General features: G+C 60.1%; 54 protein-coding genes (1 of these 54 running past the window's edge). 32 read left to right on the top strand and 22 right to left on the bottom strand.

All coding sequences use genetic code 11. The features are described from left to right. Positions 1–135: 135 nt before the first annotated feature. The gene (gene mltB / locus A1WC_RS06025; protein ID WP_012540785.1) at positions 136–1215 is read right to left on the bottom strand and encodes a lytic murein transglycosylase B; all 1080 of its coding nucleotides are present in this window, start codon (positions 1213–1215) and stop codon (positions 136–138) included. A 277-nt stretch (positions 1216–1492) separates the two neighbouring features. Here mltB and A1WC_RS06020 point away from each other — a divergent pair, with 277 nt between their 5' ends. The 7 genes from A1WC_RS06020 (at position 1493) to gutQ (ending at position 6475) form a co-directional block, all read left to right on the top strand. Further along, entirely contained in the window at positions 1493–2056 is a 564-nt protein-coding gene (locus A1WC_RS06020) for a PTS glucitol/sorbitol transporter subunit IIC (protein ID WP_016161686.1), read from the top strand. Further along, positions 2053–3024, top strand: a complete 972-nt coding sequence (locus tag A1WC_RS06015) for a PTS glucitol/sorbitol transporter subunit IIB (protein WP_016161687.1) — start codon at positions 2053–2055, stop codon at positions 3022–3024. Before A1WC_RS06020 ends, A1WC_RS06015 begins: the two co-directional genes overlap by 4 nt. A gap of 13 nt (positions 3025–3037) precedes the next feature. Beyond that, the gene (gene srlB / locus A1WC_RS06010) at positions 3038–3400 is read left to right on the top strand and encodes a PTS glucitol/sorbitol transporter subunit IIA (RefSeq protein ID WP_008806160.1); all 363 of its coding nucleotides are present in this window, start codon (positions 3038–3040) and stop codon (positions 3398–3400) included. Between the two features lie 12 nt (positions 3401–3412). Continuing rightward, positions 3413–4192, top strand: a complete 780-nt coding sequence (srlD, locus tag A1WC_RS06005) for a sorbitol-6-phosphate dehydrogenase (RefSeq protein ID WP_016161688.1) — start codon at positions 3413–3415, stop codon at positions 4190–4192. 124 nt (positions 4193–4316) lie between these two features. Continuing rightward, on the top strand, positions 4317–4676 hold the full coding sequence (gutM, locus tag A1WC_RS06000; RefSeq protein ID WP_016161689.1) for a transcriptional regulator GutM: 360 nt from the start codon (positions 4317–4319) through the stop codon (positions 4674–4676). Between the two features lie 67 nt (positions 4677–4743). Then, positions 4744–5517 carry a glucitol operon DNA-binding transcriptional repressor SrlR gene (gene srlR / locus A1WC_RS05995; RefSeq protein WP_012540780.1) on the top strand — a complete coding sequence of 258 codons (774 nt, stop codon included), beginning with the start codon at positions 4744–4746 and terminating at the stop codon, positions 5515–5517. Beyond that, entirely contained in the window at positions 5510–6475 is a 966-nt protein-coding gene (gene gutQ / locus A1WC_RS05990) for an arabinose-5-phosphate isomerase GutQ (RefSeq protein WP_016161690.1), read from the top strand. Before srlR ends, gutQ begins: the two co-directional genes overlap by 8 nt. Here the strand turns inward: gutQ and norR are convergent. Then, the gene (gene norR, locus A1WC_RS05985) at positions 6438–7988 is read right to left on the bottom strand and encodes a nitric oxide reductase transcriptional regulator NorR (protein ID WP_016161691.1); all 1551 of its coding nucleotides are present in this window, start codon (positions 7986–7988) and stop codon (positions 6438–6440) included. The genes gutQ and norR overlap by 38 nt on opposite strands. A gap of 187 nt (positions 7989–8175) precedes the next feature. Here norR and norV point away from each other — a divergent pair, with 187 nt between their 5' ends. Further along, positions 8176–9630: an anaerobic nitric oxide reductase flavorubredoxin gene (norV, locus tag A1WC_RS05980; protein ID WP_008806166.1), complete on the top strand. Its 1455-nt coding sequence runs from the start codon at positions 8176–8178 to the stop codon at positions 9628–9630. Further along, positions 9627–10760, top strand: a complete 1134-nt coding sequence (gene norW / locus A1WC_RS05975; RefSeq protein WP_016161692.1) for an NADH:flavorubredoxin reductase NorW — start codon at positions 9627–9629, stop codon at positions 10758–10760. The genes norV and norW overlap by 4 nt, the downstream gene beginning before the upstream one ends. Positions 10761–10856: 96 nt before the next feature. Here norW and A1WC_RS05970 read toward each other — a convergent pair whose 3' ends face one another. The 4 genes from A1WC_RS05970 to A1WC_RS05955 all read right to left on the bottom strand — a co-directional run bounded on the left by A1WC_RS05970 (position 10857) and on the right by A1WC_RS05955 (position 15786). Further along, complete coding sequence (locus A1WC_RS05970) at positions 10857–11870, bottom strand: HoxN/HupN/NixA family nickel/cobalt transporter (RefSeq protein WP_016161693.1); 1014 nt, start codon at positions 11868–11870, stop codon at positions 10857–10859. Beyond that, complete coding sequence (hypF, locus tag A1WC_RS05965; protein ID WP_016161694.1) at positions 11867–14101, bottom strand: carbamoyltransferase HypF; 2235 nt, start codon at positions 14099–14101, stop codon at positions 11867–11869. Before hypF ends, A1WC_RS05970 begins: the two co-directional genes overlap by 4 nt. 8 nt (positions 14102–14109) lie before the next feature. Continuing rightward, positions 14110–14637 (bottom strand): electron transport protein HydN, encoded by a 528-nt coding sequence (gene hydN, locus A1WC_RS05960; RefSeq protein ID WP_008806174.1) that lies wholly within the window; start codon positions 14635–14637, stop codon positions 14110–14112. 135 nt (positions 14638–14772) lie between these two features. Further along, positions 14773–15786, bottom strand: a complete 1014-nt coding sequence (locus tag A1WC_RS05955) for a LacI family DNA-binding transcriptional regulator (RefSeq protein WP_016161695.1) — start codon at positions 15784–15786, stop codon at positions 14773–14775. A 267-nt stretch (positions 15787–16053) separates the two neighbouring features. Between A1WC_RS05955 and ascF the strand changes: the two genes are divergently transcribed. The 3 genes from ascF (at position 16054) to A1WC_RS05940 (ending at position 19437) form a co-directional block, all read left to right on the top strand. Beyond that, complete coding sequence (gene ascF, locus A1WC_RS05950; RefSeq protein ID WP_016161696.1) at positions 16054–17496, top strand: PTS cellobiose/arbutin/salicin transporter subunit IIBC; 1443 nt, start codon at positions 16054–16056, stop codon at positions 17494–17496. A gap of 26 nt (positions 17497–17522) precedes the next feature. After that, positions 17523–18947 (top strand): 6-phospho-beta-glucosidase, encoded by a 1425-nt coding sequence (locus tag A1WC_RS05945; RefSeq protein WP_016161697.1) that lies wholly within the window; start codon positions 17523–17525, stop codon positions 18945–18947. 181 nt (positions 18948–19128) lie between these two features. Then, entirely contained in the window at positions 19129–19437 is a 309-nt protein-coding gene (locus A1WC_RS05940; protein WP_012967361.1) for a SymE family type I addiction module toxin, read from the top strand. On the opposite strand, the gene hycI is transcribed toward A1WC_RS05940, so the two are convergent. The 9 genes from hycI to hycA all read right to left on the bottom strand — a co-directional run bounded on the left by hycI (position 19434) and on the right by hycA (position 27238). Then, positions 19434–19904 (bottom strand): hydrogenase maturation peptidase HycI, encoded by a 471-nt coding sequence (gene hycI / locus A1WC_RS05935; protein ID WP_008806179.1) that lies wholly within the window; start codon positions 19902–19904, stop codon positions 19434–19436. The two genes, A1WC_RS05940 and hycI, sit on opposite strands and share 4 nt — an antisense overlap. Beyond that, entirely contained in the window at positions 19897–20307 is a 411-nt protein-coding gene (locus A1WC_RS05930; RefSeq protein WP_016161698.1) for a formate hydrogenlyase maturation HycH family protein, read from the bottom strand. The genes hycI and A1WC_RS05930 overlap by 8 nt, the downstream gene beginning before the upstream one ends. Continuing rightward, the gene (locus A1WC_RS05925) at positions 20304–21071 is read right to left on the bottom strand and encodes an NADH-quinone oxidoreductase subunit B family protein (RefSeq protein ID WP_002914891.1); all 768 of its coding nucleotides are present in this window, start codon (positions 21069–21071) and stop codon (positions 20304–20306) included. Before A1WC_RS05925 ends, A1WC_RS05930 begins: the two co-directional genes overlap by 4 nt. Then, positions 21071–21613: a formate hydrogenlyase complex iron-sulfur subunit gene (locus tag A1WC_RS05920; RefSeq protein ID WP_016161699.1), complete on the bottom strand. Its 543-nt coding sequence runs from the start codon at positions 21611–21613 to the stop codon at positions 21071–21073. The genes A1WC_RS05925 and A1WC_RS05920 overlap by 1 nt, the downstream gene beginning before the upstream one ends. A gap of 9 nt (positions 21614–21622) precedes the next feature. Next, a complete protein-coding gene (hycE, locus tag A1WC_RS05915) occupies positions 21623–23332 on the bottom strand; it encodes a formate hydrogenlyase subunit HycE (RefSeq protein WP_004151044.1) in 1710 nt (569 codons plus the stop codon). Positions 23333–23348: 16 nt separating this feature from the next. Then, on the bottom strand, positions 23349–24272 hold the full coding sequence (locus tag A1WC_RS05910) for a respiratory chain complex I subunit 1 family protein (protein WP_008806182.1): 924 nt from the start codon (positions 24270–24272) through the stop codon (positions 23349–23351). Positions 24273–24274: 2 nt separating this feature from the next. Next, positions 24275–26101, bottom strand: coding sequence for a formate hydrogenlyase subunit 3 (gene hycC, locus A1WC_RS05905; RefSeq protein ID WP_016161700.1), 1827 nt, complete (start codon positions 26099–26101; stop codon positions 24275–24277). Further along, positions 26098–26706 carry a 4Fe-4S dicluster domain-containing protein gene (locus tag A1WC_RS05900; protein WP_016161701.1) on the bottom strand — a complete coding sequence of 203 codons (609 nt, stop codon included), beginning with the start codon at positions 26704–26706 and terminating at the stop codon, positions 26098–26100. The genes hycC and A1WC_RS05900 overlap by 4 nt, the downstream gene beginning before the upstream one ends. A gap of 82 nt (positions 26707–26788) precedes the next feature. Then, complete coding sequence (gene hycA / locus A1WC_RS05895; protein ID WP_004205645.1) at positions 26789–27238, bottom strand: formate hydrogenlyase regulator HycA; 450 nt, start codon at positions 27236–27238, stop codon at positions 26789–26791. A gap of 209 nt (positions 27239–27447) precedes the next feature. Here hycA and hypA point away from each other — a divergent pair, with 209 nt between their 5' ends. The 6 genes from hypA (at position 27448) to flhA (ending at position 33316) form a co-directional block, all read left to right on the top strand. Continuing rightward, positions 27448–27792, top strand: a complete 345-nt coding sequence (gene hypA, locus A1WC_RS05890) for a hydrogenase maturation nickel metallochaperone HypA (RefSeq protein WP_012540763.1) — start codon at positions 27448–27450, stop codon at positions 27790–27792. A gap of 3 nt (positions 27793–27795) precedes the next feature. Further along, on the top strand, positions 27796–28668 hold the full coding sequence (gene hypB, locus A1WC_RS05885; protein ID WP_008806186.1) for a hydrogenase nickel incorporation protein HypB: 873 nt from the start codon (positions 27796–27798) through the stop codon (positions 28666–28668). Continuing rightward, complete coding sequence (locus tag A1WC_RS05880) at positions 28659–28931, top strand: HypC/HybG/HupF family hydrogenase formation chaperone (protein WP_016161702.1); 273 nt, start codon at positions 28659–28661, stop codon at positions 28929–28931. The genes hypB and A1WC_RS05880 overlap by 10 nt, the downstream gene beginning before the upstream one ends. Further along, a complete protein-coding gene (hypD, locus tag A1WC_RS05875) occupies positions 28931–30052 on the top strand; it encodes a hydrogenase formation protein HypD (protein WP_012967355.1) in 1122 nt (373 codons plus the stop codon). Before A1WC_RS05880 ends, hypD begins: the two co-directional genes overlap by 1 nt. Continuing rightward, complete coding sequence (hypE, locus tag A1WC_RS05870) at positions 30049–31059, top strand: hydrogenase expression/formation protein HypE (protein WP_016161703.1); 1011 nt, start codon at positions 30049–30051, stop codon at positions 31057–31059. Before hypD ends, hypE begins: the two co-directional genes overlap by 4 nt. Before the next feature lie 184 nt (positions 31060–31243). Next, complete coding sequence (gene flhA / locus A1WC_RS05865) at positions 31244–33316, top strand: formate hydrogenlyase transcriptional activator FlhA (RefSeq protein WP_008806189.1); 2073 nt, start codon at positions 31244–31246, stop codon at positions 33314–33316. A 53-nt stretch (positions 33317–33369) separates the two neighbouring features. Here flhA and A1WC_RS05860 read toward each other — a convergent pair whose 3' ends face one another. The 4 genes from A1WC_RS05860 to A1WC_RS05845 form a co-directional block, all read right to left on the bottom strand. Then, complete coding sequence (locus tag A1WC_RS05860) at positions 33370–34770, bottom strand: glycoside hydrolase family 1 protein (protein WP_016161704.1); 1401 nt, start codon at positions 34768–34770, stop codon at positions 33370–33372. 50 nt (positions 34771–34820) lie between these two features. Next, on the bottom strand, positions 34821–37013 hold the full coding sequence (locus A1WC_RS05855; protein WP_016161705.1) for a CBM35 domain-containing protein: 2193 nt from the start codon (positions 37011–37013) through the stop codon (positions 34821–34823). A gap of 12 nt (positions 37014–37025) precedes the next feature. Further along, entirely contained in the window at positions 37026–38363 is a 1338-nt protein-coding gene (locus tag A1WC_RS05850) for a maltoporin (RefSeq protein ID WP_016161706.1), read from the bottom strand. A gap of 262 nt (positions 38364–38625) precedes the next feature. Then, the gene (locus A1WC_RS05845) at positions 38626–39897 is read right to left on the bottom strand and encodes a PTS sugar transporter subunit IIC (protein ID WP_004151052.1); all 1272 of its coding nucleotides are present in this window, start codon (positions 39895–39897) and stop codon (positions 38626–38628) included. 177 nt (positions 39898–40074) lie between these two features. On the opposite strand from A1WC_RS05845, the gene A1WC_RS05840 reads away from it, so the two are divergent. From A1WC_RS05840 to A1WC_RS05800, 9 genes are all read left to right on the top strand, one after another. Further along, positions 40075–40389, top strand: a complete 315-nt coding sequence (locus tag A1WC_RS05840; RefSeq protein WP_002914979.1) for a PTS sugar transporter subunit IIB — start codon at positions 40075–40077, stop codon at positions 40387–40389. 9 nt (positions 40390–40398) lie between these two features. Further along, the gene (locus A1WC_RS05835; protein WP_004145789.1) at positions 40399–41721 is read left to right on the top strand and encodes a PTS cellobiose transporter subunit IIC; all 1323 of its coding nucleotides are present in this window, start codon (positions 40399–40401) and stop codon (positions 41719–41721) included. Positions 41722–41744: 23 nt separating this feature from the next. After that, positions 41745–42059: a PTS lactose/cellobiose transporter subunit IIA gene (locus tag A1WC_RS05830; RefSeq protein WP_002914983.1), complete on the top strand. Its 315-nt coding sequence runs from the start codon at positions 41745–41747 to the stop codon at positions 42057–42059. 50 nt (positions 42060–42109) lie between these two features. After that, positions 42110–43024, top strand: coding sequence for an ROK family protein (locus A1WC_RS05825; RefSeq protein ID WP_012540756.1), 915 nt, complete (start codon positions 42110–42112; stop codon positions 43022–43024). A gap of 56 nt (positions 43025–43080) precedes the next feature. Beyond that, entirely contained in the window at positions 43081–44043 is a 963-nt protein-coding gene (locus A1WC_RS05820; protein ID WP_002915031.1) for a LacI family DNA-binding transcriptional regulator, read from the top strand. Positions 44044–44224: 181 nt separating this feature from the next. After that, positions 44225–45142: a metal ABC transporter substrate-binding protein gene (locus tag A1WC_RS05815; RefSeq protein ID WP_016161707.1), complete on the top strand. Its 918-nt coding sequence runs from the start codon at positions 44225–44227 to the stop codon at positions 45140–45142. Then, positions 45139–45960 (top strand): manganese/iron ABC transporter ATP-binding protein, encoded by an 822-nt coding sequence (locus tag A1WC_RS05810; RefSeq protein ID WP_012540754.1) that lies wholly within the window; start codon positions 45139–45141, stop codon positions 45958–45960. The genes A1WC_RS05815 and A1WC_RS05810 overlap by 4 nt, the downstream gene beginning before the upstream one ends. Further along, complete coding sequence (sitC, locus tag A1WC_RS05805) at positions 45957–46805, top strand: iron/manganese ABC transporter permease subunit SitC (RefSeq protein ID WP_016161708.1); 849 nt, start codon at positions 45957–45959, stop codon at positions 46803–46805. The genes A1WC_RS05810 and sitC overlap by 4 nt, the downstream gene beginning before the upstream one ends. Further along, the gene (locus A1WC_RS05800) at positions 46799–47653 is read left to right on the top strand and encodes a metal ABC transporter permease (RefSeq protein WP_012540752.1); all 855 of its coding nucleotides are present in this window, start codon (positions 46799–46801) and stop codon (positions 47651–47653) included. Before sitC ends, A1WC_RS05800 begins: the two co-directional genes overlap by 7 nt. A 59-nt stretch (positions 47654–47712) precedes the next feature. Here the strand turns inward: A1WC_RS05800 and A1WC_RS05795 are convergent, their stop codons facing one another. After that, positions 47713–48054, bottom strand: coding sequence for a nitrous oxide-stimulated promoter family protein (locus tag A1WC_RS05795; RefSeq protein WP_008806199.1), 342 nt, complete (start codon positions 48052–48054; stop codon positions 47713–47715). A 67-nt stretch (positions 48055–48121) separates the two neighbouring features. Further along, complete coding sequence (locus A1WC_RS05790) at positions 48122–49009, bottom strand: LysR family transcriptional regulator (RefSeq protein ID WP_016161709.1); 888 nt, start codon at positions 49007–49009, stop codon at positions 48122–48124. 186 nt (positions 49010–49195) lie between these two features. Between A1WC_RS05790 and A1WC_RS05785 the strand changes: the two genes are divergently transcribed. Together A1WC_RS05785 and A1WC_RS05780 are read left to right on the top strand one after the other, a co-directional pair. Next, the gene (locus tag A1WC_RS05785) at positions 49196–50137 is read left to right on the top strand and encodes an AEC family transporter (RefSeq protein WP_008806201.1); all 942 of its coding nucleotides are present in this window, start codon (positions 49196–49198) and stop codon (positions 50135–50137) included. 35 nt (positions 50138–50172) lie between these two features. Further along, positions 50173–51882, top strand: coding sequence for a thiamine pyrophosphate-requiring protein (locus A1WC_RS05780; RefSeq protein WP_016161710.1), 1710 nt, complete (start codon positions 50173–50175; stop codon positions 51880–51882). Between the two features lie 39 nt (positions 51883–51921). Here A1WC_RS05780 and A1WC_RS05775 read toward each other — a convergent pair whose 3' ends face one another. Further along, complete coding sequence (locus tag A1WC_RS05775) at positions 51922–52215, bottom strand: SelT/SelW/SelH family protein (protein ID WP_016161711.1); 294 nt, start codon at positions 52213–52215, stop codon at positions 51922–51924. A gap of 215 nt (positions 52216–52430) precedes the next feature. Between A1WC_RS05775 and A1WC_RS05770 the strand changes: the two genes are divergently transcribed. The 3 genes from A1WC_RS05770 to A1WC_RS05760 form a co-directional block, all read left to right on the top strand. Then, positions 52431–54800, top strand: a complete 2370-nt coding sequence (locus A1WC_RS05770; RefSeq protein ID WP_016161712.1) for a TonB-dependent receptor domain-containing protein — start codon at positions 52431–52433, stop codon at positions 54798–54800. A 71-nt stretch (positions 54801–54871) separates the two neighbouring features. Then, a complete protein-coding gene (locus A1WC_RS05765) occupies positions 54872–55903 on the top strand; it encodes a hemin-degrading factor (RefSeq protein WP_016161713.1) in 1032 nt (343 codons plus the stop codon). Next, positions 55900–56301 carry the beginning of a heme/hemin ABC transporter substrate-binding protein gene (locus A1WC_RS05760; RefSeq protein WP_012540746.1) on the top strand. It continues 417 nt past the right edge of the window, so only the first 402 of its 819 coding nucleotides appear in the window; it begins with the start codon at positions 55900–55902; the stop codon falls past the right edge of the window. The genes A1WC_RS05765 and A1WC_RS05760 overlap by 4 nt, the downstream gene beginning before the upstream one ends.

Raw genomic sequence — 56301 nt, forward strand, 5'->3', positions numbered from 1 at the left:
GACAAGCTGTCATTGAACTCTCCCCCGGTCGCGCTGCGCTTACCGGGGCTACCAACCGGATACCAGACCGTAGCCCGGATAAGGCGCTACGCGCCGCTATCCGGGGTGGCGCGGAATCTGTCAGCCGGATGAAAATCAGTACCCGCCGCGGGCCTGCGAAACCGCCAGGCCCAGTTGCCAGACGGCCATCGCGTAGTGGGTGCTGTGGTTATAGCGGGTGATGGTGTAGAAGTTCGGCAGCCCGTACCAGTACTCATAGCCGGTGCCGACATCCAGCCGCAGCAGACTGGCCTGCTGATGGTTACCCAGCGGCTGGGTTGGGGTTAGCCCCGCCGCCGCAAGCTGCGACACGCTGTATTTGGTTTTGAAACCATTCTCCAGCCCCGGCGCCTGGCCCAGCGCCTGCACCGCCACCAAATCGCCGCTCACCCAACCATGCTGTTTGAAGTAGTTGGCCACGCTGCCGATCGCATCCACCGGGTCCCACAGGTTGATATGGCCGTCACCGTTAAAATCGACCGCATACTGCTTATAGGAGGACGGCATAAACTGGCCGTAACCCATCGCCCCGGCGAAAGAGCCTTTCAGATCCAGCGGGTCGTCGCTTTCGCTGCGCGCCATTAACAGGAAGGTTTCCAGCTCCGACGAGAAGTATTCAGCGCGGCGCGGGTAGCTAAATGACAAGGTCGCCAGCGCATCAAGGATGCGGGTTTTGCCCATCACCCGACCCCAGCGAGTCTCCACGCCGATAATGCCGACGATGATTTCCGGCGGCACGCCATAAACCTGATAAGCGCGGTTCAGCGCATCCTGATACTGGTTCCAGAACACCACGCCGTTCTGCACATTATCCGGGGTAATAAACTGTTTCTTGTAGCGCAGCCAGGCGCCGGTCGGCCCGGTCGGCGGCAGGCCGGTCGGCGCCTGACGATCCATCAGCCGCAGGACGTAATCCAGGCGCTTAGCCTGCGACAGGATCTCCTGCAGCTGCTGTCTGTCGAAGCCGTGCTTCGCCACCATCTTATCGATGAACTGCGCCGCCGCCGGATTGTTGGCGAAGTCGCCGCCCATCTGCATCACGTTATGCTGCGGTTCCAGCAAAAAGCCGCCGGTTCCACTCGCCATCTCCGTTTCCGCGGGGGTCTTGGGTTTGCTGCTGCAGGCAGCGAGGAGCACACAAAGGGGAAGTAAAGCCAGATAGCGACGCTTCAACATGGGAATTCCGTTTAACAAATTCAGCAAGGGATAATTATGGTAAAGCATGCGACGACCAACAAGAAAGCGACAATCCGTTTGTAGACAAAATAGTCCTTCATCGCCCCCTTCCCGGCATGCTGTCATGCGCCTCATCGTTTCATCTTCTTACCTCCAAACTTTCAAAATAAAATATTTATCTTTCATTTTGCGATCTATTTAACACTTTAAAACCTTTCAAAGTGATTAAAATCAGCCTGCAGTTAGCAAGAAAAATAACACGCTGAAGGAGAGAACAATGATTGACGTCGTTACCCACGGCGCGGAGTGGTTTATCGGCCTGTTTCAGAAAGGCGGCGAGGTATTTACCGGCATGGTGACCGGGATCCTCCCCTTACTGATCAGCCTGCTGGTGATCATGAACGCGCTGATCAACTTTATCGGCCAGCAGCGGATCGAAAAGCTGGCGCAGCGCTGCGCCGGCAACCCGCTTACCCGTTACCTGCTGTTGCCCTGCATCGGTACCTTTGTCTTCTGCAACCCCATGACCTTAAGCCTTGGCCGCTTTATGCCAGAGAAGTACAAACCAAGCTACTACGCGGCGGCCTCCTATAGCTGTCATTCGATGAACGGGCTGTTTCCGCATATCAACCCCGGCGAGCTGTTTGTCTATCTCGGTATCGCCAACGGCCTCACCACGCTGGGCCTGCCGCTTGGCCCGCTGGCGGTGAGCTACCTGCTGGTTGGCCTGGTAACCAACTTCTTCCGCGGTTGGATCACCGACCTGACCACCTCTATTTTCGAGAAAAAAATGGCGATTCAGCTTGCCCGGAAAGTGCATCTGTCAGGAGCGACATCATGACCCGCATTCGTATTGAGAAAGGCACCGGCGGCTGGGGCGGCCCCCTTGAACTCGACGTCGTCGAGGGCAAAAAGATCGTCTATATCACCGCCGGCACCCGCCCGGCGATCGTTGACCGCATCGCCAGCCTGACCGGCTGGCAGGCGGTGGACGGTTTTAAAGAGGGCGAACCGGCGGAAAGCGACATCGGCGTGGCGATTATCGACTGTGGGGGTACCCTGCGCTGCGGGCTCTATCCCAAGCGCCGTATCCCTACGGTGAATATCCATGCCACTGGCAAATCGGGGCCGCTGGCGCAGTATATCATCGAGGATATTTACGTCTCCGGGGTGAAAGAAGAGAACATCAAACTGCTGGAAGATAGCGGCGAGACGGCAGCGCAACCACTCCCTGCCGCGGGCCGCGATTATGACGCCAGCAAAAAGATCACCGAACAGAGCGACGGCCTGCTGGCGAAGGTCGGGATGGGGATGGGATCGGTGGTGGCGGTACTGTTCCAGGCCGGACGCGACACCATCGACACGGTGCTGAAAACCATTCTGCCGTTTATGGCCTTCGTCTCGGCGCTGATCGGCATCATCATGGCCTCCGGCATCGGCGACTGGATTGCCCATGGCCTGGCGCCGCTTGCCAGCCATCCGCTGGGGCTGGTGACCCTGGCGCTGATCTGCTCCTTCCCGCTGCTGTCGCCGTTTCTCGGCCCCGGCGCCGTTATCGCCCAGGTCATCGGCGTGCTGATCGGCGTCCAGATCGGCCTTGGCAACATTCCACCGCACCTCGCCCTGCCCGCGCTGTTTGCCATTAACGCCCAGGCCGCCTGCGATTTTATCCCGGTAGGCCTGTCGCTGGCCGAGGCCCGTCAGGATACCGTGCGCGTCGGCGTGCCGTCGGTGCTGGTCAGCCGCTTCCTCACCGGCGCGCCAACCGTGCTGATCGCGTGGTTCGTTTCCGGATTTATTTACCAGTAAGAGGTTCCTGAAGATGACCGTCATTTACCACACCACCATTACCCGCATCGGCGCCTGCGCGACGATGGCGCTGGAAGAGCAGATGCTGATCACCTTCCGCGAGGGCGCCCCGGCGGATATCGAAGAGTATTGCTTTATTCACAACCACGGCGAGCTTGCCGGCCCCCTGACGCCGGGCGCAGAGCTGCAGCTCGGCGACAGGCGTTATCCGGTGACCGCCGTCGGCGAGGTCGCCGAACAAAACCTGCGCGAGCTGGGCCACATCACCCTGCGCTTCGACGGCCATCGTGAAGCGGAGTTTCCCGGAACCGTTCACGTCGCCGGCCCGGTGCCGGATGCTATCGCGACCGGCTGCGTACTGAAATTTGTTGCTTAGAAGGAGAGAAAGATGAATCAGGTTGCTGTTGTCATTGGTGGCGGACAAACCTTAGGAGAGTTTCTGTGCCGCGGTCTGGCCGCCGAGGGGTACCGCGTGGCGGTGGTCGATATTCAAAGTGAAAAAGCCAGCCGCGTCGCCCAGGAGATCAACGCTGAATATGGCGAAGGCACGGCATACGGCTTCGGCGCCGACGCCACCAGCGAAGCCGGCGTCACTGCCCTGGCTCACGGGGTGGATGAGATTTTCACGCGCGTCGATCTGCTGGTGTACAGCGCCGGGATTGCCAAAGCGGCGTTTATTAGCGACTTCGCGCTGGGGGATTTCGACCGCTCGCTGCAGGTGAACCTGGTGGGCTATTTCCTCTGCGCCCGCGAGTTCTCGCGGCTGATGATCCGCGATGGCATTAAAGGTCGCATCATTCAGATCAACTCGAAGTCCGGCAAAGTGGGCAGTAAGCACAACTCCGGCTACAGCGCGGCGAAGTTCGGCGGCGTCGGGCTGACCCAGTCGCTGGCGCTGGATCTGGCGGAGTACGGTATTACCGTCCATTCGCTGATGCTCGGCAATCTGTTGAAATCGCCGATGTTCCAGTCGCTGCTGCCGCAGTATGCCACCAAACTCGGCATTGATGAGAGCGAAGTCGAGCAGTACTACATCGATAAGGTGCCATTGAAACGCGGCTGCGATTACCAGGATGTGCTGAACGTGTTGATGTTTTACGCCAGCCCGCAGGCGTCGTACTGCACGGGTCAGTCAATTAACGTTACCGGCGGCCAGGTGATGTTTTAAAAGGTTCCCGGATGGCGCTGCGCTTATCCGGGCTACAAAAATGTCGGTCGGGTCAGGCGCTAGCCGCCACCCGACAAAAAACGGTACCCGGGTTGTACCCGGTACCCCACTTTCAGGAGACATTATGGTTACCGCATTAATCACCGTCGCCGCTATCGCCTGGCTGACTCAGCTGGCTTTCGGCGGCTGGCAAATTCGCCGCTTCAATCGCGCTTTTGATAGCCTTTGCCAGCAGGGCCGCGTTGGCGTCGGCCGCTCCGCCGGGCGCTTTAAACCACGCGCGATTGTCGCTATCGCCGTCGATGAAAACGATCGTATTTGCGACACGCTGTTGATGAAGGGCCTCACCGTCTTTGCCAGCCCGCAAAAAATCCCCACGCTTAGCGGTAAACATCTCAAGGAATTGCAGCCTGATGTGATCTTTCCCAATGATCCGCTCTGTCAGAATGCACTATCATTAGCGCTTAATCCGAAACATGCATAATTTCGTTGTGAAAGTTAATATCTTGCGAAATTATCACTTCGAAACTTAAACGCAGGATACAACGCCTATGAAACCACGTCAGCGCCAGGCAGCCATTCTCGAGCACCTGCAATCGCAGGGCAAATGCTCGGTCGAAGAGCTGGCGCAACACTTCGACACCACCGGCACCACTATCCGCAAGGATCTGGTGATTCTGGAGAATGCCGGGACCGTCATCCGCACCTACGGCGGCGTAGTGTTGAATAAAGACGAGGCCGACCCGCCTATCGACCACAAGACGCTGATCAACACCCACAAGAAAGCGCAGATTGCCGAGGCCGCCGTGCGCTACATCCACGATGGCGATTCAATCATCCTCGACGCCGGCAGCACCGTGCTGCAGATGGTGCCGCTGCTGAGCCGCTTCAATAACATCACGGTGATGACCAACAGCCTGCATATCGTCAACGCCCTTTCCGAGTTCGATAACGAGCAGACCATCCTGATGCCGGGTGGGACCTTCCGTAAAAAATCGGCTTCATTCCACGGCCAGCTGGCGGAAAACGCATTCGAACAATTCAGCTTCGACAAGCTGTTTATGGGCACCGACGGCATTGATCTGGTGGCGGGCGTCACCACCTTTAACGAGGTCTATACCGTCAGTAAGGCGATGTGTAACGCCGCCCGCGAAGTGATCCTGATGGCCGACTCATCCAAGTTTGGCCGTAAAAGTCCCAACATTGTCTGCGGCCTTGAACGCGTGGATAAATTGATTACCGATGCCGAGATTGACCCTGAATTCCAGCGGGCGCTGGAAGCCAAAGGTATTGAAGTCATTATTACTGGAGAACATCATGAGTAACTTTTTGTTAGAGGCCGGACGCCAGACCCTGATGCTTGAGCTGCAGGAGGCGAGCCGCCTGCCGGAACGCCTGGGCGACGACTTCATCCGCGCGGCGGAAACCATCATCCACTGCGAGGGCAAACTGATTGTCTCCGGTATCGGTAAATCCGGCCACATCGGTAAAAAGCTGGCGGCAACCTTCGCCAGCACCGGCACCCCGGCCTTTTTCGTCCATCCGGCGGAAGCCCTGCACGGCGATCTCGGTATGCTCGATAGCCGCGACGTGATGCTGTTTATCTCCTACTCCGGTAGCGCAAAAGAGCTGGATCTCATCGTGCCGCGGCTGGAAGAGAAATCCATTCCTCTGCTGGCGATGACCGGCAAATCCACCTCGCCGCTGGCGCTGGCGGCGAAAGCGGTGCTGGATATCGCCGTGGAGCGCGAAGCCTGTCCGATGCATCTGGCGCCGACCTCCAGCACCGTTAACACGCTGATGCTGGGCGACGCGCTGGCGATGGCGGTGATGCAGGCGCGCGGTTTCAATGAAGAAGATTTCGCCCGTTCCCACCCGGCGGGCGCCCTCGGCGCGCGTCTGCTGAACAAAGTGCATCACCTGATGCGCCGCGACGAAGAAGTGCCGCGGGTCAATACCGAGGTTAACGTCATGGACGCCATGCTTGAACTAAGCCGAACCGGACTCGGCCTGGTGGCGGTATGCGATGAAACCAACCGCGTGCAGGGCGTTTTCACCGACGGCGACCTGCGCCGCTGGCTGGTTGCTGGCGGTACGCTCAACGATAGCGTCACTCGGGCGATGACCCGCAACGGCGTAACGCTGCAGGCGGAAAGCCGCGCGGTGGAAGCCAAAGAGCGGCTGATGAAACACAAAATCAGCGCCGCGCCGGTCGTGGATGAAAACGGTCAACTGGTCGGCGCCATCAACCTGCAGAACTTTTACCAGGCGGGGATCCTTTAAGTCCCAGACGTTTCGCCAGCCGATGCAGGTTGGCGACGTCCAGTTCCAGCGCACGGGCGGTCGCCGCCCAGTTGCGCTGGTTCGCCTCCAGCGCGCGGCTAATTGCTTCTCGTTGAAAAGATTCGGTCGCCTCGCGCAGATTGACGTTTCCCGTCGCCGGCACCGCTGCCGCCGTCTCAGTCGGCAACATCGGCGCGGCCACCGCAAACTGGAAATGCTGCGGCTCCAGCACCACTTCATCGCCGGCCTGGGTGGCCCGCGCCAGCACCACCGCCCGGTGAATAGCATGCTCCAGTTCGCGCACGTTGCCCGGCCAGGACCACTGCTGCAGCCTGTTTCGCGCCGCCTCAGCCAAAATGACCCGCGCCAGCCCCATCCGCAGGCGGCACTGCTCACAGAAATAGCCCGCCAGCAACACCACATCGTTTTCCCGTTCGCGTAGCGCCGGAACCGACAGCGGGAAGACGCTCAGCCGATGGTACAGATCGGCGCGAAAGCGCCCTTCCACCACCTCCTGGCGCAGATCGCGGTTCGTCGCCGCCAGCACCCGCACATCGACCCGCAGACTGCGGTCATCGCCGACGCGCTGAATATCGCCATACTGCAGCACGCGCAGCAGCTTCGCCTGCAACGCCAGCGACAGTTCGCCAATTTCATCAAGGAACAGGGTGCCGTTATCAGCCATCTCAAATTTACCGCTGCGGTTGCTGATAGCCCCGGTAAACGCCCCTTTCACATGGCCAAACAGCTCGCTCTCCGCCACGCTTTCCGGCAGCGCCGCGCAGTTGAGATAGACCAGCGGGTTAGCCGCCCGCGGAGAGCCCTGATGCACTGCCTTCGCCACCAGCTCTTTCCCGGTGCCGGTTTCGCCGCTGATCAGCACGTTTAAATCCGAGGCGGCGACGATATCGATCTCTTTTTTCAGCTGCAGCATGGGCGCTGACAGGCCGATAATCTCCTGACGCTCAGGCTGCGCGTCATTCACCGGTTGCACCGGCAACACGTTTTGCGCCTCAAGGCGGGCAATAAGCAGCGCGTTATTCAATGCCCCGGCCACCAGCGCGGCAATCAGCCGCAGCTCTTCATCGCTGAAGCTATCGAAACGGTCAGCATCCATGCCGTCAAGAGTCAGCGCGCCAATCAGCGTCTGCCCGGCAAACAGCGGCAGGCCAACGCAGGCGTGAACCTTCAGGCTCTCATGACCGGGGATCAGCCCGTCATAGGGGTCGGGCAAGTCGCTATCCGCCGGGAAGCGCACCACATCCCCGGCACGCGCAATCGCCTCAAGCCGCGGGTGTCCTTCCAGGGCAAAGCGCCGACCAAGCACATCCTGCGCCAGGCCATCGATCGCCAGCGGCACAAACTGATGCGCCTCATAGCGCAGCAGCGCCGAGGCATCGCAGCCGAGGATCTGCCGCAGGGTAGTAATCAGGCGCGAAAAGCGGTCGGTGTGACCAATATCGCTTTGTAAATCAATGGCGATTCTCGCCAGCTCGTCGACGGAAAAACTCATTGCCGCTCCATTGTCATTTTGACAACACGCATTGTCATATCGACTATTTTAGCCATTGTCATTTTGACAGCAACCAAAATCAGAAAAAATTAAAAATAGCTAATTATCAATGAATTAAAAAGTTGGCATGCAACTTGATATAAGCCAGTCAACTGAGTTTAAACACACTGTATTGATTGAGGTTGCTATGTCTATTGCGGTTAAAAATAACATTCTTTGGGTTGGCCAACGTGACTGGGAAGTGCGTGATTTCCACGGCACCGAATATAAAACGCTGCGCGGCAGCAGCTACAACAGCTATCTCATCCGCGAAGAGAAAAACGTGCTGATTGATACCGTCGATCATAAATTCAGCCGCGAGTTCGTGCAGAACCTGCGCAGCGAAATCGATCTGGCCGACCTCGACTATATCGTCATTAACCACGCCGAAGAGGACCATGCCGGCGCGCTGACTGAGCTGATGATGCAGATCCCGGATACGCCGATTTACTGCACCGCCAACGCCATCGACTCGATCAACGGCCACCATCATCATCCGGAGTGGAACTTCCACGTGGTGAAAACCGGCGATACTCTCGATATCGGTAATGGTAAACAGCTGATCTTCGTGGAAACGCCGATGCTGCACTGGCCTGACAGCATGATGACCTACCTGACCGGCGACGCGGTGCTGTTCAGCAACGACGCCTTCGGCCAGCACTACTGCGACGAACACCTGTTCAACGATGAAGTGGACCAGATTGAACTGTACGAACAGTGCCAACGCTACTACGCCAACATCCTGACGCCCTTCAGCCGCCTGGTGACGCCGAAAATTACTGAAATCCTCGGCTTCAACCTGCCGGTGGAGATGATTGCCACCTCCCACGGCGTGGTCTGGCGCGATAACCCGACGCAAATCGTCGAGAAATACCTCGAGTGGGCGGCGGATTATCAGGAAGATCGCATCACGATTTTCTACGACACCATGTCCAACAACACCCGTATGATGGCGGACGCCATTGCCCAGGGGATCACCGAAGTTGACCCGCGGGTGGCGGTAAAAATCTTCAACGTCGCCCGCAGCGACAAAAACGACATTCTCACCAACGTTTTCCGCTCGAAAGGCGTGCTGGTGGGCACCTCCACCATGAACAACGTGATGATGCCGAAAATCGCCGGGCTGGTGGAAGAGATGACCGGGCTGCGTTTTCGCAATAAACGCGCCAGCGCCTTTGGCTCACACGGCTGGAGCGGCGGCGCGGTAGACCGCTTGTCCACCCGCCTGCAGGATGCCGGCTTTGAGATGTCGCTGAGCCTGAAAGCCAAATGGCGCCCGGATATCGACGCGCTGGAACTGTGCCGCCAACACGGACGCGATATCGCTCGTCAGTGGGCCCTCTCGCCGCTGCCGGTTGCTGAAGCAGCGACAACGCCGGAACAACAGGACTGTGCCTGTGCCGCCGCCGCGGCCGCGGCCGCTGACCTCGGTCCCATGATGCAGTGCAGCGTGTGCCAGTGGGTCTATGACCCGGCGAAAGGCGAACCTAACCAGGATGTCCAGCCGGGTACGCCGTGGAGTGAAGTGCCGGACAATTTCCTCTGCCCTGAGTGTTCTCTTGGCAAAGATGTCTTTGACGTACTGGCGACGGAGGCAAAATGAGTGATGGCATCGTCATCATCGGCTCGGGCTTCGCGGCCCGACAGCTGGTGAAAAATATCCGTAAGCAGGATACGCAAATCCCGCTGACCTTAATCGCCGCCGATAGCATGGATGAATACAACAAACCCGACCTCAGCCATGTCATCAGCCGCGGGCAGAAGGCCGACGATCTGACCCTGCAAAGCGCCGGCGAGTTCGCCGAGCAGTATAATCTGCGTCTGTTTCCCCATACCTGGGTGAGCGATATCGACGCCGAAAAACGGTTAGTGAAGAGCCAGGATAACCAGTGGCGCTATGACAAACTGGTGCTGGCCACCGGGGCGACGCCGTTTATCCCCCCGGTACCGGGACGCGAGCTGATGCTGACGCTGAACAGCCAGCGCGAATACGGCACGGCGCAGAGCCAGCTGCACGACGCGAAGCGCGTGCTGATCGTCGGCGGCGGCCTGATTGGCTGCGAACTGGCGATGGATTTCTGCCGCGCCGGTAAAGCGGTAACGGTAGTCGATAACTCAGCCAGCTTGCTGGCGGCGCTGATGCCGCCGGAGGCCAGTAGCCGCCTGCAGCATCGGCTTACCGAGATGGGCGTACATCTGATGCTCAAGGCGCAGCTTGAGGGGTTAGAGCAAACCGCCGACGGCATTCGCGTCAGTCTCGACCGCCAGCGCGCGATAACCGTCGATGCGGTGGTGGCCGCCGCCGGCCTGCGCCCGGAAACGTCGCTGGCGCGCCATGCCGGATTGCAGATTAACCGCGGCGTGGTGGTCAATAACCAACTGCAAACCAGCGACCCGGCGATTTATGCGCTCGGCGACTGTGCGGAAATCAACGGTACGGTACTGCCGTTCCTGCAGCCGATTTTACTCAGCGCCATGTGCCTGAGTAAAAACCTGCTGGCGCAGGCGGGGGAACTCAAGCTGCCGCCAATGCTGGTGAAAGTGAAAACCCCGGATCTGCCGCTGCATCTGGCCGGCGACACCCGCCGCGACGATCTGACGTGGAATATCGTGGCCGCCAAAGAGGGGCTGGTGGCGAAAGGCCTGGATGCAGAGAATCAACTGCGTGCCTTTGTGGTCAGCGAAGACAAGATGAAAGAAGCCTTTGCGCTGCTCAAGCAACTGGTGAGTTGATGGTTTTCCCGGCTTGCGGCGTAAACGCCTTAGCCGGGCTACGGTATTGTCCTGGTAGCCCGGCTTAGCGCAGCGCAAGCCGGGAAAATGCTGCAGCTAACGCGCCAGATTGTCGTAGCCGCGCCAGCGGTAGTTAAGCACCGACAGCGCCCAACAGGCGACAAACAACCCGACCACCACAAATCCGGCATCGCCAAGGTTATCGTTTAACATCCCCACCCAGCGCCATATCCCGCCACTGAGCGCAAACTTATCCATTAGCAGGCCCAGCGCTTCCAGGCCGCCGATAAACAGCGCCACCACCACCGAGGTGCCGGTGATGGTCATATTGTAATAGAGCTTGCGCTGCGGTTTGCTGAACGCCCAGCCGTAGGCGCCGACCATCAGCACGTTATCGAGGGTATCCACCAGCGCCATACCGCTGGCGAACAGCGCCGGGAAGACCATAATCGACCAGACGGAAATCCCGCTCGACGCGCCAGCGGCGGAGATACCCAGCACACCGATTTCGGTAGCGGTATCAAAACCGAGGCCGAACAGGAAGCCGACCAGGTACATCTGCCAGCTGCGGCTGACCAGACGGAAGGTTTTACCAAACAGCCAGCTCATTATGCCGCCGCCGCTGACGATTTCGTCGCTCACCTTCTCACCGCGCTTCCACGCCCGAAAGCTGCGCCACACGCTGCGTAAAATCACCAGGTTGATAAAAGCCATCGCCAGTAAAAACAGGGCCGACACGGCGGTGCCGATGACGCTACCGGTGTCATGCAGCCAGCTCATCTGCGCGCTGAAGGCCGTGGCGGTCGCGGCAATCGCCGCCGAGGCCAATACCACAATCGATGAGTGGCCCAGCGAGAACCAGGCCCCGACGGCGAAAGGCCGCCGCCCCTGCTGCATCATTTTGCGGGTCACGTTATCAATCGCCGCGATGTGGTCGGCATCCACCGCGTGGCGCAGACCGTAGCCCCAGGCCAGAAGGCTGGCGGCCATCAGCGCGCCGCTGTCGCCAAAGGCCTGCAGCGCCCAGCACCAGGCCAGTAAGTTCGCCGCGATCAACCCCAACACCAGTCCCGCAGCGCGCGGCTGCTGGCGTAAAACTGTCATTATCATTGTTGTGTTCCTTGAGCCTGCCCGCGGGCGGCGGCGATCACCGCCTGACCATATGCGATTGCGCCGTCGCCGGCCGGCAACTGCTGCGCAAACAGCAGAGTAAAATCCGCCAGATAAAAGGTCAATCGCGCCGCCAGCAGGCGGTTATGCAGCACCCCGCCGGTGCAAACTATCGTGTCGATGCCGCGAGCGGTGGCGCAGTCGCAGGCCATCGCCGCCAGCCCACAGGCCAGGGCGTCATGGAAGGCCCAGGCTTTCTGCGCCGGGGTCGCCTGCCAGTTCAGCCACCGTCGCCAGAAGGTTGCTAAGTCCAGCGCGTCGTCGCGCCACGGCAGCGTAACCGGGTGGCTGACGCCGGGGCAGCTGGCGGCCAGCGCCTCCAGCCGACAGGCTGCTTCGCCTTCATAGCTCAGGCTCTCCGGCGCACAATCCAGCGCGCAGGCAACGGCATCAAACAGCCGTCCGCAGGACGAGGCGCGTGGCGCGTTAATGCCGCGATCGATGGCCTGCGCCAGCAGCGGCCAGTTGCGCTGGCGGAGGGGGGCGGTCTGCGGATAATCCTGCCAGTCAGGGACAAAGGCCAGGCACTGAGCCAGCAGATTTCGCCACGGCTGGCGCGCTGCCAGGTCACCGCCCGGCAGCGCGACGGCCGGCAACCCGCCAAGATGTTCGCACTGGCGATAGTTAACCCGCAGGCACTCCCCGCCCCACAGCGCGCCGTTCTCCCCCATGCCGATGCCGTCGAGGGTCAGGGCGATAACGTCGCCGCCGTCAAGCGGCCAGCGGTGCTCGGCCAGGCACGCCGCAGCATGAGCATGGTGATGCAGCACCGTCTCCACCGGCAGCGACAGGGACGCCGCCCACTGCGTTGAACGATAGCCGGGATGGGCATCAACCACCACCCGCTGCGGCACAAACGCGTAAATGCTTTGCATCAGTTGCAGGGTGCTGTGCCACTGCTGTTCAACGCCTTCCTCGCCAAGATCGCCAAAGTGCTGGCTCAGCACCGCTTCGCTGCCGCGCGCCAGGCAGAAGGTATTTTTCATATCCGCGCCGAGAGCCAGTAGCGGCGGGATGTCTTGTAGCCCCGGCGGCAGCGGCAGCGCATCCGGAACGTAGCCCCGGGCGCGGCGCAGCATTTCACCGCTTGACCGCACCAGCGAATCATCCATTCGCTGCAGGATGTCGCGATTATGCAAGAGAAAGCCGTCGGCAATGTCGGCTAAGTCGTTGAGCGCCTGAGCATTACTTAACGCCGGCGGACGGCCGCTAAGGTTGCCGGAGGTCATGACGATGGGGCGCGCCAGGGCCTGCAGAAGCAAATGCTGCAGCGGATTAGACGGCAGCATCACCCCTACTTCCGCAAGTCCTGGCGCAATCTCGTCACACAGGCCGGAGACCTGCGCTTTAGCAATCAGTACGATGGGCGCCGCCGGGGAGCCCATCAGCGCCGCGGCGTCGGCGGGTAAGCCCGCCGCTGACGGCAACATCACCGCCAGCGGTTTCGCCGGACGGTGTTTCCTCGCCCGCAGCGTGGCAACGGCAGCGGGATTACCGGCATCGCAGGCCAGATGAAAGCCGCCGATGCCTTTTATCGCCACGATGTCGCCTGCCGCCAGCCGCGTGATGGCCGCCTGCAGCGCCGCCTCGCTGTTCAGCGTTTCCCCCTCTGCCCGCCATTCCAGCCGCGGTCCGCAGTCGGGGCAGGCCACCGGCTGGGCGTGAAAACGGCGATCCGCAGGATCGCGGAACTCCGCCTCACAAGGGGAACAGAGCGGGAACGGCGCCATTGCGGTGAAAGGCCGGTCGTAGGGCATGGCGCGGATAATGGTTAACCGCGGCCCGCAGTGGGTGCAGTTGATAAAGGGGTAGCGGTAGCGGCGCGCCCGGGGATCGTTCATCTCCGCGAGGCACGCCGGACAGGTCGCGGCATCGGGCACGATCTGAGTGCGCATGCATCCCGCCCCGCTCTCGCGGATGGTGAAATCCTGCGGCGTGGCCGTCCAGCAATAAGGGGTGCAGTCGGTGCTGTCGATACGCGCCAGCGGCGGGCAGTGGTCAGCCAGGGCGGCAGTAAAACCATCGTCGCCCCCGGCCAGCCGCACGAGGACGCCGTCACCGTCATTACAGACATCGCCGCAGCGGGCCTGCCTCCGGGCCAGCTGCCAGACAAAGGGGCGGAACCCCACCCCCTGCACTTTACCGCGAATGCGGATTTGCACCCCGTTCATGCCACGACTTACCAGGCCAGCGCCGTACGGCGACGTTTCTCGATATTCATCTGCTCCAGCTTGTTGCGGTCAACGCACACCAGGGCGTGCGTCGGGCAGACTTCCATGCAGGCCGGGCCGCTCTCGCGGTGGAAGCAGAGGTCGCACTTGTTGGCTTCGGCTTTCTCCGCCACGACGTTCAGTCCGGCACCGCTATGGCGGATCACCGGGCGCACCACCACCTCCATCGCCCCGTACGGGCAGGCAACAACGCAGGTTTTGCAGCCGATGCAGCGCTCCTGCATCACATGGACAAAGCCTTTATCGCGGCTGATGGCGCCGTTCGGGCAGACGTTGGCGCAGGGGGCGTCTTCACACTGACGGCAGGCGGTCGCCGTGGAGACATTGACCCCTTTGATCACGTGAATACGCGGTTGAAAGGTGTGAGGCGTCAGGGCGGCGCAATCCTGATGTTCCTGATGGGACACCACGCAGGCCACTTCGCAAGTGCGACAGCCGATACATTTGCTCGCATCGGCGATAATGAAACGGTTCATCCATTTCTCCAGCAGTAAGAAGGTTAGGCGCCGGAGTATGCATAATACGTTCCAGTTTTTATATTATTGATAGTTAAGAGAATTAAATCGAATATTTGCTGTCATCGTCAGTAGTGACGATGACAGCTGACGACGTCAGGCACAGGGACCCGCCACCAGTGAATCACGCTCAATTAGCGCCCCGGGGAAGCTCTGCTGAAAGTTGAATTCCCCACCATCCAGCATAAATATCAGCCGATTGATGCTCTCTTTAATCATCTCCGTCACCGGTACCCGAACGCTGGCGAGCGACGGCACCATATACGGCGCCAGCACAATATCGTCAAACCCCACCACCGAGACCTGATCCGGAACCTTTACGCCCAGCTGGTGAAGCTGCTTCATCGCCCCGATAGCCATATCGTCATTGCTCGCCACCAGCGCGCTGTAGGTCACCCCGCGCTGACGCAGGCTCTCCACCGCCGCCGCGCCGGTTTCCGGCGTCCAGCGCCCCTCCGCGATGAGCGCCTCGTTCAGGGCGATGCCGTGGCCAGCCAACGCGTCTTTGTAGCCGGCAAGGCGTTCGACGCCGGTGGGTGAGTCAAGGGAGCCGGTAATAAAGGCGATATCGCGATGGCCAAGCGCAATCAGCCGCTCCACCACCCGCATCGCCGAGGCTTTTTGATCGGACCAGACGCAGTGGCTGGCGTGGCGGCGCAGGCGGCGATTAAGCACCATGATCGGCTGCGAGTGGTTCTCAACGATCTCGTCCATCTCGTCAACAGTGAGAAAGCGCGGGTAGATGATGATCGCATCGCAGCGCAGGTCCAGCAGGTACTGGATCGCCTCCCGCTCCTCTTGCGCGCTGTGCTTGCCGTCGGCCAGGATCAGCTGTCGTCCCTTGTCTTCCGTCATCCGCGCCACGTGATACAGCAGCTCGCTGAAATAGACGCCGTGGTACAGGGTGTTGGTCACTACCAGGCCCAGGGTTTGCGTCGTTTTAGTCGCCAGGTTGCGCGCCAGCAGATTAGGCCGGTAGCCGCTCTCCGCCACCGCCTTAAACACCCGGTCTTTGGTCTCCTGACTGACATAGCCGTTGCCCGACAGTACCCGCGAAACGGTTGCCTTCGATACCCCCGCGCGCTTTGCGACCTCCAGCATCGTTGCCATGTGATTCTTCCTGTTGCAAAAGTTGCAGGCAGTGTACTGCACGTTTCCCGCTTTTACAGCATTCCCCTGTTCACCACCGCGATCCGGCTCACGGCGACGCTTCGCGATCAAAATCACAAAATTGAGATCATCTTTTTTTATTCCTTGTGCAATCAAATGAAACTCACCATGATTTTGTGGAACCGGTTTCCTATATAAACATGGTATCGCCCGGCGATGCGGCGCGGTAGCAGATCAGTACCCTATTGATAAACAGGATAAAATCCGATGTCGAAAAATTATGCAGCCCTGGCGCAACAGATAGTCGCGGCAATCGGCGGAGTCGATAACGTCGCCGCCGTGACCCACTGCATGACCCGTCTGCGCTTCGTGGTCAAAGACGACGAAAAGGTCGATAGCCCCACCCTGAAAGGCCTGACCGGGGTACTCGGCGTTGTGCGCAGCGATAACCAGTGCCAGGTGATCATCGGCAATACCGTTTCCCAGGCCTACCGCGAGGTCGTGAATCTGCTGCCTGGCGACCTGCGCCCGGCTGAGCCGCAGGGCAAAGCGCCGCTAACCCTGAAACGCATCGGCGCCGGGATCCTTGACGCGCTGATCGGCACCATGTCGCCGCTGATCCCGGCGATTATCGGCGGATCGATGGTCAAGCTGCTGGCGATGATCCTCGAGATGAGCGGCGCGTTGCCGAAAGGCTCACCGACGCTGACCCTCCTGACGCTTATCGGCGACGGCGCGTTTTTCTTCCTGCCGCTGATGGTGGCCGCCTCCGCGGCGGTGAAATTCAAAACCAATATGTCGCTGGCTATCGCCATCGCCGGGGTGCTGGTGCATCCCGGGTTTATCGAATTGATGGCCAAAGCCGCCCAAGGCGAACACGTTGAATTCGCCTTTATTCCGGTTACCGCGGTGAAATACACCTACACGGTGATCCCGGCGCTGGTGATGACCTGGTGCCTGTCGTATATCGAGCGCTGGGTGGATCGCATTACCCCGGCGGTGACGAAAAACTTCCTTAAGCCGATGCTGATCGTGCTGATCGCCGCCCCGCTGGCGATCCTGCTGATTGGCCCGCTGGGCATCTGGATCGGTAGCGCCATTTCCGCGCTGGTGTATACGATCCACAGCTATCTCGGCTGGCTGTCGGTGGCGATCATGGGCGGGCTGTGGCCACTGCTGGTGATGACCGGGATGCACCGCGTCTTTACGCCAACCATCATTCAGACCATCGCCGAAACCGGCAAAGAGGGCATGGTGATGCCATCGGAGATCGGCGCCAACCTGTCGCTGGGCGGATCGTCGCTGGCGGTGGCGTGGAAAACCAAAAACCCGGAGCTGCGCCAGACGGCGCTGGCCGCCGCGGCATCGGCGATTCTGGCCGGGATTTCCGAACCGGCGCTGTACGGCGTGGCGGTGCGCCTGAAGCGCCCGCTGATCGCCAGCTTAATCAGCGGCTTTATCTGCGGCGCGGTGGCGGGAATCGCCGGTCTGGCCAGCCATTCGATGGCGGCGCCAGGGCTGTTTACCAGCGTGCAGTTTTTCGATCCAGCCAATCCGATGACTATCGTCTGGGTATTTGGCGTGATGGCGCTGTCGGTGGTGCTGTCGTTTGCCCTGACGCTGATCCTCGGCTTTGAAGATATTCCCGTTGAACAGGCCGCTGCCGACGCCAGAGCGCGCCAGGCCCGGGCCCAGGCATCCCACGCCTGAACACACAATTGATAATGAGGTAATGCATGGCGAGTTTCCCACAGGGATTTTTATGGGGCGGCGCACTGGCCGCCAACCAGTCTGAAGGCGCTTATCTTGAAGGCGGTAAGGGGCTGACCACCGTGGATACCCTCCCCCACGGCGCCCACCGCCTGCCGGTAAAATTAGGCCTGGAGAAGCGCTTTACGCTGCGTGAAGACGAATTTTACCCCAGCCATGAGGCGATCGATTTTTACCATCGCTATAAAGAAGATGTTGCCCTGATGGCCGAGATGGGGTTCAGCGTCTTTCGCACCTCCATCGCCTGGAGCCGCCTGTTCCCGCGCGGCGACGAGCAGCAGCCGAATCCGCAGGGCATCGCCTTCTATCGCTCACTGTTTGAGGAGTGCAAAAAGCACGGTATCGAGCCGCTGGTCACGCTGTGTCATTTCGACGTGCCGATGCATCTGGTGATGAAGTACGGCTCCTGGCGCAACCGCAAAATGGTGGATTTTTTCAGCCACTACGCCCGCACCTGCTTTGAAGCTTTTGACGGTCTGGTGAAATACTGGCTCACCTTCAATGAAATCAACATCATGCTGCACAGCCCCTACTCCGGCGCCGGGCTGGTGTTTGAAGAGGGTGAAAATCAGGAGCAGGTGAAGTACCAGGCCGCGCATCACGAGCTGGTGGCCAGCGCGCTGGCGACAAAAATCGCCCATGAGATTAACCCGCAAAATCAGGTCGGCTGCATGCTGGCGGGCGGCAATTTCTATCCTTACTCCTGCAAGCCGGAAGATGTGTGGATGGCGCTGGAGAAGGACCGCGAAAATCTGTTCTTTATCGACGTCCAGGCGCGCGGCGCCTATCCGGTGTGGGCCGCGCGGGTGTTCCGGGAAAAAGGGGTCACGATTGCGAAACAGCCGGGCGATGACGAGATCCTCAAAAACACCGTCGATTTCGTCTCCTTTAGCTACTATGCGTCGCGCTGCGCCTCGGCGGAGATGAACGCCAGCAACACCAATGCCGCCAATATCGTCAAGTCGCTGAAGAACCCGCACATCCCGGCCAGCGAATGGGGCTGGGGCATCGACCCGCTGGGCCTGCGCATCACCATGAACATGATGTATGACCGCTATCAGAAACCGCTGTTCCTGGTGGAAAACGGGCTTGGCGCCCGCGATGAGATCGATGCCAATGGCGACATCAATGACGACTATCGCATCAGCTACCTGCGCGAGCACATCAGGGCAATGCGCGACGCAATCGGCGACGGTATTCCGGTGCTGGGCTACACCAGCTGGGGCTGCATCGATCTGGTCTCGGCGTCAACCGGCGAGATGAGCAAGCGCTACGGCTTTGTCTATGTCGATCGCGACGATGCCGGCAACGGCACCCTGGCGCGTAAGCGTAAAAAGTCATTCTTCTGGTACCAGAAGGTGATAGCCAGCAACGGCGCCGATCTCGACTAAGCGTCCTCGCCCACGCGCGCCCATTCCCCGCGATAAACGGGGGACGGGCGTCTGCTTTCTGTTGCATCTATTACATGCTTTTTTCTCGAGCCTGATTCCAGTTTCTGGTTTGCCTCCTGTTCACAATAACTGGTATTTTATCCAGTACTTTTACAGGGGTATCTTCAGCAAGGAGCACATCATGAGCGCACAGCACACTACCGCAGCCAGAGGGATAGCCAGGGCCATTCGCCAGTTAACCGTGGGATATGTCAGAAAACGCCATGAAGACCGCAAAACGCGGGAGACGCGGCGCTACACCCGCCACGCAGCCCTGAACCTGAACGGCGACTGGCTGGAGCAGGCGGGGTTTCCGGTCGGCACGCAGGTCAGAGTCTCGGTGTCGCCCGGGAAATTAGTGATAGAGAATCTTGAGCTGGCGCCGCCGGGAACGGGGCTCCCGGCAGGTCAGTCGTGCGCCGGCGGAGAGCCCGGTTCGCCGCTGGGTTAATCGTCTTCAGCCTCCAGCCGGGCAAAGCCGCCCTGGCCCTGCCAGTCTGCCAGCTGCTGGTACACCCGGGCAACGGCCTCTTTTACCGGCTGGGTCATCGGATAATAAAAACCGACGATATCCGGCTGAATGCCGAGGAAAATCACCTCGCCGACGTCCTCTTTCAACTGATCGACCAGATAGTTGAGCGGCATGTTATGGGTGGTCATCATAAACATCTCGGCGATATCGTCGGGGTCGATGACGCGAATGTCGCCGGGGTTGAGGCCCATATCGGTGGCATCGACAATCAGCAGGCGTTCGGGGCGTAATTCGCGGATCGCCACGATGTCGTTTTCCGGCGCGCTGCCGCCGTCGATGACCACCCACTGGCCGGCCGGGTTCGCCGCGCACATCTCCGCCAGCAGCGGGCCGGCGCCGTCGTCGCCCATCATGCTGTTGCCAACACAGAGTAAAACGTCAGTCACGTAATCTCCTCACCATCAGATAGATGGCGCTCTCCTGGTGAATATCATGCAGCATGCTGAGCATCGTTTTACTCCACGCCTGCTGCTGCGGGGTCTGCGCGGACTGCGCTTTATCAAAGGCGTTGGCCAGCATCGCCACATGGCTGCTGTCGATGACGATTTCGCCATACTTCGGCACGCCCTCCATTTTGCGCCGCGCGGCGCTGCCCGCCTCAAGGGTGGCGATCCATGCCAGATACGCCTCCCACGGGCAGCTCAGCGCCGCCTCAAGACAGTCGATGACGCCGAGGTGGTGGCCAATCGCCAGGCTGTAATAGACCACCTGCTGCGCCTGATCCGGCGTGGCGTCGTTCTCATCAATAAATTTACGGCTCAGCTGACTGAACACCACCGTCTCGCTCATCGGATACGCGCCCCCTCGACCACCTGGTTGAGATGGGTGACGATCTCGGTCAGACGCGGATCTTTCTCCGCCTCCAGCCAGCGCAGCACCTGGCTGTCGCCCTGGCCGAGCAGACGCATATAGTCGTCAGCAATCTGCCGGCCATAGCGATAACCCGCCAGACGCCGCGCTTCGCGATCGATGCGCACCCGCAGGGGCTGCACCATATCGGCATGCAGCAGCTCGGTCGGCTGTTCGTCGAGTTCACCTGGCAGACGAGCATGGATTTTCTGCTCCAGCAGGCCGAGCGCCATGGCGAAGCCGTACAGGGTGGCGGCGGGCGTCGGCGGGCAGCCCGGAATATAGACATCGACCGGTACGATTTTATCGGTACCGCCCCAGACGCAGTACAGGTCGTGGAAGATGCCGCCGCTGTTGCCGCAGGCGCCGTAGGAGATACAGATCTTCGGATCCGGCGCCGACTGCCAGGCGCGCAGCGCCGGGGAGCGCATGGCGCGGGTCACCGCCCCGGTAAACAGCAGAATATCGGCATGGCGCGGCGAAGGCACTACCTTGATCCCGAAGCGTTCAGCGTCGAACAGCGGCGAAAGGGTAGCGAAAATTTCGATTTCGCAACCATTGCAGCCGCCGCAGTCGACGCGGTAGACGTAGGCCGAACGTTTAATCTTCTTCAGCAGCGAGGCCTTCATGCTGGCGATGGATTCATCCACCGTCATCGGCACGGGAATGCCGTTTTCATCGCGCGGGCCAAGTAAAGTACTCATCAGCTGGCCTCCCTCATATGGCGGGTCAGTTCAATACGATCGGACGGCACCAGGCATTTCTGGCGCTTGCATTCCGGGCAGGTTTCGAAGCTTTCACGGTGCAGCTCGGCGCGGGTATCGCCGTTATGCTTGAGCAGCGCGATGGCGTAGTCGATCTCCTTCTGCACCGCGAACGGACGCTGGCACTCCCGGCAGTGGCAGATAGCGAAGCGCGACTGCTGGAGGAAATCCTCTTTCTTCCACACCGCCAGCTCATACTCCGGCGACAGCTTAATCGCCGCCGTCGGGCACACCTCTTCACAGCGGCCGCAGAAGATGCAGCGCCCGAGGTTAAACTGCCACGCCAGCTGTTTAGTGGCCAGATCGGTCTCGACCGTCAGGGCGTTCGACGGGCAGGCGTTCACGCAGGCCGCGCAGCCGATACACTGCTGCGGCGTATGCTCCGGCTTGCCGCGGAAGTTTTTGTCCACTGGCATCGGCTCCAGCGGGTAGGCGTGCGTCGCGGTGCCGGTCTTAATAACTTTTTTAATAAAGGTAAACATGGCGATTCCTTATTTCAGCGGCGAGTTTTTACGCTCGATGCTGTAGCGCTCCAGCTCTTTGTACGGCACCACTTTGCTCTTCTTCTTGCGTACGTCGACAACGGTCATGCGGTCGGTACAGGAGTAGCACGGGTCGAGGCTGCCGATGATCAGCGGCGCATCGGAAACGGTGTTGCCGCGTAGCATATAGCGCAGGGTCGGCCAGTTGGCGTAGGTCGCCGCCCGGCAGCGCCAGCGGTACAGTTTCTGGTTGTCGCCGGTCATGCTCCAGTGGATATCGTCGCCGCGCGGCGCCTCGGAGAAGCCCAGTGCGAAGCGGTGCGGAATATAGGTGAACCCTTCCACCATCAGCGGGCCGCCCGGCAGGTTATCGAGACCGAAATCAATCATATTCAGCGCGGTATAAACCTCGTTGATCCGCACCTTGAGGCGAGATATCACGTCGCAACCCTGCTCGCTGTGGACTTCCATCGGCAGCAGGCCGTAGCCGACAAACGGGTGGTCGGCGCGGGTGTCGCGGGCGTGGCCGCTGGCGCGCACCATCGGGCCGACGTTACTAAAGTCGCGGGCGATTTCCGGATCCAGACGGCCAATACCGACGGTACGCTGTTCCATATTCGGCGTGCTGAGCAGCATATCCACCAGCTCCTGCACGTCGCGGCGCATCTGCTGCGCCAGCTGACGGGTCTGGATCATGTCCTCTTTCAGCAGGTCGCGGCGGATCCCGCCGATCAGGTTCAGGCCGTAGGTTTTACGCGCGCCGGTGAGAATTTCCGCCATCTTCATTGAGGTTTCGCGCACGCGGAAGAACTGCATAAAGCCGGAGTCAAAGCCGGTAAAGTGGCAGGCCAGACCGAGGTTCAGCAGGTGCGAGTGCAGGCGTTCCACCTCCAGCAGAATGGCGCGGATCATCTGCGCCCGCTCCGGCACCACGATGCCCATCGCGTTCTCCACCGAGGTGGTGTAAGCGGTACTGTGGGCGAAGCCGCAGATGCCGCACACCCGGTCCGACAGGAAGGTCACTTCGTTATAGCCCATGCGGGTTTCCGCCAGCTTTTCCATCCCGCGATGGACGTAGAACAGGCGGTAGTCGGCATCGATAATGTTCTCGCCGTCAACGAACAGGCGGAAGTGGCCAGGTTCATCAGAGGTGACGTGCAGCGGGCCGATCGGCACCACGTTGTTTTTCTTGCTGCCGAGCTCGTTAATGAACTCGTAGGTTTCGGCGTCGGTGGTCGGCGCCGGACGCTGGCGATAGTCCATGCTGTCTTTGCGCAGCGGATAGAGTTCGTCCGGCCAGTCGTCCGGTAGCACCAGACGACGTTCGTCCGGCAGGCCGACCGGCACCAGGCCGTACATATCGCGCACTTCGCGCTCGCCCCACACCGCCGCCGGGACGCGCGGCGTCACCGACGGGTATTCCGGTTTGTTGGCGTCCACTTCCACGCGCACGGTGATCCAGCATTTGGTGCCCTGCTCCATCGACAGCACGTAATAGACCGCGTAGTGGCCGTTGAGCTTACGTTCATCGTTGCCGAACAGCACCGACAGCCAGCCACCCTGCTGGTAGTAGAGAAACTCCACCACTTCCGGCAGGTAGTTGACCTTCACGGTGATGGTTAACTGGTCTTTGGTCTGCCAGGCTTCGTCCAGCACCACGCCCGGAAAGGCCTGGTGCAGCGCCGCAAGATAGTGTTGACCGATTTTTTCTTCAGACATGCTCAAACTCTCTTAATCACGCCACCAGCAAGGAGACGAAAGCTAAAAAGGCGAAACCAAACCCGGCCCAGGTGACGCGGGAGGTGGCACAAAAACGCAGACGCGCCATGCTGTTTTCAAACAACGCGATAATCAGCACCCCGACTACCAGCTTGACGACAGCGACCACCAGCGCCAACAGCAGGCCGCCGACGCTGAAGCTGGTCATCTGGCCCCACGGGAAAAAGACCCCGACAAACATCTGCAGCACCACCAGCTGTTTGAGGCTGATGCCCCACTTCAGGATGCCAAAGCCGCTGCCGCTGTATTCCGACAGGGGGCCCTCCTGCAGCTCCTGCTCCGCTTCCGCCAGATCGAACGGCAGTTTGCCCATCTCGATAAAGGTGGCGAAGGCGCAGGCGCACAGCGCCAGAATCAGTGGAATGCTGTGCGCCGCCGGCCAGTGGTAAAGGGTATCGGTGATGGTGCTGATATGGGTCGAGCCGGCGACCTGCGCCGCCACCCACAGGCCCAGCAGCAGGATCGGCTCCACCAGCACGCCGAGCATCGCTTCGCGACTGCTGCCCAGCGCGGTAAACGGGCTGCCGGTGTCCAGACCGGAAATAGCAAAGAAGAAACGGGCGATGGCGAACAGGTAGATCAGGGTGATGAGATCCCCGAGCACCGGCAGCGGAGAGTCCACCGTCACCACCGGCAGCGCGGTGGCGATGGTCAGCATCACGCCGACCATGACGTACGGCGTCAGGCGGAACACCCAGCCAGAGGCGTCAGGACCGACGCTCTGACGGCCCAGCAGTTTCAGGATATCGCGATACTCCTGCAGTACCCCCGGTCCGCGGCGGTTATGCAGCCGCGCGCGGGCGACGCGAACGATCCCGGACAACAGCGGCGCGACGGCAAACAGCACCAGCGCCTGTAGCAATGCAATTAACAGACTCATTCTCAGGCTCCTCGCGAAATGACAATCACCACCAGCACCGCCAGCTCAACCAGCGCGATCCCGCGCAGCAGCGCCGGCGCCGAGGCCGATTGCCAGCCCGGCACCAGACGCACCGGGTTCAGCCAGTGACGCAGCTTCAGCAACGGCGCAAAGGCCTCTTTCACCGGCATGGCAAAGCCGTGGGCCGTTACCACCATCGACTGCTCGTGGTCGTAACCGCAGACCCACGCCGCGCCGCGCGAGCGCGCCGCCAGGCGATCGCCTTTAAAGAAGATCATCAGCAGGAACGGCAGCAGCGGGCAGGCGATAAGCAGCAGCGCGATCATCGGCTGCGATACCACGCTCGATACCTGAGCCTGCGCCGGGAAGGCGCCGCTCACCAGCGGCAGCAGCCACGGCGCGGCGATGCCGCCAACGAGGCAGAAGACCGCCGCCAGTATTACGCTCAGGGTCATCAGCCAGGGGGCGCAGGTGGCGTTTTCCGCCTCTTTCGTCCGCGGCGCGCCGAGGAAGGTCACGCCATAGACTTTCGCCATACACATCACCGCCAGTGCGCCGGTGATCGCCAGGCCGACGGCCAGCAGCGGCCCCAGCAGACGGCCAATAAACAGGTCGCCGGTGCTCATTTTGAAGAAGGACTGGTAGATAACCCACTCGCCGGCGAAGCCGTTCAGCGGCGGCAGGGCCGCCATTGCCATCAGTCCTACCAGCATGGCGAGGGAGATCAACGGCATTTTTTTACCGATGCCGCCCAGCTTCTCGATATCGCGATGGCCGGTACGGAACCACACCGCCCCGGCGCCGAGGAACAGCGTGGTTTTGAACAGGCTGTGGTTAATCAGGTGATACATGCCGCCGATAAAACCCAGCACCATCAGCGTGCTGTTGCGGGTTGCCACGCCGGTAACAAAGGCGCCCAGCCCCAGCAGGATGATGCCGATGTTCTCGAGGGTGTGATAGGCCAGCAGACGCTGAATGTTATGCTCCATCAGAGCATACAGCCCGCCGATAAAGGCGGTGATCATCCCCAGCGCCAGCAGCATGACGCCCCACCACAGCGGCGGCACGCCGCCGGCCAGCGAGACGGTCAGCATGCCGTACAGACCGACCTTCATCACCACGGTGGAAAACAGCGCGGCGGCCGGCGCGCTGGCCCCGGCGTGAGCCTGCGGCGCCCAGCCGTGCAGCGGGATCGCCCCGGCCAGCAGGGCGAACCCCACCAGTCCCGGCAGCCACAGCAGCGGGTTCTGCATCATATCCACTGCCTGGAGGTTGATCTGCGCCAGCTCGAGGGTGCCGTAGGTCGACCACACCAGCCAGCAGGTCCAGGCCATCAGCAACGTGCCGAGACGCCCCAGGGCAAACCACAGCTTACCGGAAGCGGCGCAGCCGGTGAGAAACGCCGCGCAGAGCGCCATGATCTCCGCCATCACCACCAGCGAACCGATATTGGTCACCACCACCGCGCAGGTGGCGGCGGCCAACAGCAGGTTGACCAGCAGGCCGTTGGCCTTCACCTGCGGATGGCGATGCCAGCTAATATTGAACAATGACACCGGCAGCGCCGACAGGCCGATGGCCAGCAGCCACAGCGCGTTGACACCGCCCACCCGCATCGTCAGATGCAGAAACTGCAGCATGCCGCCGTGGATCCGTTCCGGCATCAAGAGCGCTGCGCCGCCGGCAACCACCAGCATGGCGCTGGCCACCGCGCCGCCGATCCCGGCAATAGCGCCGCTGAGCGGTTTACGCATGGCAAACACAAAGGCCAGCACGGCGCTGGCGGCGTACCACATCACCGCCTGATTGACTAATCCTATTACACTCATTCCCTCTCCCCCTGTTGCGCCTGGAACAGCGACAAGTCGCCAAGGTCGGTATTAAAGGTCAGCTGGCGTTTACGCTTGCTGGCCTGGGCGATATCCCGGCTATCCACCAACAGCAGCGCGTTGGTCGGGCAGGTCCGCACGCAGGCCGGGCCCTGGTCATCGAAGTGGCAGAGGTCGCATTTCACGGCAATGGCGCGCACGCCGGGCACCCAGTCGAGCAGCGAGCTGACACGGGCCGGCGCCGGCGGCGCGGGGGGCGCCAGTCGGGTATTGGCATTGGCCGGAATATCCAGCGGACGGCTGCCGGAAAATTCGATAGCGCCAAACGGGCAGGCGATGCCGCACAGTTTGCAGCTTACGCACAGGCTCTCGTTGAGCTGGACGGCGCCATCGACGCGCTGGATGGCGTTAACCGGGCAGACGGTGGCGCAGGGGGCATCTTCGCAGTGGTGGCACATCTGCGGTGCCGATTCTTTTTCATTACGCATCACCTGCAGCCGCGGCATAGCCTGCAGGCCGTACTGGCGATGCGTCTCAGAGCAGGCGGCTTCGCAGGTGCGGCAGCCGATACAGACAGTGGAGTCAGCAATTACAAAACGGTTCACCGGGTCATCCTCGGGTGAAAGTCATTTTTGACGAAATCAGGTTGCGCAGGTGTCATTTTCGACACGTGTCGACACCTCGCGATCAGTGGGTCAGGGCCAGATGGCTTAAATCCACCGGTTGGTCTTGCTCCATGGCGTCATACAGACGGTCATAGACGGTGGCGATAATCGCCAGATAGTGCTCCAGCACCTGGTCGCGGGAGCGGTTGCTGATCCGCCCGTCCACCGTGCCATCTGCCGCCAGCGTGGCCTGAGCAATCAGGTACTTATCACCGCCGCCTTTGTTTTCGACGTAGTATTCGATGGTGTGGCTGTTAAAGCCTTCCGCCAGCGCGACAAACACCTGAAAATGGCCGAACAGCACGAAGCACAGCTCTTTATCCGGCGCGCAGCTCATCGCGTGATGCAGGCGGGCCTTCGACAAGGTGATCCCCTGAACCAGCGAGTTACAGTAGATGTGCCACTGCTCCTGCTGCTGCCGGTGACGGTCGGCGATGTAATCCGCCTTTTCACTTATTTCCCAAATAGTCATATCGGTTTCTCCGTTGCATGAGATGCACCCTCTAAGCATTTTTCATGCCATTTTTTATTTAATTGATTTAACTATGTTTTTGTATTCATCCCTACCGATGCGACATGTCGATGACAGCCCCGGGGCGTCGACATCGACATTGCCGGCCACGACGATTTCATTCTGGCATCGTTATTGCATACAAGGCGCATTGCGATACGGAGGCGACTATGCACGAAATCACCCTCAGCCAGCGGGCGCTGGAAATTATTGAACAACAGGCGCAGCAGGCCGGCGCGCGACGGGTGACCGGCGTGTGGCTCAAGGTCGGCGCATTTTCCTGCGTGGAAGCCAGCGCCCTGACCTTCTGCTTTGAGCTGGTCTGCCGGGGCACGCTGGCGGAGGGGTGCGAACTGCATATCGCCGAACAACAGGCTGAATGCTGGTGCGAACGCTGCCAGCAGTACGTCCATCTTGTCTCGCAGCACGTCCGCCGCTGCCCGCTCTGCAATAACGACCAGCTACAGATCGTGGCGGATGACGGCTTACAGATTCAGCGTTTAGAACTGGAGTAAACTATGTGTACAACATGCGGCTGTGGCGAAGGCAACCTCTATATTGAAGGAGACGAACGAAACCCGCATTCCGCGTTCCGCAGCGCCCCCTTCGCGCCCGCCCCACGCCAGACGATGACCATCACCGGTGTCAAAACCGATCACTTCGCCCCCACCCGCACGCCAGAGGGCGACCTGCATTACGGCCATGGCGAGGCTGGGACTCACGCCCCGGGGCAGAGCCAGCGGCGGATGCTGGAAGTGGAGATCGACGTGCTGGATAAAAACAACCGTCTGGCGGCGCGCAACCGCGCACGCTTTGCGGCGAAACAGCAGCTGGTGCTGAATCTGGTTTCCAGCCCCGGCTCCGGTAAAACCACCCTGCTGACCGAAACCCTCACCCGGCTGAAAGGACGCGCCGACTGCGCGGTGATTGAAGGCGATCAGCAAACGGTCAATGACGCCGCCCGCATTCGCGCCACCGGCACCCCGGCGATTCAGGTCAATACCGGGAAAGGCTGCCATCTCGATGCCCAGATGATCGCCGACGCCGCCCCGCGCCTGCCGCTGGCTGACCACGGCATTCTGTTTATCGAAAACGTCGGCAACCTGGTCTGCCCGGCCAGCTTTGATCTCGGCGAACGCCATAAGGTGGCGGTGCTGTCGGTCACCGAAGGCGAAGACAAACCGCTGAAATATCCACATATGTTTGCCGCCGCCAGCCTGATGCTGCTCAACAAAGTCGACCTGCTGCCGTATCTCAATTTCGACGTTGAGAAGTGCCTGGCCTGCGCCCGTGAGGTCAATCCGCATATTGAGATTATTCTCCTCTCGGCCACCAGCGGCGAAGGCATGGAGCAGTGGCTCACCTGGCTGGAGACGCAGCGATGTGCATAGGCATTCCGGGACAAATTTGCGCCATCGACGGCGTGCTGGCGAAGGTGGAAGTCTGTGGCATTCAGCGCGACGTCGACCTGACGCTGGTGGGCGCCGTTGACGAGCAGGGTCAGCCGCGTCTCGGCCAGTGGGTGCTGGTGCACGTTGGGTTCGCCATGAGCGTGATCAATGAAGCCGAAGCGCGCGACACTCTCGAGGCGCTGCAAAATATGTTCGATGTGGAGCCGGACGTCGGCGCGCTGCTGTATGGCGAGGTGCGATAATGCGTTACGTTGACGAATACCGCGCCCCCGAACAGGTGATGCAGCTGGTGGCGCATCTTCAGCAGCGTGCGCGTCTGCTGCCGCACACTGCCGCGCGACCGCTACGCATCATGGAGGTCTGCGGCGGCCATACTCATGCCATTTTTAAATTCGGGCTCGACCAGCTGTTGCCGGAGAATATCGAATTTATTCATGGGCCAGGCTGCCCGGTGTGCGTCCTGCCGATGGGGCGCATCGATGCCTGCATTGAGATTGCCAGCCGTCCGGGGGTCATCTTCTGCACCTTCGGCGACGCCATGCGCGTGCCAGGTAAAAACGGCTCGCTGCTGCAGGCGAAATCCCGCGGCGCCGATGTCCGCATCGTTTACTCGCCGATGGACGCCCTGCGGCTGGCGCAGCAAAACCCGCAGCGTGAGGTGGTCTTTTTCGGCCTCGGTTTCGAAACCACCATGCCCGCCACCGCCCTCACCCTGCGTCAGGCGCGGGAGCGCAACGTCGATAACTTCTACTTTTTCTGCCAGCACATCACCCTGCTGCCGACCCTGCGCAGCCTGCTGGATCAGCCGGACAACAGTATCGACGCCTTTCTCGCCCCGGGCCACGTCAGTATGGTGATCGGCACCGAAGCCTACGGCTTTATCGCCAGCGACTATCATCGTCCTTTAGTGGTCGCTGGTTTCGAACCGCTTGATCTACTGCAAGGCGCGGTGATGCTGGTTGAGCAGACAATAGCGCAGCGCAGCGATGTGGAAAATCAGTACCGTCGCGTGGTGCCGGATGCCGGCAACCCACTGGCGCAGGCGGCGATGGCCGACGTCTTTCGCCTGGATGGCGACAGCGAATGGCGCGGCCTGGGGGTCATTAGCGACTCCGGCGTGCAGCTTACGCCAGCCTATCAGCGCTTCGATGCCGAGGCGCATTTCCGCCCGGCGCCGCAGCGCGTGTGCGACGACCCGCGGGCCCGCTGCGGCGAGGTGCTGACCGGCCGCTGTAAACCGCACCAGTGCCCGCTCTTCGCCCGCACCTGCAATCCGCAAAGCGCCTTTGGCGCGCTGATGGTCTCCTCAGAAGGGGCCTGCGCCGCCTGGTATCAATATCGCAGTCAGGAAAATGAAGCATGAAAAGCGTCCAGTTAGCTCACGGTAGCGGCGGTCAGGCAATGCAGCAGCTGATCGGCGACCTGTTTATGCAGGCCTTCGCCAACCCCTGGCTGGCGGAGCAGGAGGATCAGGCGCGCCTCGATCTGGCGGCGCTCGCCGCCCAGGGGGACCGCCTCGCCTTCTCCACCGACAGCTACGTGATTGACCCGCTGTTCTTTCCCGGCGGCAATATCGGCAAGCTGGCCGTCTGCGGTACCGCCAACGATGTGGCGGTCAGCGGCGCCATCCCCCGCTATCTTTCCTGCGGCTTTATTCTCGAAGAGGGGCTGGAGATGGCCACCCTGGAAGCGGTGGTCGCCAGCATGGCCGACACCGCCCGGGCGGCAGGGATCGCCATCGTCACCGGCGACACTAAAGTGGTGCCGCGCGGCGCGGCGGATAAGCTGTTTATTAACACCGCCGGCATCGGCGCCATCCCGGCGGACGTTCGCTGGGGGACGCAGCAGATTAGCGCCGGTGATGTGCTGCTGGTCAGCGGCACGCTGGGGGATCATGGCGCCACCATCCTTAACCTGCGCGAGCAGATGGGGCTGGACGGCGCGCTGTCCAGCGATTGCGCGTTGCTGACGCCGCTTATCCAGACCCTGCGGCCACTGAGTGGAGTGAAAGCTCTGCGCGACGCCACCCGCGGCGGGGTCAATGCCGTCGCCCATGAGTTCGCCGCCGCCAGCGGCTGCGGCATCGAACTGCAGGAGGCAACGCTGCCGGTCAACGATACGGTGCGCGGCGTCTGCGAACTGCTTGGGCTGGACGCCCTGAACTTCGCCAATGAAGGCAAACTGGTGCTCGCCGTCGCCCGCGAGGCCGCGGAAAACGTGCTAGCGCATTTGCGGTCTCACCCACTGGGACGCGATGCGGCGATAATCGGCGAAGTGGTCGACCGCCCGGGCGTGCGTTCCGTTGGGCTGTACGGCGTGAAGCGGACGCTCGATCTTCCCCACGCCGAGCCGCTGCCGAGAATTTGTTAACGACGGCGTCGGGTCCCGGATAGCGGCTGGCGCCTTATTCGGGCTACAAAACTGCGCGCACGTAGCCCGGCTAAGCGCAGCGCGAGCCGGGGTTAAAGCGGCAATAACCGCTTTATTAACATACTATTATTTGTACCATCATTTTCTTATGCGCCACGTTGTCGGCGCGTTTTGGACGTAAGCAATGTCGTATACACCGATGAGCGATCTCGGCCAGCAAGGGCTGTTCGATATCACCCGGCTTTTATTACAGCAGCCCGATCTGGCCGCGCTGAGCGAAACTCTCACCCGCCTGGTGCAACAGTCTGCGCTCGCCGACGAGGCGGCCATCATCCTGTGGAACGCGGGTAACCACCGCGCGGCCAGGTACGCCTGCGATGAAGCCGGTCACCCGGTGAGCTACGAGGACGAAACCGTGCTCGCCCACGGTCCGGTGCGCCGCTTACTCTCCCGGCCGGATGCCCTGCATTGCGACCACGAGACCTTTGCCGACACCTGGCCGCAGCTTATCCGCAGCGGGCTTTATCGCCCGTTCGGGTACTACTCGCTGCTGCCGCTGGCGGCTGATGGGCGGATCTTCGGCGGCTGTGAATTTCTGCGCCGTGACAACCGGCCGTGGAGCGAGAAAGAGTTCCAGCGGCTGCATACCTTCACGCAGATCGTCGCCGTCGTCACCGAGCAAATTCAGAACCGGGTCAGCAATAACGTCGATTACGATCTGCTGTGCCACGAGCGCGACAACTTTCGCATCCTGGTGGCGATCACCAACGCGGTGCTCTCACGCCTGGATATCGACGAGCTGGTCAGCGAGGTGGCGAAAGAGATCCATCGCTACTTCCGGATCGACGCCATCAGCGTGGTGCTGCGCAGCGACCGCAAAGGGAAGCTCAACATCTATTCCACGCATTATCTTGACGCCAGCCATCCCGTCCACGACCAGAGCGAGGTGGATGAAGCAGGTACCCTCACCGAGCGCGTGTTCAAAAGCAAAGAGATGCTGCTGCTCAACCTGCACGAGCATGACACCCTCGCGCCGTATGAGAAAATGCTCTTCGAGATGTGGGGCAATAAGATCCAGACCCTGTGCCTGCTGCCGCTGATGTCCGGCAATACCCTGCTCGGGGTGCTGAAGCTGGCGCAGTGCGACGAACAGGTCTTCACCACCACCAATCTCAAGCTGCTGCGGCAGATCGCCGAGCGGGTATCGATCGCTATCGATAACGCCCTCGCCTACCGCGAAATTCAGCGCCTGAAAGAGCGGCTGGTGGATGAGAACCTCGCCCTCACCGAGCAGCTCAATAATGTCGAGAGCGAATTCGGCGAGATCATCGGCCGCAGCGAGGCGATGAACAATGTGCTCAAACAGGTCGAGATGGTGGCGCACAGCGACAGCACCGTGCTGATCCTCGGCGAAACCGGCACCGGTAAAGAGCTTATCGCCCGCGCCATCCACAACCTCAGCGGGCGTAACGGTCGACGGATGGTGAAGATGAACTGCGCCGCGATGCCCGCCGGGCTGCTGGAGAGCGATCTGTTCGGCCACGAACGCGGCGCGTTCACTGGGGCCAGCGCCCAGCGTATCGGCCGCTTCGAGCTGGCGGACAAAAGCTCCCTGTTCCTTGATGAAGTGGGCGATATGCCGCTGGAGTTGCAACCTAAACTGCTGCGCGTCCTCCAGGAGCAGGAGTTCGAACGTCTGGGGAGCAACAAGCTGATCCAGACCGACGTCCGGCTGATCGCCGCCACCAACCGCGATCTCAAGCAGATGGTTATCGACAGGGAATTCCGCAGCGATCTCTACTATCGGCTCAACGTGTTCCCCATCCACCTGCCGCCGCTGCGCGAACGTCCCGACGATATCCCGCTGCTGGTGAAGGCCTTTACCTTTAAAATCGCCCGCCGCATGGGGCGCAACATCGACAGCATTCCGGCGGAAACCCTGCGCACCCTGACGCGAATGGAGTGGCCGGGCAACGTGCGCGAGCTGGAAAACGTTATCGAACGGGCGGTGTTACTCACCCGCGGCAACGTACTGCAGCTCTCCCTGCCGGAGCGGGAGATCGTGGAAGTTCCTCGAACGCCGGCGGTCCTGCCTGAGGAAGGTGAGGATGAATATCAGCTGATCGTCCGGGTGCTGAAGGAGAGCAACGGCGTGGTGGCCGGGCCGAAAGGCGCCGCCCAGCGGCTGGGGCTCAAGCGCACCACGCTCCTGTCGCGCATGAAGCGGCTGGGTATTAATAAAGACGAACTGGTGTAACCTCGTGCGCTCCCCCTTTCCGCGCCGGTGAGAGGGAGCGCTGGCGCAGCGCGCTATTTATCGCTGGTAAAACCGTTGCTGGTCGCCAGTTCGGCAAACCACAGCGCATTGCGTTTTATCTGTCGCTCGCCGGTCTCGAGATCCAGTCGCCAGAAGCCGTAGCGTCGTTTGAAGGCATTGATCCACGACCAGTTGTCGATAAACGTCCACTGGTGTACGCCAAAGCAGTTCGCGCCGTCGGCAATGGCGCGGTGCAGCTGCACCAGATGCTCCTCCATCAGCTGGATGCGGAAATTATCGTCTATCACCCCGTCCGCCCCGGGCTCTCCCTCTGATTGTCGATCCATCGCGATGCCGATTTCCGCGAGATACCACTTAATGTTGCCGTAGTTATCGCGAATATTGGCGGCAATGTCATAGATCGCCTGCGGCAGGATCTCGTTGTTATCACGATAGGGATTAAAGCGGCCCTGCGGGTTCACCGCGTTTTCGAAATAGTATTCCGGGGTGAAATAATCGAGATCATATTCGCCCTCACGCGCTTTTACCCGCCGCGGCACGTAATAGTTCACCCCAAGAAAATCGATATCCGCGCTGAGGATCAACGCCACGTCGTCTTTGCTGGTCGTCGGCAGGCAGTCGTGGGCGGCGAGGATCTCGCACAGCGCTTTGGGGAATTCATGTTTTACCAGCGGGTCAAGGAAGCTGCGGTTAAAAAACAGGTCGGCATACCCGGCGGCTTTTTTATCCGCGTCGCTGTCGGTGAGGGTATAGCTCGGGGTCAGGTTGAGCACCACGCCGATCTCGCCCGCCAGCGCCAGTTCACGATAAGCCGTTACCGCTTTGGCGTGCGCCAGCATAATGTTAAACGCCACCTGCGCCGCCAGCCGGCCATCTTTCTTACACGGATAGTGGAAGTCGTACAGGTAGCCCCCCTCAACCGGCACAATCGGTTCGTTGAAGGTTATCCAGTATTTAACCTTATGGCCAAACAGGCTAAAGGCGGTGCGGGCAAAGCGGGCAAACAGCTCGGCCACGTGCGCCGATTCAAAGCCGCCGTACTGTTTCTGCAGCGCTTCCGGCATATCAAAGTGGTAGAGATTGATCATCGGCTCAATGCCGTTGGCGATCATCTCATCGAGATAGGCGTGATAAAAACGCACCGCGTCCGGGTCCGGCGCGCCGGTTTCCAAATCAGCGATCAGTCGTGACCACTGAATTGAGGTGCGAAACGAGTTGAAGCCGGTCTGTTTCATTAGCGCCACGTCCTGCGGATACTGATGATAAGTATCACATACGGTTTGCGGCCCTACCTGCTGATAAAATCGCTCCGGTTGTTCGGCAAACCAGCTATCCCAGATGGAACGATGGCGCTTATTGGTGACCCCTTCCGTTTGCGGGCCGGACGCCGCCGCCCCCCATAGAAACCCTTGCGGAAACTGATATTGCTGCATAACCTCTCCTTCGAAAAAAGGCTGCGCCCGTCTGGCGCAGCCTGAACGTACTACTCTGCGACCACTTCGATCGTTTTAATGAACATATAGCCCCAGTCGCCGGCGAAGCGGCCGAAGTCAATCTGATTAGTCCCCGCGTTAAGCGTCACCGGTATCCGCAACTGCTGGCCCTGCTCATCCGTCTGCGGGAAGGCCACGGCCTGCGGAGCGCCCCCGTTGACGACAAATGAGTTCTGCTTACCGCCCCATTTGCCGTTGAAGGTTACATTGAGCAGGAACTGACCGCTCCACGGCGCCTGCACCTGCCAGCTGACCTTATCCCCCTCGTTGGCGAATGGGCCGAGGAAGCCGTCCTCGCCAACTGTCAGCGCGTCTTTATCACTCTTCATCACCGTCAGCCGACCCTCAGCCACGCCATAAACTTCGCCGTGATAACGACAGAAATCCGCTGGCGCTTTCCCCGTCGCTTCGCCCACCTTCACGGTCACGGTTTTGCTGCTTTTCAGCAGCCCATCGTCCGCCGTGAACGTCAGCGCATAGGTACCTGGCGCCGTAAACCAGGCCCGGGTTTGAGCCCGATCGGCATGGCAAAAATGCACCTGTCCCTCACCGGCGTGCTGCCAGCCCACCTTAACCTCTCGCGACGGCAGGCCATCGTCCTGCCAGCTGGCCGTAAGCTCGACGCCCTGGTCCTGCGTGGTGGTTAGGGCCGGTTCCAGCGTGACAACCGGCGGCTGATTCTCCTCGCTATGCTGCACGCTAATCACATTGGAAGGAGCCGAATGACCGCTCTCGTTTTTCGCCGTCACCCGGTAGTAATACGTATGCCCGAGCTGAAGCTGACGATAATCGTCGCGGAACAGAACCATGGTTTCCGGATTCCATTCGTTAACGCCATCGGAGATATCCCGGCCCACCACCGTCCACGGCCCGGTCGGCGAGGCGGCGCGTTCGACATCGTAGCTGCGTCCCACCGCGGCTCCCATCCAGTTGATCGCGAAGGGCGAGGTGGTCTCGCGCAGCAAAGGCGCGTCCGGCTTCGGCAGCGGCGCCATCGTCTGCTGCCCGGCCATCTGCGCCGCGGCCGTGCGCACCAGATCGACCACCGCCTGCTCCTGGTTCGCTTCGCCTTCTTTGGCAAACCCCGGCAGGTGGTAACTGTAGTGCCCGGTCGACTCCTTATGCCAGTAGAAGCCGCCGTCGTGACGATGGCCGCGGAAGCCCCAGATAAGCCCGCCGGCGGCTTGCGCCCCGTTGACGTCGCTGTGAACGATCGACTGCATAATGGCGTTCAGTTGATCCGCCGGCAGCAGGCCAAACTCGCCGACGAGATAGACTTTTTGCCCGCCGACGGCGCGCAGATCCTGCGTCACCTGCCCGGGATGGTTATTATCGGCATTGGTGTAATAGTGATTGCTGACGATATCTACATTGGGGTCGGTCAGCGCAAAGGAATTGATTTTCTTATAGGTGCCATCCACCACCAGCTGATGAGGGGCCCATTTTTTAATCCACGCCGCGGTCTGATGCAGGAAATCGGCGTTGGTATCCTCCAGCTCGTTACCGGTTTCCCAGGCCATGATCGCCTTTTCATCATAATAGGCGCGGCCGGTGACAGTATTTGTCCGGGTGATAACCTGGCGGATCACATCCAGATAGGCTTTGAAGGTCTTGCTATCGGTCCGATAAAAGTCTTCCGCTTTTTCGTGGTAGAACGCCGCCAGCTGCTCACGCCCGCCCCACCACCACCAGTGGTCAATAAACGGCAGGATCAGTCGCAATCCCTGTTTATCCGCTTCGGCAATCATGTTGTCATACACCCGCATGGCTTTCTCATTCAGCCGCGGCATGCCGTCCGCCGTTTCCGGCGCCAGAATATGGGTCTCGCGCCCGCAGGCTTTATCAAATTCCTGCTGCACCGACAGCACGTAGACGCGCTGGGCTTTCGCCCCGGTTTGCACCATCGCCTGGATCCAGTTTTGCTGCTCCTGCGCCGTTGGCCATTTAAAGTATTGTCCCCAGCCGCGCGGGTCTGCTCTGCAGGGGCCGCGGGCGTCGTCTTCAATGCGGTGCAGCTCCGGCGCGTGGATCCCGGCGAAACGAAACACCTTGTCGCCGTCCTTGAGGGTGGCGCCGTCGCGAGTGATAAAGTGCGTAAAGTGCGAGCGCTCGGCGGCCAGCGCCCCGCCGGCCCCCAGCGCGGACAGCAGCCCCATCAGCAGCAGGTTTTTCATCGGCTTCATCGTTGTCTCTCCTTAGAACCAGACCTCGGCCTGTACGCCGAAGTTAACGGTGTCGGTAGAGCCACTGCGGGAATACCCGCCGGCGGTGATGGTATTGGTATCCCAGTTGTAGTTGCCGTCCAGCGCATCGGAGACACCTTTATCCCACTTCGCGTAGGTGACGAAGAAGCGCAGCTGCGGGCGTGCCCAGAAACCGGAGTCAAAGGTCAGGGTTGGCGCAACGGTGACTTTGGTCAGGCCGCCTTTGCCTTTGCCGTTTACCCCTTTGTAGTTTTTGTCATCCAGGTATTCGTAGCCCAGCTCGTACTGCATGGCAAAGTTGCGGGTGATCTGATGATAAGGGCGGATACCGGCGACCCACATCGAGCGTCCCCAGCCATGGTCATCTTCCGTCCACCAGCGGTAGTTTTTATCTCTCTGCCAGAAAGCGAAGGTCGAGATCTCCAGGTCGCCCATCGAGGCCACGCTATCCAGCACCACTCGCCAGGACTGAGTGTTTTCCAGATTGGCCCAGCCCCAGCCGTTTTTACCCAGTGAGTCACCCGCCGCCAGCCCTTTCCCGTACTGCAATGCAAGGCGGGAGTAGCCTCCGGTCAGACCATAGAAACCGTCAAAGTTATAAATACCGGTCACGCCATAGCCCTTCTCGGCGGAAGTCGGGTGGTTTTCGTTACGGTTCATATGGTGGCCGATCAGCTCCAGATCGAAGCCTGTCCCCGCGATCTTTTTCAGCCACAGGTTGAGGGAATAGTCATCCGGGTAGCCCTGATCTCCCTTATCCACCGGGTAGGCTTTGGTTTCATCGGTGGGTGAAAAGGCGTACACCCCGGCGTCGAAGCGGGCGAAGCCGAGATCCATGTTGTCGAAGCCGCCGCCGGTGCCGTTGTACTGAATGTACTCCCAGTCGAACTGATGGCTGGAGGTGTTGGAGCTGCTGTAGCGCTTACCGGCCCAGAAGGTCATCTCCGGCGCAAAATCCAGATTGCTCAGCTCGGCGAACCCTTCGCGAAACTGTACGTCATGGCCATCGTCATCCTGACAGTTCCAGTCGGAGGTGCATTTCGACTGATGAGTGAGGTTGGCCTGCACTTTCGCCACCACGCCGCTGTCCGCCGTCAGCGTCACGGTGGGGATCAGTTCGATCTTGGTGTCTTCTTCGTTGCCCAGTCGCCACTTACCGTCCGGCATCAGGCCGACGGAGTCCGCGCGGTTGCCATCGGAGTTCGCCAGGATCCCGGAGCGGATATAGCCATGCAGCGCAAAATCATACTTCGGATCGGCGCAGGCCAGGCTGCTGGCCCCTGCCAGCGAGAGGAGAGCCAGAGGTATTGAATGTTTCAGCTTTATCATTATTTTTTTCCCACGTTATGTTTGTTAACACGAACCGATAACGGAGGGGAAATTTACGGATCAAAAATGGAAATGTACATCCGTTAATGGAAAGCGCTTTCCATAATTGCCTATCTGGTTCACAAAATTCGCTCCGCGACGAATATATTCGTGAGACTGATCACATAAAATAACAAGAATGCCGCCGGGAGCCGGCAGCAGAGCGGAAGGAGGAGCAGGTGAATGAGTGCCGCCGGGGGATAAGCCGCCGACGGCGAGGGGGTCAGCGTTCGGTTTCCGCGAGCTGGCGTTCGTACACTTTGAAGAAGGGGCGATAGAGCATCCAGGCGTTAAACATCGCGAACAGGCTCATGCACAAATTTTTCCAGCTACCGTTCGCCGACCATGCTGCCCCCAGCGGGGAAGGCATAGACCATGGCAGCATCGCCACCGCGCGGTCGAGGATACCCAGCTGAGTTAAATACCATGCGATACAGGCATTTATCAGCGGAACAAAGAGAAACGGCAGTAAAAAAACCGGGTTCATGATCACCGGAAAACCAAACAGTATTGGCTCGTTGATATTAAACAGCGACGGCAGCAGGCCAATTTTTGCCACGCTTTTCAGCTGCCGCGAGCGGCTGCGCATCGCCATCAGCACCAGCGGCAAAGTGGAGCCAATACCGCCGATCAGCAGGTAAAAATCCCAGAACCCCTGCAGATAAATATGCGGTAGCGTTGGCGAACCCGCCGCCAGCGCCTGCTGATTTTCAAACAGATAGGTCATCCAGAAGGGGTTCATGATCCCGGTGATGATCAGCGCGCCGTGGATACCGATAAACCAGAGTAAGTTACAGATAAATAAAGAGATCAGTACCGCCATCAGCGTGTCGGACGCCAGCACCAGCGGCCGCACCGCTTCGCTGATCAACTCCGGTACGATGCGTCCGGTGGTCTGCAGCAGTATGGCATTCATCACGCTTATCGACAGCATCACCACCAGCAGCGGGATCAGCAGTTGAAAGCCATTGCGGGTCATCAGCGGCACTTCATCAGGCAAGCGAATACACCAGCCTTTTTTGTAGAAAAAGCGAATTATCTCAATGGAATAGGTGCTGGATATCAGGGCGGTAAATATCCCCATACCGCCGAGATAAACATTGCTCACCGCAGTCTCGCGAAAGCCGATAAACAGCAGAAAAGCCAGACACCCGGTTAAACCGCAGAGCCGTTCCGGCAGACGGTACTGCTTGGCGAGACTGGCGCTGGCGCCGAAGGCGACAATCAGCGCCACCAGGCCAATGGTTAGCTGAAAGGTCGGCAGCAGGATAGGCCGCAGTAGCAAATAGACCTGGCCGAAACGCGAGGCGCCGTCGATGGAAACGGGCGGAAACAAAATGGGCACCAACAGGCTGCCAACAATCACAAAGGGCATCGCCAGCGCAAAGCTATCGCGCATCGCCGTAATGTGGTTGTTGCGCGTCAGAACATTCGCCAGCGGCGCCAGCCGCTGCTCGATGATGTCCACGGCCACATTCATTAACTGAATGTTCATACTCCTACCTTTGCGAATGGTTGTCTCGCCGGGATGATCGCCCACAACACCGGAAAGTGAAAGCCTGCCATAGGTGATCATGGTCACAATTAATAAATCCACAAACGGAAAGCGCTTTCCGTAATGCATCCATTTTGACTATAGTCCGCTCATCCAACCTCATCAGGAGCGGTACTTATGAAAAAAATAATGTTGTGTTGTTCGGCAGGCATGTCCACCAGCCTGCTGATGAAAAAAATGATTGCCGAAGCCGAACAGCGGGGCCTGCCGGTAGAGATCAATGCCTATGGCGTAGCGGAGTTCGCCGAACAGGTTGGCCATTATCAGGTGGTGCTGCTGGGGCCGCAGGTGAAATACATGCAGCAGGATCTGCAAAAACAGGCGGATAAATACGGTATCCGCGTCGAACCCATCAATATGATGGACTACGGCATGCAAAAAGGCGCCGCGGTCCTTGATTTCGCCCTTTCCCTCATCGAAAACAAGAACTAAGGAAAGATCATGAGCTCTCTGTACGCTAAATTGATCGATGTGATCGAACGGCAGATCACGCCGCTGGCCGGCGCGATCGGCCAGCAAAAATACGTCACCTCGATCCGCGACGGTTTTATCACCGCCCTGCCCTTTATGATCGTCGGCTCGTTTTTGCTGGTATTTATCTTTCCGCCGTTTTCTCCGGATACGACGTGGGGCTTTGCCCGCGCCTGGCTGCAATTTTCGCTCGATCATCGCGATGCGCTGATGCTGCCGTTCAACTTCAGCATGGGGGTGATGACCCTGTTCATTGCCGTCGGGATCGCCGCCAGCCTCGCCAAGCACCATCACCTGGACTCGCTGACCGCCGGGATGCTGTCGCTGATGTCGTTTCTGCTGGTGGCCGCGCCGCTGAAAGATGGCCAGATCTCTACGGCCTACTTCTCCGGCCAGGGGATCTTCACCGCCATTCTGGTGGCCATCTATTCCACCGAGCTGTACGCCTTCCTCAAGCGGCATAACATCACCATTCGCCTGCCGCCGGAAGTGCCTGCCGGGGTGGCGCGCTCGTTCGAGATCCTGATCCCGGTGCTGGCGATCATTCTGACGCTGCATCCGCTGAACCTGTTTATCGAGGCTCAGCTGGGGATGATCATTCCGGAAGCGATCATGTCGCTGGTCAAACCGCTGGTCGCGGCTTCCGATACACTGCCGGCCATTCTGTTGTCAGTGCTGGTCTGTCAGGTGCTGTGGTTCGCCGGGATCCACGGCGCGCTGATCGTCACCGGGATCATGAATCCCTTCTGGATGGCCAACCTGTCGGTCAATCAGGCGGCCATGGCGGCAGGCACCGCTATTCCGCACATCTATGTCCAGGGCTTCTGGGATCACTATCTGCTGATCGGCGGCGTCGGCTCCACCCTGCCGCTGGCGCTGATGCTGCTGCGCAGCAAGGCCGTGCATCTGCGGACGATTGGCCGGATGGGGGTCGTGCCGGGGGTATTCAATATTAACGAACCGATCCTCTTCGGCGCGCCGATCATCATGAATCCGCTGTTTTTCCTGCCGTTCGTGCTGGTGCCGATGGTCAACGCGACCCTGGCGTACTTTGCGCTGAAGCTGGATCTCGTCAGCCGCGTAGTATCGATGACGCCGTGGACAACGCCGGCGCCCATCGGCGCCTCGTGGGCGGCGAACTGGAGCTTTAGCCCGGTGATCCTGTGCCTCATTTGTATGGCCACCGCCATGGTGATGTACCTGCCATTTCTCAAAGCTTACGAAAAACAGCTGCTGGCCCAGGAGCGTGAAAACGCCGTCGGCCAGGCTGACAACGCGGCGCAAACCGCTTAACGCTAACGATTCAGAGGATAATCATGGAATTAGAAGAACAGGTGATGGGGATCATCATCAATGCCGGCCAGTCACGTAGCCTGTGCTACGAAGCGCTGCACGCCGCTAAAGCGGGTGATTTCGCCACCGCCGACGCCAAAATGCAGGAAGCGGCGCACTATTCCCGCGAAGCTCACCTTGTACAGACCCAGCTTATCGAAGCTGACGAAGGCGAGGGAAAAACCAAAATGACGCTGGTAATGGTCCATGCTCAGGATCACCTGATGACCTCCATTCTGGCGAAAGAGCTGATTGCCGAACTGATTGCGATTTACCGCGCGCAACCGCTTCACGCCTAGCGCGTTCCCCGGCCAGGCGCGCTGGCCGGGTCTGATTCCCCGAGGTCACTATGTTACATCTTGGAATAGATATTGGCGGCACCAAAATGGAAGCCGTACTGCTGGACCCGGCAGGCGAATGCGTCCAGCGCCTGCGCCGGCCGACCCACAAAGAGAGCTATGACGCCTTTATGCGTCAGCTGCTGACCCTGATTGCCGATATTCGCGCGGTCAGCCCGCAGCCATTCACCCTGGGGATCGGCCTGCCCGGGGCTATCGATCCGCAAAGCGGGCGCATTAAAAACTGCAACTGCCTGGTGCTCAACGGTCACGATCTGCGCCGGGATATCATGCAGCAGCTTGGCCAGCCGGTGTGGATGGCAAACGATGCCGACTGCTTCACCCTTTCGGAGGCGGTGGATGGCGCCGGCGCCGGGGCCTCCACCGTCTTCGGGGTGATTATCGGTACCGGCTGCGGCGGCGGGATCGCCGTTCATCAACAACTGCTCAGCGGCCCCAACGCTATCGCCGGGGAGTGGGGGCATAATCCGCTGCCGGGCTATACTCCTGAGCGCGATGGTCCGCCGCAGCCCTGCTACTGCGGCAAAACGAACTGCATCGAAAGCTTTCTCTCCGGCACCGGCTTCGCCCGCCGCTATGGGGAACAAGCCCGTGCGGAAGCCATTGTCGCCGCGGCGCAAAACGGCGATCCGCGCGCGCTGGCCCACTGGCGACACTTTATCGATGCCTTTGCCCGTAGCCTGGCGTCGGTGATCAATATTCTCGACCCGCAGGTGATTGTGCTGGGCGGCGGTCTGTCCAACGTCAGCCAGATCTATCGCGATCTGCCTGCCGCCATCGTGCCGTGGATCTTCTCCGACACCTGCCGCACGCAGATCAAACCGGCCCGCTTCGGCGACGCCAGCGGCGTGCGCGGCGCGGCCTGGCTGCCCCGTCTGCCCGGCGCCGCGGACGGGCAGCGGTAGACACTTTTTTCAGCAGGTATGTTAAGCTAGGCGAAAATGTTCAGACAGAAAAAGCCATGCCAACGATTGATGATGTTTCAAGATTAGCGAATGTCTCAAGAGCGACGGTTTCCCGCGTGCTGACCGGCACCCGGGGCGTGCGCGAAGAGAGCCGGGAAGCTGTGCTGCGGGCCGTTGAAGAACTCAACTATCGCCCGAGCTTTGCCGCGCAAAACCTCGCCAGTCAGACATCCAGCCACGTTGGTCTGGTGATTTCCGCGCAGGACGAAAGCCACGGCGCGCGTCTGCTGCCGCTGCTCTCTCAGGCGCTGAAAGGGTTGAATAAAAGCCTGCTGGTCCAGTATGTCAGCGATCCGGTAGAGCAGGCGGCGGTGATCGACGATCTGCAGCGCCAGTGCGTGGCGGTGGTGGTGCTGGGCGCCGTTGCCGCCGACGCGCCGCGCAACGTTATCGCCTTTGACCGCTTCGGCGTCGCCGGGAGCAACAGCCAGGGCTACGACTTCGCCTTCGCCACCGAAAGCGCCTGCCGCTATGTGATTGGCAAGGGACACCGCAACATCGCCCTGCTGGTGGACAGCGATAGCGACGATGCCAGCCGTCAGATGCTGGAAGGCTACCGCAACGTCCTGCAAAACTACTCCATTCCTTTTAACCGCCAGCTGGTGCTGACGGCCAACGATGACGTCGAGCAGGCGCTGCTGACCTTAATTAACAGCTTCAGTAAATACTCAGTCATTATCGTTAAACGCGACCGCTACGCGGCTGAGGCGATGCGTCTGTTACGCGAATTCACCATCGCCGTCCCGCAGGAGGTCTCCCTGTTGAGCCTTGAGGATTCCCCGCTCGCCTCGCTGCTCTACCCGCCGCTGACCTGCATCTCCTGGCCACTGGAGGCGCTGCTGGATAACTGTATTCAGCGTATTCGCAGCCTGATTGACGACCGGCCAACCTTCACCGCCGAGGGCCGCTCGCTGGCTGGCCGCCTGATCCCGCGCCAGTCGGTCGCCGATATCTCTTGATCTTCGCCCGGTTCGCGCCGGGCCAGCCTTATCTCCCCCTTTCTTGTCGCTTTCGTTTCCCGGCTCATTATTACCCACGCATGCAAATAAGAATTATTTTCATTTGTAAATAGCTTGTGCTATATAACATAGCAATGGCTATAAACGCTGGGAAATTAACCACACCATTGCGAGGGATCCTATGCTACACCTGACACCGCTGAAATCATTGCTGCTGGCCAGCGCGCTGGCTCTGCTGGCCGCGACGCCGGCCACCGCGCAGGAGAAATTCAGGGTTATCACTACCTTCACGGTTATCGCCGATATGGCGCAGAACGTGGCCGGCGACGCTGCCGTCGTCAGCTCCATCACTAAACCGGGCGCGGAGATCCACGATTACCAGCCCACGCCGGGCGATATCAAACGCGCGCAGGGGGCGCAGCTGATCCTCAGCAATGGGCTTAATCTCGAACGGTGGTTTGCCCGTTTTTATCAGCACTTACAGGGCGTTCCGGAGGTGGTAGTCAGCGAGGGGATCCAGCCGATGGGCATCAGCGCGGGCCCCTATAGTGGGAAGCCCAATCCCCATGCCTGGATGTCTGCAGATAACGCCCTGATCTATGTCGATAACATTCGCGATGCGCTGGTGAAGTATGATCCGCCTCACGCCGACACCTATCGCCGTAACGCCGAGGCCTATAAGGAGAAGATCCGCCAGACGATGGCGCCGCTGCAGGCCAGACTGGCGCAACTGCCGGCGGATAAGCGCTGGCTGGTCACCAGCGAGGGGGCCTTCTCCTATCTGGCCCGCGACTATGGTCTGCGCGAACTGTATCTGTGGCCGATCAATGCCGACCAGCAGGGCACCCCGCAACAGGTGCGCAAGGTTATCGACACCATGAAGAAAGAACGCATCCCGACCATCTTCAGCGAAAGCACCATCTCCGATAAACCGGCGCGTCAGGTGGCGCGCGAAGCCGGGGCCCACTACGGCGGCGTGTTGTATGTCGATTCGCTGAGCGTCGCCGACGGCCCGGTGCCGACCTGGCTCGACCTGCTGCGCGTCACCACCGAAACCATCGTCAACGGTATCCAGGACGGGATGAGGAAGCAGCCATGAATGCAGCGCAAGCGGGACTGTATGTCGACCAGCTCACAGTCACCTGGCGCAACGGCCACACTGCCCTGCGCGACGCCTCGTTCAGCGTACCGCGCGGCTCCATTGCCGCACTGGTGGGCGTTAACGGCTCGGGTAAATCCACACTGTTTAAAGCGCTGATGGGCTTTGTGCGCGTCGGCCACGGCGAGATCGCCATACTCGGCCAGCCGGTCAACCGCGCGCTGCGCCAGAACCTGGTCGCCTATGTCCCGCAGTCGGAAGAGGTGGACTGGTCCTTCCCGGTGCTGGTGGAGGATGTGGTGATGATGGGCCGCTACGGCCATATGGGCTGGCTGCGGCGGGCAAAGCCGCGCGATCGCGACATTGTCGATGCCGCGCTGGCCCGCGTGGGCATGAGCGAGTACCGCCATCGGCAAATTGGCGAGCTCTCCGGCGGGCAGAAAAAGCGCGTTTTCCTTGCCCGCGCTATCGCTCAGCAGGGTCAGGTGATCCTGCTGGATGAGCCTTTTACCGGCGTCGATGTGCAGACCGAAGCGCGGATCATCAGCCTGCTGCGCGAGCTCCGCGATGAGGGCTGTACCATGCTGGTCTCCACCCACAACCTCGGGTCAGTGAGCGAATTTTGTGATTACACGGTGATGGTGAAAGGCACCGTGTTGGCCAGCGGCCCGACAGAAACCACCTTCACCGCCGAGAATCTGGAGCGGGCTTTCAGCGGCGTGCTACGCCACGTCGCGCTCACCGGCGGGGAAGCGCAGGTTATCACCGATGACGAGCGGCCGTTTATCAGCCGGCGCGCGGCAGGAGGCCCACGATGAGCTGGCTGCTGGAGCCGTTTGGCTATCACTATATGATCAATGCGATGTGGGTGTCGGCGCTGGTAGGCGGCGTCTGTGCGTTTCTCTCCTGCTACCTGATGCTGAAGGGCTGGTCGCTGATTGGCGACGCCCTCTCCCACTCGATTGTGCCCGGCGTCGCCGGGGCCTATATGCTCGGCCTGCCTTTCTCGCTCGGCGCGTTTCTCTCCGGCGGCCTGGCGGCGGGCAGCATGATGTTTTTGCAGCAACGCTCGCGGCTGAAAGAGGATGCCATTATCGGCCTGATCTTCTCCTCCTTCTTCGGGATCGGGCTGTTTATGGTGTCGCTGAATCCGACGTCGGTGAATATCCAGACCATTATTCTCGGCAATATTCTGGCCATCGCCCCGGAGGATATTATCCAGCTGGCGGCGATCGGCTTTATCTCGATGGCGATCCTGCTGCTGAAGTGGAAAGATCTGATGGTGACCTTCTTTGATGAAAACCATGCCCGCTCGATTGGCCTGAACACCCGCGGCCTGAAGCTGCTGTTCTTTACCCTGCTGGCCGCCTGCACCGTGGCGGCGCTGCAGACCGTCGGCGCCTTTCTGGTCATCTGCCTGGTGGTGACTCCCGGGGCCACCGCGTGGCTGTTAACCGACCGCTTTCCGCGCCTGCTGGCCATCGCCGTGGCTATCGGCAGTCTGACCAGTTTCTTCGGTGCCTGGCTCAGCTACTATCTCGACGGCGCCACCGGCGGCATTATCGTGGTCGCGCAAACGCTGTTGTTCCTCATCACCTTTATCTTCGCGCCGAAGCACGGCCTGCTGGCCAGCCGCCGCCGCGCCAGGGAGGCCGCATGCTGAACCTGTTCCTGGCCCCGTTCCAGTTTCCTTTTATGGTCAATGCGATAGCGGTATCGATCATCGTGGCCGTGCCCTGCGCGCTACTGTCGGTGTTTCTGGTGCTCAAAGGCTGGGCGCTGATGGGCGACGCCATGAGCCACGCGGTCTTTCCGGGCGTGGTGCTGGCCTACATTATCGGCATCCCCTTCGCCATCGGCGCGTTTATCGCCGGGCTGCTGTGCGCCGTGACGACCGGTTTTCTCGACGATAACAGCCGACTCAAGCGCGATACCATCATGGGGATTGTCTTCTCCGGCATGTTTGGCGCCGGGCTGGTGCTGTATGTAGCGATCCAGTCCGATGTTCATCTCGACCATATCCTGTTCGGCGACATGCTGGGGATATCCCTTCGCGATATTGGACAAACGGCGGCTATCGCGCTGGTGATTGCGCTGATTATCGGTCTCAAATGGCGCGATTTTTTGCTGCACGCCTTTGACCCGACGCAGGCCAAAGCCAGCGGCCTGCGCGGCGGACTATTGCACTACGGTCTGCTGTGCATGATCGCCCTGACCATCGTCGCGACGCTGCAGTCGGTGGGGATTATCCTGTCGATTTCGCTGCTGATTGCCCCCGGGGCGATCGCGCTCCTGCTGGTGCGGCGCTTTATCCACGCCCTGCTGCTGGCGGTAGCGGTGGCCATCGGCTGCTCGGCGGGAGGGGTGTGGCTGGCGTTTTATCTCGACAGCGCGCCGGCGCCGACTATCGTGGTGCTGTTTTCCGCGCTGTTTGTGGTCGCCTTTGTGGCAAGCACAATTCGGGATAGTCAGAAACAGAGGGCTTCAGCAACCATCCCCGGTGGCGGCTAATGCCTTACCGGGGCCGACTTGTCGCCCGGCTACGCGCCGCGCTGACCAGGGAAAGGCCGCTATTTTTTCGGTCGGTATTTTTCCGGTAGCGCCGGCACCGGGCGCCTGTCGTCCAGCAGATGGCGAATAGTGAGGATCGGGTGGCGCCAGAGCATTCGCGGCCCGGCCCAGCGCATAATCTGCTTCATCTCTTCGCGCTTCGCCGGCTGGTAGCAATGCACCGGACACTGCTTGCAGGCTGGTTTATTCTCGCCAAACACGCACTTATCAAGGCGCTTGTCGGCGTAGGCGTTCAGCGCCTGATAGTGCGCATTATCGGCCAGCGCCCCGGGACAGCGCCGCTGGTAGAGGGCAATCATCCGCTGAATCGTCATCTTTTCCCGTTCGATACGCTTCCCCATCTCCCCGCCTTTCGCCTGTTATTAAGATGCATATATTATACACCTTATTGTTCGTGCCCGACCAGCCTCACTGCTTGAGATGCTGGATCAACTGCAGGGCTGCCCCGGACAGAACCCCGAAATGGCTATAGGCATAGAAATCGCGGATAAAAACGCTGCCCTCGAGTTCGAACGGACGCAGCAGGCCCAGCGCTTCCTCGTGCCGGTAAACCGGGGCCGGCATCGACGTTAACAGATCGCTCTCGCACAGAAAGGCCTTAATGGCCGAGGAGGACGCGCACTCAATCACCGGCTGCGGACAGGGTAGCTGATGGGCACGAAAGATATCCTCAAGGATGTTCATCGGGGTACTTAACGGCGGCGGCATGATCCACGGATAGTCCAGCATCGCCTCGAGGGATAAGTTCGCCGCCTGATGTAGCGGGTGGTACTGCCTGGCGACGATGCAGATCCGGTCCTGCCAGTTAATTTTACCGCGCACCACGATTTTCTCATCATGCGGTAAGGGGCCGCAGAGGGCGATATCGATGTCGTGCATCAGCAGGAGTTTAAAGAGCTCGGAGTCAATGCGGTCGACGATCCGCAGATGGATCCGGGGATGTCGCTGATGGAAAGCTGCCAGCTTATCGATGAAATGGCTGGTCAGCAGGCTGGAAACACAGCCAATCCGCAGGATACCTTTCCCGGCGCCGCGGATGAGCGCAATCTCCTCGCGGGCCTTTTGTTCGGTATTCAGCATCGTCAGCGCATAGGGTAAAAAGGCGCTGCCATATTCGCTCAACGCCATACCGTGTTTGTGTCTTTCGAATAAGGTCGCGCTCAGGTCCGCTTCCAGGCTCAATAACAGCCGGCTCAGTCCCGACTGAGTGATCCCCATCTTCTCTGCGGCCAGGGTCATATTGCCTTCGTGAGCGACAGTAATAAACGCCTGAATCTGCTTAAATTTCATTGGCATGATATTTACTCATTGAATAAACGGTTTTTGCATTTCCCTTGCGGCCTGTTTTAGCGAATAAATGTCGCTATCAATACGCTCAAAAATAGCTACCGCGCATCAGGAAAAACGGATTTATTAACCTCATCACGCACGGCAAAAACGAATTGCGGACCCGAAGATAATTTATAACGAGAATATACCACCATGACACAGAACAATATTCTATTAATTTCAGGCGCTATATTACCGGTCATCATTACCGTCATCATCGGCTATATTAGCGGTAAACGAAAAGACTTTAACTGGCAGCAGGCAGGAGACATCAATAAAATTGTGATGCTCTATGCATTACCGCTAAGTATTTTCAGCAATATGGTGATGACGCCGCGACACATCGTCATGACCATGGGCCCGGTTGCGGTGGCCATTATCCTCGCGCTGATTCTGAGCTTCGTCATTCCCTTACTGGTCGCCCGCTATCTGTTCCGACGCGACCTCGCCCTCAGTACGCTGCAGGCGCTGGCCATCGGCTCGCCGGCGGTTCCTTTCATCGGCACCTCGGTGCTGGCCTTTTTATTTGGCACCGTCAGCGCGTCGCTGATCACCGTGTCCAGCATCACGCAAAACGTCTTCCAGCTGCCGCTGGTAATGATTCTGATGTCGGTCGCCACTGGCGATAAAAGCCAGCATATCTCCTTTGGCACACGGGTGATAAACGCCATTAAACAACCTGTGGTCTGGTCACCGGTGATCGCCCTGATCATCGTGCTGGCGGATATCCATATTCCGCAGACTATCTCGATGTCGCTGGGTCTGCTGGGTAAAGCCTCTGGCGGGCTGGCGCTGTTTGCCGCCGGGATCGTGCTCTATACACGCAGCATTGTTATCACCACCGCTACCATTATCACCGTTATCGCCCGCAATATTTTGGTGCCCGGCGCCTGCTATCTCCTGTTATTAAAAATGGGCTTCAGCATGGAGCAAATAAAGGAAGTCGTATTGACGATGGCTATCCCGGTAGGCTCCATCGCGATAATTATTGCCATGCAGTATAAAACCGGCGAGCAGGAAATGGCCTCGACGATGGCGCTGAGTATTATTGCCTCCATCATTACGATGGGCGGATTTATTTTCTTAACCTTTTAATTATCGCGATTACACCGCGTGAATACGGAGAGAATATGGCCTCTATCACATTATCGGCTGCTGAACTGTTACTGCATCGGCTACAGGCGCTGGACGTGGCATATATTTTTATTAACTCGGGCACCGATTATCCGCCAGTTATTGAAGCCTGGGCAAAGGCCCGGGCGACCGGGCAAAAGGTACCCGAGCTGGTGATCTGCCCGCATGAAAACGCCGCCATCGGCATGGCGCACGGCTACTACCTCGGCACTGGCAAGGTGCAGGCGGTAATGGTTCATACCAACGTCGGGTTAGCCAACGCCGCCTGCGGTGTCATCAATCTGGCGAACAGCAATATCCCGGTGCTGATTTTTGGTGGTCGCACGCCGATTAGCGAACATTCCCACTTCGGCTGCCGCAATACGCCGATTGGCTACGGCCAGGAGATGCGCGACCAGGCGGCGCTGATCCGTGAATCCGTGAAGTGGGATTTTGAACTGCGGCTGGCCGATCAGATCGGCGAGCATGTTGACCGGGCCTGGGCGATTGCCAGCTCCCTGCCGAAAGGGCCGGTCTACCTGAGCTTACCGCGCGAGCCATTGTGCGAGACCTTTGCCATTGATGAGGCCGCGCTGCAGGCCGGTCCTTCGCAGCAGCCGGTCCGCTATGCGCCAGTCCGGGAAGATATCGCCCGGGCCGCCGAGGCAATCGCCTGCGCCAGGCATCCCGTCATCTTCGCCCAGCGCGGCGCCCGAACGGCGGGTGGCTTTGCGCGACTTAATAGCCTGGTGCGCGAATGGGCGATCCCATTGGTGGAATACTGGGGTACCGAGGTGACCCTGAGCGCCGATAACCCACTGCTCGCCGGGGCTGATCCCAGCGCCTGGCTCGCCGACGCCGATGTGATTCTGGTGGTCGACTCGCAGGCGCCATGGATGATCGCCGAGGGCGACTGTCGCCAGGACTGTACCGTGATCCAGATGGGCCCCGATCCGCTCTTCTCCCGCTACCCGGTACGTGGCTATCGCGCGGACATCAACCTGGCGGGCGAGACCGATGAAGTCTTCAGCCTGCTGGAAGAGGCGCTGCGCCCGCTGCAGGCCGCCCGCCAGCAGCATGTGGCGGAGCGGGCGGCATATACGCAGCACCGCATCCAGCAACAGAAAAACCAGCGCGACGCGCTTCTCCATGCCAGCCAGACCGGGGTCATTACCAAACCCTGGCTCAGCTACTGCCTCGGCCATCTGGCGAATCAACACCGCGGCCGGATCGTTTCTGAGCTGACCACGCTGCCGCAATTTGCCGGGCTGATCCATGCCGAGAGCTATTACCAGGAAGCGCTGGCCGGCGGCCTGGGCGAAGCCCTGCCTATCGCGCTGGGGCTGCAGCTTGCGCGCCGGGAAGAGCTGATTATTGCCGCCGTCGGCGACGGGTCGTACCTGTTCGCCAACCCTGCGGTCTGCCACCATATTGCGGAGGTAATGAAGCTCCCTGTCCTCGTCGTGGTCGGAAATAACGGCGGATGGGGCGCCGTCGCGGGCGGCACCAAAGCGCTCTACCCGGACGGCTACGCCGCCCGCGCGGAGACCATTCCGGCCACCGCCTTTACCACCTCGCCGGATTTCGCCGCGATCGCCGCCTCCAGCCGCGCGGCGGCCCTGTCGGTTTCCCGGGCCGAGGATCTCCCCGGCGTGCTGGAAGAAGCGGTCACCCTCATACGCACCCGCCGACAAAGCGTGCTGGTTGACGTGCAGTTAGCCCGCTAACGGCTTCTCCTCCGGGCGCTTGTCGCCCGGAGGGGGTTGTCACCCTTTCTGCTCACCTTTATCCACATGGCCCAGCGGCTTCTCCGGGAAACAGACATCGCGCACCCGGCGTTTCAGCTCGGCCGCATCCGGAAAACCGCCATCCTGCTTGCGCTCCCAGATCTGCTGACCATCGACATCGATCGTGAAGATCCCGCCGGTCCCCGGCACCAGCGTCACCGAGGCGATGTCGGTGCTGAAGGTATGTAACAGCTCCTGCGCCATCCAGCTGGCGCGCAGCATCCAGTTGCACTGGGAACAGTAGGTGATGGTGATGGCCGCTTTTGAGTTCATCGTCGTCTCGCTAAGTCTGAAAGGGCAAATTGTAAACAAAGTGCAGTTTAAATGAAGAACACATGATTATTTTGTTGCAAACGATAATACCTATCATTACCATTCGCAATCAACAAATGGAGTAAGACCCCATCCGCAACGGAAAAGACGGAGCAACCTGCAACTCTGGAAGTAACGCGTGAGCCGATACTAATAACGATCAAGGCGTGGCGACTATGTACAAATCGACTCCGTCAGCAGCATGGTGTAAAAAACGCCTGCTGGTGACCTCTTTGCTTGCAGCAATTTATCAGACTTCTGCCATCGCAGCAGACACTTCCGCCGTTAGCGGCGAGGCGGTGGATGACACCTCGGAACAAATGACCGTCACCGCTCCCGCACCGGTGCAGAAAGCCGGTAGCGAACACAGCATCAGCGCCCGGGAGCTGGAGGATAAAGGCGCTAACGATTTTGGCTCTATCATGCGCTATGAGCCGCTCATCAGCGCCACCGGGGCCAGCGGCGGCTCCGGCAACGGCAACGGCAAAAGCGGCTTCGACCGCGGAGGCTACACCGGCTACAACATCCGCGGCATGGAGAGCAACCGCGTCGGCATCGACGTGGACGGTATCGCCCAACCCAACGCCACCGGCCGCGGCTACGTCGGCCGCGCTGGCCTCAACACCTTCGGCATCGGCCGCGATTATATCGACCCGTATATGTATGGCAGTGTGGATATTCAGTCCGGCGCCACCTCGACGGAAACGGCCAACAGCGCTATCGGGGGAAATGTCTCCTTCCGCCCGAAATCGGCGGATGATTACCTGCGCCCGGGCAAGACCAGCGCCTTCGGCTACCGCAGCGGTTACGACTCTGCGGATCGCAGCTGGCACAACGGGGTGACCGTCGCCGGCGGCGATGAGTTCCTGCGCGGAATTTTGGTCTACAGCCGCCGTGACGGTCAGGAAACCGAAAACAACAGCGGCACCGTCGACGCCTACCCGGCGAACTGGCACTCCGATGCGTTTCTGGCCTCCGGGATCTGGCAACCTAACGATGAACACAAACTGACCAGCACCTTCGACTATTACCATAAAACCAACCACACCCACTACGATACCTGGGACTCCAGCGGCAACAGCACCATCGGCACCGCCAACCAGACCAGCCAGACCCGGCGCTGGGGCCTGAGCCTGAAGGATGACTGGACGCCGATGAACGACTACCTCGACAGCGTCTCCACGAAAATCTACTACCAGCATACCGAAGCCCATGACTGGACTTATATGCCGGACAGCGTCACCCGCAGAATGCAGACGGTGAACTCTAACTACGATACCGATACCTGGGGCCTGCAGACCGCGCTGGCGAAAACCCTGGGCCGCCACGATCTGAGCGCCGGCTTCAACGCCAGCACCAGCAAAACCCAGCGACCGTTCAGCCAGTCGCCGATCCCCAGCGTTTACAGCGAGATCATGCAGCCGGAGGCAGACAGCCGCAGCTACACTCTCGGCGGCTTTGTCCAGGATAAGATCAACTTCGACCTTGATAGCCACAACTTCGCCATTATTCCCGGCGTGCGCGTGGTGCATCAATCGACTAAGCCGGAAAATCTGTCCGACCTTGCCGCCAACAGCAGCGTACTGACCGAATCGTCGGTGGCGAATCTGTACGGCAAAAACAGCGATACCCAGGTTCTGCCGTCGTTGACCTTCCAGTACGACCTCACCCCGCGCCTGATGACCTACCTGCAGTACCAGCGCGGCGCGCAGTTCCCCAACGCCAGCCAGCTGTATGGCTCCTGGAACCTCGGCTCCAGCTACGCCGGTAGCCAGCAATATGCCCTGATCGGCAATACCGATCTGAAGACGGAAACCAGCGATAATCTCGAGTGGGGGCTGAAAGGGGAAGTCACCGAAGGCATCACCGTGCGCACGGCGCTGTTCTACAACAGCTATAAGAACTTTATCGCCTATACGCGCTATACCCGCGCCAATAATCCGGGCCAGTTCACGAATGTGCCGTCGAACATCTACACCATTTATCAGGCGGAAAACCGCGATAAAGCCTATATCTACGGCGGAGAGATCAGCACCAAATTTAACTTTGGCACCTGGTTTGAGCAGGTGAACGGCCTGAGCACCACCCTCGCCCTCGGCTATAGCGAAGGGAAATCGAAATCCAGCTACAGCGGCGATAAATACGTCGACCTCGACAGCGTGGCGCCGATGAAAGCCATCGTCGGCGTGGCGTGGGACGATCCGGCGAAACGCTACGGCACCGCCCTGACGGCGACCTTTGTCAAAGGGAAACAGGCGACCGCCACCAACCGCGAAAGCTACAGCAACAGCGGATCCGCCATCACCGATGCCAGCAGCGACTATATGCGCGTGCCGGGCTACGGCATGCTGGACTGGACCGCGTACTGGCAGGTGGCGAAAAACGTGCGCCTCAATGGCGGGGTCTACAACCTCACCGATCGTAAATACTGGGATTACCTGAGCAGCCGCAATATCGAGACCGGCACCAACCAGGACGCCAACGATAAAGCGCTGGCGGTGATGCCGGGCCGCACCTGGCAGCTGGGCGTCAACGTCGACTTCTGATTGCCCGAATAATAACGCACCTGCCCCCGGCCCGCCGGCCGGGGATATTCATCGTCGAGAAGGATATGATTATGCCAAATGCACACCCTGACCTGTGGCAGCGCTACCAGGCCACCAAAGCGGGCAGTACCGCGAAATATGCCCGCGATATTGCCGCGGAAATGGGGATCAGCGAAGCCGAGCTGACCGCCGCCCGCCTCGGCCATGATGCCGTGCGCCTGAGCGATGACGCCCGAGCGCTGATTGCCGATCTGGAGCGCGTCGGCGAAACCAAATGCATCTGCCGCAACGAGTATGCCGTGCATGAGCAAGTGGGCCAGTTCACGCACCAGCACCTCAGCGGCCACGCCGGACTGGTACTGAACCCGCGCGCGCTCGACCTGCGCCTGTTCCTCAGCCAGTGGGCCAGCGCCTTCCATCTGAACGATAATGGCCGTCAGAGCATCCAGTTTTTCGACCACCACGGCGACGCCCTGCTGAAAGTCTATGCGACCGCGCAGACCGACATGGCGGCCTGGGACACCCTGATCGCGGAACATCGGGTAGCGGCGCCCGCACCGCTGGCCCTGCGCCCGCTGGAGCCGGTGAAATATGCCGACACCGCTAACGGTGCCGCCCTGGAGAACGACTGGCGCGCGATGACCGACGTTCACCAGTTCTTCGGTCTGCTGCGTAAATATCAGCTTTCCCGCCAGCAGGCTTTCCGCCTGGTGAGCGACGATCTCGCCTGCCGCGTGGATCGCCATGCGCTGCCGTCGCTGCTGGAGACAGTGCGCCAGGAGGGCAATGAAATTATGATTTTCGTCGGCAATCGCGGCTGCGTGCAGATCTTCACCGGCGCCCTGGAAAAGCTGGCCCCCATGCGCGGCTGGCTGAATATCTTCAATACCACCTTTACCCTGCATCTGCGCGAAGAGAGCATCGATGAAGTGTGGGTGACCCGTAAACCAACCTCAGATGGACACGTCACCAGCGTCGAACTGTTCGCCAAAGACGGCACCCAGATTGCCCAGCTCTATGGCCAGCGCAGCGAAGGCCACCCCGAGCAGGCACAATGGCGCCAGCAGGTAGATCGTCTGACCCGTGAAGGACTGCCCGCATGATGCGCTGGTTACTGCTCTTCATCGCTTTCCCGCTGCTGAGCCACGCTGCCGTTGAGCGACTCGTCACCCTCGGCGGAGATGTCACTGAGATCGTCTATGCCCTTGACGCGGAACAGAGCCTGGTGGCGCGGGACAGCACCAGCAGCTGGCCCCCGGCGGCGCAAAAGCTGCCGGACGTCGGCTACCTGCGACAGCTGAACGCCGAGGGGATCCTCGCGTTACGCCCGCAGCTGGTATTAGCGAGCGCCCAGGCGCAGCCCTCGCTGGTCTTACACAAAGTACAGGCGAGCGGGGTGAAGGTGGTTAACGTGCCGGGCGGCGAAAGTCTGTCCGCGATCGATAACAAAGTGGCTGTCATTGCCGAAGCGTTAGGCAAAACGGCGGCAGGTGACGCGCTG

Source organism: Klebsiella sp. KTE92 (assembly GCF_000398905.1).
Taxonomy (GTDB): Bacteria; Pseudomonadota; Gammaproteobacteria; order Enterobacterales; family Enterobacteriaceae; genus Klebsiella; species Klebsiella variicola.

Bases quoted from the DNA above. Each gene is read 5' to 3' on its own strand.
- mltB (WP_012540785.1), bottom strand. From the start codon at position 1,215: ATGTTGAAGCGTCGCTATCTGGCTTTACTTCCCCTTTGTGTGCTCCTC.
- A1WC_RS06020 (WP_016161686.1), top strand. From the start codon at position 1,493: ATGATTGACGTCGTTACCCACGGCGCGGAGTGGTTTATCGGCCTGTTT.
- A1WC_RS06015 (WP_016161687.1), top strand. From the start codon at position 2,053: ATGACCCGCATTCGTATTGAGAAAGGCACCGGCGGCTGGGGCGGCCCC.
- srlB (WP_008806160.1), top strand. From the start codon at position 3,038: ATGACCGTCATTTACCACACCACCATTACCCGCATCGGCGCCTGCGCG.
- srlD (WP_016161688.1), top strand. From the start codon at position 3,413: ATGAATCAGGTTGCTGTTGTCATTGGTGGCGGACAAACCTTAGGAGAG.
- gutM (WP_016161689.1), top strand. From the start codon at position 4,317: ATGGTTACCGCATTAATCACCGTCGCCGCTATCGCCTGGCTGACTCAG.
- srlR (WP_012540780.1), top strand. From the start codon at position 4,744: ATGAAACCACGTCAGCGCCAGGCAGCCATTCTCGAGCACCTGCAATCG.
- gutQ (WP_016161690.1), top strand. From the start codon at position 5,510: ATGAGTAACTTTTTGTTAGAGGCCGGACGCCAGACCCTGATGCTTGAG.
- norR (WP_016161691.1), bottom strand. From the start codon at position 7,988: ATGAGTTTTTCCGTCGACGAGCTGGCGAGAATCGCCATTGATTTACAA.
- norV (WP_008806166.1), top strand. From the start codon at position 8,176: ATGTCTATTGCGGTTAAAAATAACATTCTTTGGGTTGGCCAACGTGAC.
- norW (WP_016161692.1), top strand. From the start codon at position 9,627: ATGAGTGATGGCATCGTCATCATCGGCTCGGGCTTCGCGGCCCGACAG.
- A1WC_RS05970 (WP_016161693.1), bottom strand. From the start codon at position 11,870: ATGATAATGACAGTTTTACGCCAGCAGCCGCGCGCTGCGGGACTGGTG.
- hypF (WP_016161694.1), bottom strand. From the start codon at position 14,101: ATGAACGGGGTGCAAATCCGCATTCGCGGTAAAGTGCAGGGGGTGGGG.
- hydN (WP_008806174.1), bottom strand. From the start codon at position 14,637: ATGAACCGTTTCATTATCGCCGATGCGAGCAAATGTATCGGCTGTCGC.
- A1WC_RS05955 (WP_016161695.1), bottom strand. From the start codon at position 15,786: ATGGCAACGATGCTGGAGGTCGCAAAGCGCGCGGGGGTATCGAAGGCA.
- ascF (WP_016161696.1), top strand. From the start codon at position 16,054: ATGTCGAAAAATTATGCAGCCCTGGCGCAACAGATAGTCGCGGCAATC.
- A1WC_RS05945 (WP_016161697.1), top strand. From the start codon at position 17,523: ATGGCGAGTTTCCCACAGGGATTTTTATGGGGCGGCGCACTGGCCGCC.
- A1WC_RS05940 (WP_012967361.1), top strand. From the start codon at position 19,129: ATGAGCGCACAGCACACTACCGCAGCCAGAGGGATAGCCAGGGCCATT.
- A1WC_RS05930 (WP_016161698.1), bottom strand. From the start codon at position 20,307: ATGAGCGAGACGGTGGTGTTCAGTCAGCTGAGCCGTAAATTTATTGAT.
- A1WC_RS05925 (WP_002914891.1), bottom strand. From the start codon at position 21,071: ATGAGTACTTTACTTGGCCCGCGCGATGAAAACGGCATTCCCGTGCCG.
- A1WC_RS05920 (WP_016161699.1), bottom strand. From the start codon at position 21,613: ATGTTTACCTTTATTAAAAAAGTTATTAAGACCGGCACCGCGACGCAC.
- hycE (WP_004151044.1), bottom strand. From the start codon at position 23,332: ATGTCTGAAGAAAAAATCGGTCAACACTATCTTGCGGCGCTGCACCAG.
- A1WC_RS05910 (WP_008806182.1), bottom strand. From the start codon at position 24,272: ATGAGTCTGTTAATTGCATTGCTACAGGCGCTGGTGCTGTTTGCCGTC.
- hycC (WP_016161700.1), bottom strand. From the start codon at position 26,101: ATGAGTGTAATAGGATTAGTCAATCAGGCGGTGATGTGGTACGCCGCC.
- hycA (WP_004205645.1), bottom strand. From the start codon at position 27,238: ATGACTATTTGGGAAATAAGTGAAAAGGCGGATTACATCGCCGACCGT.
- hypA (WP_012540763.1), top strand. From the start codon at position 27,448: ATGCACGAAATCACCCTCAGCCAGCGGGCGCTGGAAATTATTGAACAA.
- hypB (WP_008806186.1), top strand. From the start codon at position 27,796: ATGTGTACAACATGCGGCTGTGGCGAAGGCAACCTCTATATTGAAGGA.
- A1WC_RS05880 (WP_016161702.1), top strand. From the start codon at position 28,659: ATGTGCATAGGCATTCCGGGACAAATTTGCGCCATCGACGGCGTGCTG.
- hypD (WP_012967355.1), top strand. From the start codon at position 28,931: ATGCGTTACGTTGACGAATACCGCGCCCCCGAACAGGTGATGCAGCTG.
- hypE (WP_016161703.1), top strand. From the start codon at position 30,049: ATGAAAAGCGTCCAGTTAGCTCACGGTAGCGGCGGTCAGGCAATGCAG.
- flhA (WP_008806189.1), top strand. From the start codon at position 31,244: ATGTCGTATACACCGATGAGCGATCTCGGCCAGCAAGGGCTGTTCGAT.
- A1WC_RS05860 (WP_016161704.1), bottom strand. From the start codon at position 34,770: ATGCAGCAATATCAGTTTCCGCAAGGGTTTCTATGGGGGGCGGCGGCG.
- A1WC_RS05855 (WP_016161705.1), bottom strand. From the start codon at position 37,013: ATGAAGCCGATGAAAAACCTGCTGCTGATGGGGCTGCTGTCCGCGCTG.
- A1WC_RS05850 (WP_016161706.1), bottom strand. From the start codon at position 38,363: ATGATAAAGCTGAAACATTCAATACCTCTGGCTCTCCTCTCGCTGGCA.
- A1WC_RS05845 (WP_004151052.1), bottom strand. From the start codon at position 39,897: ATGAACATTCAGTTAATGAATGTGGCCGTGGACATCATCGAGCAGCGG.
- A1WC_RS05840 (WP_002914979.1), top strand. From the start codon at position 40,075: ATGAAAAAAATAATGTTGTGTTGTTCGGCAGGCATGTCCACCAGCCTG.
- A1WC_RS05835 (WP_004145789.1), top strand. From the start codon at position 40,399: ATGAGCTCTCTGTACGCTAAATTGATCGATGTGATCGAACGGCAGATC.
- A1WC_RS05830 (WP_002914983.1), top strand. From the start codon at position 41,745: ATGGAATTAGAAGAACAGGTGATGGGGATCATCATCAATGCCGGCCAG.
- A1WC_RS05825 (WP_012540756.1), top strand. From the start codon at position 42,110: ATGTTACATCTTGGAATAGATATTGGCGGCACCAAAATGGAAGCCGTA.
- A1WC_RS05820 (WP_002915031.1), top strand. From the start codon at position 43,081: ATGCCAACGATTGATGATGTTTCAAGATTAGCGAATGTCTCAAGAGCG.
- A1WC_RS05815 (WP_016161707.1), top strand. From the start codon at position 44,225: ATGCTACACCTGACACCGCTGAAATCATTGCTGCTGGCCAGCGCGCTG.
- A1WC_RS05810 (WP_012540754.1), top strand. From the start codon at position 45,139: ATGAATGCAGCGCAAGCGGGACTGTATGTCGACCAGCTCACAGTCACC.
- sitC (WP_016161708.1), top strand. From the start codon at position 45,957: ATGAGCTGGCTGCTGGAGCCGTTTGGCTATCACTATATGATCAATGCG.
- A1WC_RS05800 (WP_012540752.1), top strand. From the start codon at position 46,799: ATGCTGAACCTGTTCCTGGCCCCGTTCCAGTTTCCTTTTATGGTCAAT.
- A1WC_RS05795 (WP_008806199.1), bottom strand. From the start codon at position 48,054: ATGGGGAAGCGTATCGAACGGGAAAAGATGACGATTCAGCGGATGATT.
- A1WC_RS05790 (WP_016161709.1), bottom strand. From the start codon at position 49,009: ATGCCAATGAAATTTAAGCAGATTCAGGCGTTTATTACTGTCGCTCAC.
- A1WC_RS05785 (WP_008806201.1), top strand. From the start codon at position 49,196: ATGACACAGAACAATATTCTATTAATTTCAGGCGCTATATTACCGGTC.
- A1WC_RS05780 (WP_016161710.1), top strand. From the start codon at position 50,173: ATGGCCTCTATCACATTATCGGCTGCTGAACTGTTACTGCATCGGCTA.
- A1WC_RS05775 (WP_016161711.1), bottom strand. From the start codon at position 52,215: ATGAACTCAAAAGCGGCCATCACCATCACCTACTGTTCCCAGTGCAAC.
- A1WC_RS05770 (WP_016161712.1), top strand. From the start codon at position 52,431: ATGTACAAATCGACTCCGTCAGCAGCATGGTGTAAAAAACGCCTGCTG.
- A1WC_RS05765 (WP_016161713.1), top strand. From the start codon at position 54,872: ATGCCAAATGCACACCCTGACCTGTGGCAGCGCTACCAGGCCACCAAA.